Here is a 56,047-nt window from a genome sequence, read left to right as displayed (position 1 = left end):
CCATAGCGGCGCAGGTGTGGACCGTATCCGCGCAGCCTTGCGCCGCGCGGCCACGGCGCTGGTCAACCGCACCCCAGAGTGACCTTTATCCTGGCATAAATATCCCCGCCGGAGGCACGCCCGAGCCGATCCGGGCGCAGCCCGGTCGGCGAGACGCAGGCGCGCGCGGCCCACCGGGCCGCGCTCAATTTAACAACGTTCAGTCGCGCGGCGGCATGGCCCCTGCCAGACCGCGCAGCCCGTTCAGCCGCCGCCGCTCGTCATGCGGGTTCACCCCGAAAGCCTCCGCATAATGCCGCGCCATGGGGGTGGAACTGGCGTAGCCCACACTCTGCGCAATCTCGGTGATGGTATCGGTAGAATAAAGCACCCGCTGCCGCGCCTTCTTCAACCGCATCAGGCGATAGTATTTCAGCGGGCTTTGCCCCGTCGCCTGTTTGAAGCAACGTTCCAGATGCCGTTCCGACAGATCCACCGCCGAAGCCACATCGGAAATCTGGATCGGATCTTCGATATGTTCCGCGAAGATGCGGATCGCCTCGCGGATCGGGCCGGGCAGCATGTCATCGGTGCCGCCAAGCTTTGCCACCGGCACCTTCTGGCTGGCGTCCTCGTCCCGCACGAAGGGATGCTGGAACCAGCAAGCCACCTCGGTCATCGCGTCACGGCCCAGCCGCTCCTCGATCAGCCGCAGCATCAGGTCGAACACCGCCCCCGCGCCCGATACGGTATAGCGGCGCCGGTCGCGCAGGATGGCGCTGCCGCTGGCTGTGATCTCGGGGAATTCCGCCTTGAACGCCGCCTCGTAGCACCAGTGGACCGAACAGCGGTAGCCCTCCATCAACCCGGATCTTGCCAGCGGAAAGATCCCGCCGGAAAAGCCACCCAGCACGATCCCCGACCGATCCAGCCAGCGCAGTTGCCCGTAGGCCCGGCGCGGATTTTCAAACCGCGAAGTGGGGCTTGCCAGCACCATCAGGTAATCTAAGCCCTCGGCATCGGCCAGCGCCATGTCGGGATCAAACCGCACCTCGGCCGATGACCGGACGGGCGTGCCGTCCTCGCCCACCAGCCGCCACTGGAACTCGCGCCGCCCGGTGATTTCATTCGCCGCGCGCAGGGGTTCAATGGCCGAGGTCAGGCAGGCCATCGGAAAGCCCTCCATCAGCAGAAAGCCCAGTCGGGCCGGAACCGCAGCTTGTGCCATCATGCCCTCATTATTTTCGTTGAACCCATGATTTTTTCACTATAGTGAAACCAGCCGTTATTCGTAGAAGGTGCCTGATGACTGACAGTTCCACGGAAACCCCCGACGAACACGCCCTGCCTGACAGCAACGGTGCCGCGGCCCTGGCCCGGCTCAAGCCCGCCTTCGAACAAGACCCGCACCGTCTGCGCGAAGTGGCCGACCGCAACCTTGAGGCCGCCATCGGCCGCGAGGTCCGCGCCTTCCGCCGCCAGCAGGGGATGACCGTCGCCGATCTGGCTCAGGTCACCGGGTTGTCCATCGGCATGCTGTCGAAGATCGAGAATGGCATCACCTCGCCCTCTCTGACCACGCTGCAAATTCTCAGCCACGCCTTTTCCACCCCGATCACCAGCTTCTTCCGCCGGTTCGAGGAACGCCGCGAGGTCCAGCATGTGAAGGCCGGCGACCATATCGAGATCGAGCGGCGCGGCACCCGTGCGGGGCATCAGTACAATCTCCTCGGCCATATCGGCTCCAATTCCTCGGGGGTTCTGGTCGAACCCTATCTGATCACGCTGACCGAGGAATCCGACACCTTCCCCACTTTCCAGCATGACGGCGTGGAGCTGCTGTACATGCTGGAAGGCGAGGTGATGTATCGCCACGGCGACCAGCTGTTCCACATGCAGCCCGGCGACAGTCTGTTCTTCGATGCCGATGCCCCACACGGGCCGGAGGTTCTGGTGAAACTGCCGGCCCGCTATCTGTCGGTCATCTCTTACCCGCAGCCCTGAGGCAGCCTTACTCGTCGGGCCACCAGCCCGGCGAGGTCGGCGCGCCGTCGTCGAACTGCGACAGGTAATCCACCATCAGCGGCCGGTTGCGGATGAAGCCCTTGTAGGTCGCCAGCTCATCCGGCAGGTCACGCACGACGCGGTGCAGGCGGCGCGCCCATTTCGGCTGCGTCACCAGATCCTCGAAGCTGCACAGATAGCAGCGGATCGGGAAGGCAATGGCATTCGAGCGCGGCAGCCGGAACAGCGTCTGCAATTCCACCCGCAGATGCTGACGCTGGCCGATGTTTTCCTTCGTCAGCGTCGTCTTGCCCGGCCCCCATTTGGGATAATTCTCGGGGCTGGTGTCCAGCAGCGGATCGACCGTCATGGTCCAGTTGAAGCGCCGCACCGGCGCGCCATGCTGAAGTTGCAGCAGGAATTTCAGCGCCCGGTCGAACACGCCCATCTCATGCGCCTTCGGAACCGGCGCGTGCCATTCGTGAAAGCTCATCCCGATGTCGAAATCCAGGCTCCAGTCGGCCTGGGTCGTCACCATGCCCGCCTCGATCCACAGATTGTCGTTGCGCTGGTCCTGAAGCGTGAAATCGCCCTGCGCCTGCCGGGTGATGTATTCCATCGGCCCATAGGGCAGCGTGGATTCGTCGAGGAAGGTGAACTTCTGGTCGATGTTCAGCGGCCGGTTGATCCAGTGCCACTGATTGCCGTTCTTCGTCAGCGAAAACCACTGCGGATAATCCCGCGCGAAGCTTTCCATGATCAGCTCCAGCAGATCCCAGCCCGCCAGCGTCATATGCGGCAGCGACTGGCAGCGCAGCGGATCGTCGCGCAGCACGCGGGCGCGGTCGCGCATCTCGGCCACATAATGCTCGTCGACATCGAACGTATGTTCGAAGACCGAGCCGGGACGGCCCGGCACATGCGGCTCCATGTTCACCGAATACATGTAGTCGTCTTCGGGGAACGGGAAGGGAAAGCGCTTGATGGCGCGCGGCGAGTTCTTGAAGGTGTAATCGCCGAAGAAGGTCTCATCGTGGAAGAAATCGTCGAGGCTCATCGCGGTCTCCTAGCGTTCCAGCACAAGCTTCGCGCCCTTGAAGCGCGAGACGCAGGGCATGATATGGCGGCAGCCCGCCTTCTGGTCATCGGTCAGCCAATGGTCGTTGTGCTCGATCTCGCCCTCGCAGGCGATGACATGGGTTTCACACTGGCCACAGGCCCCGCCCCGGCACAGATAGGGTGCATCGACCCCGGCCGCCTCGATGGCTTCCAGCAGCGATTGCGCGGCGCCGACGGTGATGGTCTTGCCGCTGGCCGCCAATTCCACGGTGAAAGGCACGCCGACGGGCGGGGCGAGGAATTCCTCGGAATGCACCGCCCCGGCAGGCCAGCCCAGATCGGCGGCGGTTTTCAGAACCCAGCCGATCATGCCCTTCGGGCCGCAGACGTAAAGATGCGTGCCCAGCGGCTGCCCGGCCAGCAATGTGGTCAGGTCAATCGCCTGCCCCTCGGCATCATAATAGCGGTGCACCCGGTCGCCATAGCGCGCCGAAAGCTCCGGCATATAGGCGCCCAGCTCGCGGTCGCGGGCGGCGTAATGCAGTTCGAACCGCGCGCCCATCGCATCAAGCTGCGCCATCTGCGCGAGGAACGGCGTGATACCGATGCCGCCCGCGATCATCAGATGTTTCTTCGCCCGCAGATCCAGCCCGAACAGGTTCACCGGCGGGGAAATCAGCATCTTCATCCCCGGCCGCACCTCGCGGTGCATATAGGCCGAACCGCCCCGCCCCGTATCGTCGCGCCGGACCGAGATTTCATAGCCCGAACGGTCGCCCGGATCGGACATCAGCGAATAGGGGTTCAGACGCCGGGTTCCGGCATCGTCCATTTCCACCACCGTATGCGCGCCGCCGGAAAAGCCGGGCATCTGCCCGCCGTCCTCGCGCACGAAGCGGAAGCGTTTGATCAGGCTGTTGACCTCGACCACCTCGGTCACGACGACCGGAATTTTCGCTGCCCCCACACTCATTTGAAACGCTCCTCGGCAGGCGGAACCTCACCGGGGTCTTCCGCGTCGATGTTCACGCCCTGAAAGGCGGCCAGACGGCGCGAGTAATGGTCGCGCACGAAAAGGTTCAGCCCGCAATGCGAACAGACGAAGGGATCGGTCGTCACATTCTCGGTGATGCCCTTGCAATGCACGCATTGCACCCGCCGGGCCAGCGAGCCGCGATGTTCGGTCTGCACCGCGTCATGCGGCAGCCCGGCCTCCATCGCGTCGCGCTGCACCTGCCCCATCAGGCTTTCGGTGCCGGTCGCATAGACCTGCAGGCCCATATGGCCGTCGCCCAGCACCTTGACGATGCGGGAACGGACCGAGGCATAGGTCGGCGCGCGGTTATACTGTCCGGCGCCCAGGGCGGCCATCGCCGTGCTCATGTCGGTGCCATTGGCGCCGGGGATATAGATCAGATGCGCTTTCGCTTTCATCTCGGGCGCCTGCGCGAACAGCGCCTCCACCGCCGCACCGCCCTCGCCGTCCGCCACGATCAGATGGCTGGAGCCGGGACGCGGCGTCAGCACGCCATAGACGGGGCGTGACTTGATCGAAGGTCCGAAATCGGTCTTGCTCATGTGTGTCTTCACCTGCTGCTTTTACCTTGGGCCAAATATCCCCGCCGGAGGCTCCGCCGGCGCCGTTCGCGCCTGACGCCGGAGGAGCCGGGGGGATACCGGGGTTCAGCCCTTCGCGGTGCGGCGCTTCTTGTCGGGATCGAAGAACGGCATCGAATGGGTCGTCGCCCCGATCTCGCCATGGGTGGCGCAGTTGACGGTCAGCTTCGTCCCTTCATTGGCGCAATCGACCGGCAGACGGGCGATGGCCACCGTCCAGTCGTTCAGCGGCGAATACATCGCCTGCGTCACGACACCAACCTTCTGGCTGCCACGATAGACCGGCGCACCATTGCCGGGGACGTTCTTGCCTTCCAGCTTCAGACCCCAGATCTTGAAGCGCTCCTTGCCCTTCAGGCGGTAATGTTCTTCCGCCCCCCGGAAGCCCTGCTTGCCCGGCGAGACGGTGAAGTCCAGCCCCAGTTCCCACAGTGTATCACCGCCCGGCTGGTCGTCGAACGGATACATCTCGGAATTGTCATAGGGGAAGAACAGCAGGTAGCTTTCGGTCCGCAGCATATCCAGCGTGGTGAACCGGCAGGGGATAATCCCCATGTCGGCGCCTTCTTCCAGAATGCGATCCCAGACCATCGGCGCATCCTGCCCGCGCACGAACAGCTCATACCCGCGCTCGCCGGTGTAGCCGGTGCGCGAGATCATCGCGGGCTTGCCGAACAGCGAGGTCTGCATATGGCTGAAGTAGCCAAGCTGGCGAATACCCGGCACATGCTTTTCCAGATAGTCCACCGCCAGCGGGCCCTGCAGCGACAGGTCGTGCAGGTTGTCATCAAAGCGGATCGCGACATCGCGGCCGGTGGCGGCCATGGTCAGCTGTTCATGCCCCTGACCGGAGCCATGCACCACCATGAAGGCATTCGGGCCGGTGCGGTAGATCACGCAGTCGTCGACGAACTTGCCGCCGTCGTTCAGCATGGTCGCATAGACGGACCGGCCGGGCATGATCTTTTCGACGTTCCGGGTGGTCGCGCGTTCGATCACATGGCTGGCTGCCGAGCCGGTGATATGGACCTTCTTCAGGCCCGACACATCCATGAGTCCGGCCTTGGTGCGGATGGCCATGTATTCGGCATCCGGGTCGCCTTTTTCATAGGACCAGGCGGTGCCCATCCCGCTCCAGTCTTCAAGGTTGGAGCCGAGCGCGCGGTGCCGGTCGGCGAGCGTCGAGAAACGCCACGAATTGGTCATGCAGTCCTCCTGTCAGAGCCTGTTCTTGATGGTTGGCAACAGTTGAAACCGACTCGCCCCCAAAATCAACAATCTTGTGCAAAAAACTTTCCTGCTAGGTAATTTTCCTGTCGGCTGCCCCTGAACAGGTCGGAAATGGAAAAGGCGGGGCAACCGCCCCGCCTTCCCGCAGACATGCCTGCCGCTTATTCAGGCAGCTGGAAGAACCAGTTGGCCCACAGCACCACGCAGACCCCGGCGATCAGGGCGACATAGGGCAGTATCCCCGCCTTGCGTTCGCCCAGTTCGCCCTCGGCCAGACCCAGATCCTCGTAGGCTTCCTTCGGGAACTTGCCGCCGTCCTGAACGTAATGGCGGAACCAGAACACCGGCAGAATCAGCGCCGCGAAGATGGCACCCGAGATCAGGGCGTTGGAGTAACCCCAGACCTTCGCCCCGGCCCCAAGGAACAGCGCGTTCACGAAGGCAAGGCAGGTGTTCACCCCGATCAGCAGGGTCGGCGCCTTCCACGGGCGTTCCATGTGGCCCGAGTCGATCCGGTGAATCCAGCCCGCGTTCAGGTTCAGGAAGTTGAAGGTGATGTAGCCCACGTTCGAGATGGCGAGGACATAGAAATAGCCCGTCGCATCCGAGGCCAGCGCCAGAAGGAAGACGTTGAAGCCAAGGTCGGTCCACATCGCGCTGGTCGGCGCGCCGTGCTCGTTCACATGCCCCAGATAGCGCGGCAGCCAGCCATCGCGCGAGCCCTGATAGAGCGTCCGCGAAGACCCCGCCATGGCGGTCATGATGGCCAGGAACAGCGCGAGGATCATCAGGATCACGAAGATCTGCGTCACCACGCGGCCCCCGCCGACCATGCCCCCCAGCGCCTCGCCGATGCCGGTGCCATCCACGATCCCCGGTGCCAGCATGCCACTAGTGCCCAGGACGCCCTGGAAGGCGAAGGGGATCATGAAGAAGAACACGATGCACAGCAGACCGGAATAGAAGATCGCGCGGAAGGTATCGGTCCTCGGGTCCTTGAACTCGGCCGTGTAGCAGACGGCGGTTTCAAAGCCGTAGGTCGACCAGGCGGCGATATACATGGCCCCCAGGAACAGCGTCCAGCCACCGATATCCCAGGCGCCATCCTCGCCCGAATAGGCGGCGGTCGGCGGCACGATGTTGGTGACGTTCATGCTGTCGATCGCGCCGGTCAGGATCGGCACAAGGCCCACCAGCAGAAGCGGGATCAGCACGATCAGCGCCATCACCTTCTGCGATTTCGCAGTCGAGGCGATGCCCTTGTGCTGGATCGCGAAGATGATCAGCATGAGGATCACACCGATCACGAAGGTCGAGTTGAAGTGCAGATTGCCCAGCCCCGGAATGCCGATGCTGAAGGCTTCCCAGTTGCGGAGCGCAGGCGTCAGTGCGGCAACCGCATCCTCCGCCGTCTTGCCCGCATTCGCGGCCATCCAGTCCAGCACGACCTGACTGTCCGCCGCAGGAATGGGGAACAGCGCGTTGAGGATGTAGCCCGCCGCGATGGCACAGCCCAGCGACAGCACCGGCGACCATGCAAACCAGTTGCACCACACCGACAAGGGCGCAATCAGCTTGGAATAGCGCAGCCAGGCCGTTGCCCCATAGACGGAGGCCCCGCCCGATTTGTTGCCGAACATGCCGGCCATTTCCGCGTAGGTGAAGCTTTGCAGAAAGCCCATCACCATCGAGATCATCCAGACGACGAAAGCCGCCTTACCGGCCACGCCTGCAATCCCGCCGATGGAAAACAGCACCAGCGGCGGCACACCTGCCGCCACCCAGAAGGCGCCTTTCCAGTCAAGTGCCCGAACGAGTTCGCCCGAGCCTTTCTCCTGAGCCATGAGAATACTCCCTGTTCCCTGTTTCGCCCCGGCGCCTCGCATCTTGCGTGCGATCCTTCGGCCGGTTCCTGTAAGCAGCCGCCCCGATGCGGGGCGGTATCGACTTTCGTCCGATCCGGCGGGCAGCTCCCTGCCCGGCCGCGCGGTTTGCACAGATTGTCGCACCCCGACCGCCGCACAAAGCGTTTTTTGCTTTAGATGAAAATTTTTTTCTTCGACTCGCCAAGCGCGTGAGGCGCGCAGCAATGGCACGCCCGAAAAAACGGCAGCGGGATTGTCCTACGATGCGGTTTCGGCACCTGCGCGCGCGGCGGTAGCCTGCCGGTTGGCATGGCGCCAGATCTCGAATCGAATCCGCGCGCGGCGATAGGCATCCATGATCGCCATGGCCCAGACGAAAAACCCGCCGGCAAAACGGCCGACAAAGGAGATGTCGGGTCCGGCGGTGAAGGCCGTGAAGCCGCCCAGAAGAAAGATGAAGAACAGAAAAATCAGCCCGCGCTGCGGCTCGCCGTTCCAGACCTGCCCCGCGCCCGGAAGCATGATGGCGGCGGCCAGCACCTTGCGCGGATCGGGCGGCGGCGGGGTCAGGCGCATTTCCGCATCCCTTCGCGCAGGATATCGGCCCGGATTGCCCGCAGCCGCGCCACAAGGGGCGAGAGGGCGTGCGGCGCCAGCTGCTCCTGCCCCAGTTCGGCCTCGCGGAACAGCAGATAGCGCCCACGCTCCGCCTCGTCAGCCAACCAGACGATCCGCAGCCCCTCCGGCGCGAGAACCAGTTCCTTCACACGCGGATCATCGAACAGATCCAGATGCAGGCGCAGCAGGGCGGCCTCGTCCGCGGTCAGCGGTGCCTCGCTTTTCAGCATGGCATCGGCCGGAAATCCGGGCGGCAGAGCCGTCTGCACCGGAAGGCGCGCGATGTTGGAGAAAGGCTCCACCCCGCGCGGACGGGTCATCAGCTGGATGCGTTGCGACAGCGGCAGCGGCTCCAGCGCGGTAACCAGAAGCCACAGCGCGGGCAGTTTGCGGAAGGTCAGGCTGTCGGGCACGACTTGCAGGTCCAGCTCAAGCCCGCCCATCCGGCCCGCCAAACGGGGAAAGCCGGTGGGTGCCCTGCCCCGCCGCGCGCCCTCAAGCCCCGGCAGGACGGCATCGAAATACCCTGCCCGCGTGGCTGCGCGGACAGGGGCGGCGGCGCACAGACGGAGGGCCAACCAGACCAGCCCCCCGCCCAGTGCCAGAACCAGAAGTCCCAGCGCCATCAGTACCCCCGCGGCTTCGGCCAGGGCATGGTGAACTGCGCCCCCCGGTTGACGAAGCGGTAGCGCCAGAAGTGGAACCACAGCGACACGACGATATAGAACACGATCATCGCCACCAGCTGCGTACCATAGCCAAGGAACACCGCGAAGAAGGCCAGACCGCAAAGCCCCAGCAGCACCATGGCAGGCAGCGGGTGGAACGGATGTTCATAGCCCCGCTTGATGGTGTCGAGCGGCCATTTGCGGCGGAACAGGATGATGTTCAGCGGCATGAAGGTGTATTCCAGCAGCCCCGACAGGATCGAGAAGGTGATCACCTGATCCAGCGGTGCCCCCAGCGCGAAGATCAGCGCGATGGGCACAAGGAAGATGATCGCGCGATAGGGCGTGCGGTATTTCGGATGCACCGCGCCGAACCAGCCCGGCAGATACTTGTCGCGCCCCATGGCGAACCATGCGCGGCTGGCATCATTGATGCAGCCGTTGGCCGAGGCCAGCGTGGCAAACAGCGTGCCGATTCCCAGAAGCACCATCAGGAAGGTCGACCCCGACAGTCGCGCCGCGTCGAACAGCGGCACGCCCGACTGGCCAAGGTATTCCCACGGCATCAGACCCGCGCAGACATACCATGTCAGCGTGGCGGCGATGGCCAGCGTCATCACCCCCGCCAGCGTGCCGAAGGGCAGCGCACGTGCGGGGCTGCGCACTTCCTCGGCGGCCTGGGTGGTGCCCTCGATCCCGAGGTAATACCACAGGCCGAAGTGCATCGCCGCCAGCACGCCAAGCCAGCCATAGGGCATGGCCGCCTGCCCCGACATCAGCGCCGCGTGATTCATCTCGCCCACACCCAGAATGCCCGAGGTGCTGAGGAAGAGGATGATAATGGCGGTGAAAGCGATGGCGGTGATGACAAGGTTGAAGGTCAGCGTCGCAAGCACGCCGCGATAGTTCAGCCATGCAAGGAACATGATCGCGAGAATGATGAAGGGCCGCTGATCCAGCCCGCCCTCGTGCCCGCTCATCGTGGCGACGGTATCGACGAGGAAACCCACCGTGATCGCATTTGCGGCTTCCAGCATCGTATAGGCGAAGACGAGGTAAAGGCCGACGTTGAAGGCCATCAGCGGCCCGACGATGTGTTTCGCCTGAGTATACTGCCCGCCAGCGGCGGCGACGGTCGATGTCACCTCCGAATCGATCATGGCGACACAGGTATAAAGAATGCCCGCGAACCAGCAGGCCATCAGCGCCGCATAGGCCCCGCCTTTGCCGACGGCAAAGTTCCAGCCCATGTATTCGCCGACGAGAACGATGCCGACCCCCAGCGCCCAGACATGGGCCGGGCCCAGCACCCGGGCAAGGCCAACGTGTTCGGTTGTATCCGTCTGTGCCATGTTACCCCCGGTGGCTTTCTTCGGTCATGGCCTCCAGCTCGCCTTCGCGGGAGGAAGTCAGCATGTCTTCCGAATAGGTGCTGTCGGTCCTGATCCAGTCGATCACGATGAACAGCCCGAACAGCGCCGAGGCGCCCCAGGCTGCAAGTTCAAGAACGTCCCAAAGATCCATCGCTTATTCCTCGAACTTCTCGGCGATCACCTCGCGGTATTCCTTTTCGGAAAACCGCAGCAGGATCGCGTAATAGCCCACGATGACCACGATCATCGCCAGCAGCGCCCCGACGGAGAAGCTGTAGTCGAATCGTGCGGTGATCATCTCGGCGGCAGAGGCGGCATCGGCGAAGCCGAGCTTTTCCCACTGCGCCACCATGGTCTCGTTCTGGCCAAGGCTTTCCCAGGTCGGATTCTCGACTGCCGTCGAGGTCACGGCAGATCCGGCCAGCCCCATCCACAGCGGAATGTAAAGCGCACCGATGGCCATGATCAGCAGCACGATCACGTCGATGATCTGGCCAAGCTTGCCCTGCGTCGGGGGGGTATAACGCGCCATGTCTTAACGCCCCTTCGCATCGCGGGCGGCATCAAGGAACTTGATGTCCAGCCCGTACATGAAATCGCGGTCCTCGCGGTAATGGCGCAGCATGGCGAGGATGGCAGCGGTATTGAACAGCAGCACGATGGCACCGCCGATCAGAAGAGTGATACGCGCACCGCCCGTGGGGGCCAGCGCCCAGGTGGCCAGCGCCACAAAGATGATGGAGAACCAAAGTCCCAGAACGAAAGCCCAGGCAACCATCACGTCGCGACGGTGCATGGTCTCGATCCGTCTCGTCAGATCAGACACGTCAATTCCTCCCTGTTTTTCCCCTTTCAAGCGCCGGTCGCGCGGGGCGAGCTTTTCTGTCCGGCAATTATTTTTTCCACGAGGAAACACTCCCTGCGACATTCTGTCAAGAAAACCATCGACAGATGCGAACAACGCCCAAAAATTGATCAATCAATGGATTTCAGGGCGGTGAATGCGACGACAATCTTGCCATTTCCGCCCTTCATTCCCCCGGATGAAAATTTGTTTCTTACCAGTTGAAATGTGAAAAATCCGGTGCTAGCGTGATGGAAATTCGCCCATCAAGGAGTCGACACCATGTGCGGTATTGTCGGACTGTTCCTGAAGGACCCCAAGCTGGAGCCCCGGCTTGGCGAACTCCTGACGGATATGCTCATCACCATGACGGATCGCGGGCCTGACAGCGCCGGCATCGCGATCTATTCGCGCGGGAAGGATGGCCATGCCAAACTCACCGTGCAATCGGCCGATCCCGACCGCGATTTCGCGGATCTGGCCGACAAGCTGGGCAAGGCCATCGGAAGCCATGTCCGGCTTGCGCAGAAAGACACCCATGCGGTGCTGGATCTGCCCTCCGACCGGCTGGAAGCGGCGCGCCATGCAATCCGCGACATCGCCCCGAACGTGAAGGTGATGAGCGCCGGTGAAGGCATTGAAATCTACAAGGAAGTCGGCCTGCCCAAGGATGTGGCCGCCCGCTTCGACGTGGCCCACATGCAGGGCACCCATGGCATCGGGCACACCCGCATGGCCACCGAATCGGCCGTGACCACCATGGGCGCGCACCCGTTCTCGACCGGGTCTGACCAGTGCCTCGTGCACAATGGCTCGCTGTCCAACCACAACGGCCTGCGCCGCGAGCTGATCCGCCAGGGCATGACCTTCGAGACGCAGAACGACACCGAAGTCGCCGCCGCCTATGTCAGCCACAAGCTGAAGGAAGGCCAGAACCTCGGTCAGGCGCTGGAATCGGGTCTCGACGATCTGGACGGCTTCTTCACCTTCGTCGTGGGCACCAAGGACGGTTTCGGCGTCGTGCGCGACCCGATTGCCTGCAAACCCGCCGTCATGGCCGAAACCGATCAGTATGTCGCTTTCGGTTCCGAATATCGCGCGCTGGTCAACCTGCCGGGCATCGACAATGCCCGTGTCTGGGAACCGGAGCCCGCCACCGTCTACTTCTGGGAACGCTGAACATGCAGACATTCGACCTCGCCGCGCAGGGCCTGCGCGCGCTGAACCAGACGCTTCACGGCCTGAACGGCACCACCAACCAGACCGCGTGGGAAATCGTGAACCCCAAGGGTTCACATGCCATCGCGGTGGGGCTGGATGCCCCCATCGACGTGACGGTGAAAGGTTCGACCGGCTATTACTGTGCCGGTATGAACAAGCAGGCGACCGTGCGGGTGAAGGGCTCTGTCGGCCCCGGCGTTGCCGAAAACATGATGTCGGGCACCGTGATCGTGGATGGCGACGCCTCGCAATATGCCGGGGCCACCGGCCGCGGCGGCCTGCTGGTCATCAAGGGCAATGCGGCCTCGCGCTGCGGCATCTCGATGAAAGGCATCGACATCGTGGTGCATGGCAACATCGGCCACATGTCCTGCTTCATGGCGCAATCGGGCAATCTGGTCGTGCTGGGCGATGCCGGGGACGCGCTGGGAGACTCGCTCTACGAGGCCCGTCTTTTCGTGCGCGGCAGTGTGAAATCGCTGGGCGCCGACTGCATCGAGAAAGAGATGCGCCCCGAACATCTGGAGCTTCTGGCCGACCTGCTGAAGCGCGGCGAGGCCGATCATCTGGCCAAACCCGAAGAGTTCAAGCGCTACGGCTCTGCCCGCAAGCTCTACAATTTCAACGTCGACAATGCGTCGGCCTACTGAGGCGCCAGAATGACCGATTTTCCGCATACCCCGCCCAAGCAGAGCTGGACCTTCTCCAACGATGTGAACGCCGAAATCCGCCGCGCCGCGGCCACCGGCATCTATGACATCCGGGGCGGCGGCTCCAAACGGCGCCTGCCGCATTTCGACGACCTGCTGTTCCTCGGCGCTTCGATCTCGCGCTATCCGCTGGAAGGCTACCGCGAGAAATGCGCCACCGACATCTGGCTCGGCACCCGTTTCGCCAAGAAGCCGATTCACCTCGACATCCCGATCACCATTGCGGGCATGAGCTTCGGCGCCCTGTCGGGTCCGGCGAAAGAGGCGCTTGGCCGTGGCGCCAGCGAGGCCGGCACCTCGACCACCACCGGCGACGGTGGCATGACGGAGGAAGAGCGCGGGCATTCGAAAACGCTGGTTTATCAATACCTGCCCTCGCGCTATGGCATGAACCCCGACGACCTGCGCCGCGCCGATGCGATCGAGGTCGTGGTGGGTCAGGGCGCGAAGCCCGGCGGCGGCGGCATGCTGCTGGGCCAGAAAATCTCCGACCGCGTGGCCATGATGCGCAACCTGCCCAAGGGCATCGACCAGCGCTCGGCCTGCCGCCACCCCGACTGGACCGGGCCGGATGATCTGGAGATCAAGATCCTTGAAATCCGCGAGATCACCGAATGGGAGAAACCGATCTATGTGAAGGTCGGCGGCGCCCGCCCCTATTATGACACCGCGCTGGCCGTGAAGGCCGGGGCCGATGTCGTGGTGCTGGACGGCATGCAGGGCGGCACCGCCGCCACGCAGGACGTGTTCATCGAAAACGTCGGCATGCCGATCCTCGCCTGCATCCCGCAGGCGGTGAAGGCCCTGCAAGACCTCGGTATGCACCGCAAGGTGCAGCTCATCGTCTCCGGCGGCATCCGCACCGGCGCCGATGTGGCCAAGGCCATGGCGCTGGGCGCTGATGCCGTCGCCATCGGCACCGCGGCCCTTGTGGCCCTGGGCGACAACGACCCGGCGCTGGAGGCCGAGTACCAGAAGCTCGGCACCACCGCCGGTGCCTATGACGACTGGCACGAGGGCAAGGACCCCGCCGGGATCACCACCCAGGACCCGGACCTCTTCAAGCGGTTCGACCCGATCCTCGGGGGGCGCCGACTGAAGAACTATCTCAAGGTGATGACGCTGGAAGCCCAGACCATCGCCCGCGCCTGCGGCAAGAACCATCTGCACAACCTCGAACCCGAGGATCTCTGTGCACTGACGATCGAATCCGCCGCCATGGCAGGCGTGCCGCTGGCCGGGACCAGCTGGATCCCCGGCCGCAACGGCGGCTTCTGAGAATAAAAAGATAGAACAGGGAGTTAAATGATGGTGAAAGACCTTGCCAAATGGGCAAAGGACAAGGGCGTCAAGTATTTCATGATCTCCTACACCGACCTCTTCGGAGGGCAACGGGCCAAGCTCGTTCCGGCGCAGGCGATCAATGACATGGCTGAAGACGGAGCCGGCTTTGCCGGCTTCGCCACTTGGCTGGACCTGACCCCCGCCCATCCCGACATGATGGCGGTCCCCGACCCCGAGGCGGTCATCCAGTTGCCCTGGCGGCGCGAAGTCGCCTGGGTTCCCGCCAATTGCGTGATGGAAGGCAAGCCGCTTGCCCAGGCCCCGCGCAACGTGCTGCGCCGTCTGGTCGACGAGGCCGCCAAGGAAGGCCTGCGCGTCAAGACCGGGGTCGAGCCGGAGTTCTTCCTGCTAACCCCGGAAGGCGACCAGATCTCGGACCCGTGGGATACCGCGGAAAAGCCCTGCTACGACCAGCAGGCTGTCATGCGCCGCTACGATGTGATCGCCGAAGTCTGCGACTACATGCTGGAACTCGGCTGGGAAGCGTACCAGAACGACCACGAGGATGCGATCGGCCAGTTCGAGATGAACTGGAAATACGATGACGTGCTCGCCACCGCCGACAAGCACAGCTTCTTCAAGTTCATGCTGAAGTCGGTGGCCGAAAAGCACGGTCTGCGCGCCACCTTCATGCCGAAACCCTTCAAGGGCCTGACCGGCTCGGGCTGCCATGCCCATATCTCGGTCTGGAGCCTCGACGGCAAGAAGAACGCCTTCGCTGATAACAGCAAGGAACTGGGCCTCAGCGATCAGGGCCGCCACTTCCTCGGCGGCATCATGAAGCACGCCTCGGCGCTGGCCGCGATCTGCAACCCGACGGTGAACAGCTACAAACGCATCAACGCGCCGCGCACCTCCTCGGGCGCGACCTGGGCGCCGAACACCGTCACCTGGACCGGCAACAACCGCACCCATATGGTGCGTGTCCCCGGCCCCGGCCGGTTCGAGTTGCGCCTGCCCGATGGCGCCGCCAACCCCTATCTGATGCAGGCGATCATCCTTGCCGCCGGTCTGGACGGTGTGCGCACCAATGCCGATCCGGGGCGTCGCTACGACATCGACATGTATCAGCAGGGCCATACCGTGAAAGGCGCGCCGAAACTGCCACTGAACCTGCTCGATGCGCTGCGCGAATACGACAAGGACAAGACGCTGAAATCGATGATGGGCGAGGAGTTTTCTTCCGCCTATCTGAAGCTGAAGCAGCAGGAATGGAACAGCTTCGTCTCCCATTTCTCGCGCTGGGAACACGAGAACACGCTGGACGTCTGATCCCGCGCAAAACCTGTCTCCGGCCCCGGCGCCCTGCCGGGGCCGCAGTCATTTCCACAGCCCAGCCAAACGCCCCGCCAGACGCCCCCGCCCCTTACTTCTTGCCCAAATACTCAAAACGCCTCCCTCCCCACCACCGCACCGGCCGGATTACCGCACCGCCGGATCCGCAGGCCATGGCAATGCCGGCCCACGGGGCTCGATGCCCCGTGGGCCGGCACCCGGTTTCAGGACAGCGCAAAAGAAAACCCCGGAGCTGCCTCCGGGGTCCAGTTCTGCGGGTGAAAGGGGGTTCAGTTCCGCAGATAACTTTCCATGCTGTCCTCCAGCGCATCCTTCCAGGGCGTATGGTGGACAGGCGCCATGGAGCCGGTGATGACCGAGCGATAGGCGTGATTGCGGAAGCCCATGATATCTTCCTTCTTGTGGTCCTTCCACTCGAAGAAGGCCTCGCAGGCGCCGTCCACATCAAAGGACGGGTAATCGGTCTCGGCGATCAGTTCCTTGACGTAATCGCCCTGATAATGGATCGCGTCATGCGCATCCTGACCGGCATCCTCGCCGGCCACGCGCGCCTCGACATCCTTCAGCATCGTGGCCTTGTCGGTCGGCACGGCGATGCGGCCCATGATGGCATCGCGCACCCACCAGGCCTGGGCGTCGAACATATTGAAGGTGAACCACTGGTCCTGCATGCCGACGTAGAACATCTTCGGATTGTTCACCCAGACCACGCCCTTGTAGAGGTCAGCCGCCGCCAGCCGGTTCGCGGTTTTCAGGCGCAGGTCATCCGGCAGGAACGGGAAGTGGTGCTTGTAGCCGGTGCAGAGGATGATCGCATCGACTTTCCTGGATGTGCCATCGGCGAAATAGGCGGTGGTTTCATCCACCCGCTCCAGCTTCGGCACTTCCTTCCAGTTTTCGGGCCATTTGAAGCCCATCGGCGCGTTGCGATAGGCGACCGTGATCGACTTCGCACCATATTTCCAGCATTGCGAACCGATATCCTCGGCCGAATAGCTCGACCCCAGCAGCAGAAGATCCTTGCCCGCGAATTCGCGCGCGTCGCGGAAGTCATGGGCATGCAGAACGCGGCCGTTGAACTTGTCGAACCCCGGATATTCCGGCACATTCGGCACCGAGAAATGGCCTGAGGCCACGACCACATTGTCGAATTCCTCGTCATACATCCGGTCGTTTTCCAGATCATGCGCGGTGACGGTGAAGGTGCCCTTCGCCTCGTCATAGCGCACCATGCGGATCGTGGTGTTGAAGCGGATCCAGTCGCGCACGCCAGCCTTCTTCACCCGGCCCTCGATATAGTCGAACAGCACGGCGCGCGGCGGATAGCTGGCGATCTGCTTGCCGAAATGTTCCTCAAAGGAATAGTCGGCGAATTCGAGACCCTCTTTCGGGCCGTTCGACCAGAGGTAGCGATACATCGAGCAATGCACCGGCTCGCCATGCTCATCAAGTCCCGTGCGCCAGGTGTAGTTCCACAGCCCGCCCCAGTTGCCCTGCTTCTCGAAACAGACGACTTCGGGGATATCCGCTCCTTTGGCCTTGGCGGACTGGAAGGCGCGGAGCATGGCAAGACCCGAAGGCCCGGCTCCGATCACGGCGACACGTTTGGACATATGGCTCTCCTTGCTGGTGCGCGGGGCCGCTCTGGCCCTCGTTGCCTGATAGCTAAAGAGATTCTGCCCTATGTGTCAAATATTCTTCCTGTCAGGAAATTCAAATCTGTCGCATCGCCCAAGTTTTCGGCAATATTTGACCGCTGCCGGCAAGGGGCCCGGCCCTCGGGGGCATCGAGCCCCCTCGTGCCGGCTGCCGCGGATCTGGCACCGACGACCGTGTCAATATGCCCAGGGGGACTGCCCGTCCCCTCCCGCCTGCGAGGCTCACACCCGAGACATTTTCGCCAGGATGAAAGCTCAGGCAAGGCCCTTGAGGAAGGCGGTCAGATTGGCGCCCAGCTTCGGTTGCAGGTAGCCGCCTTCCTGCACCACGAGGAGGCGCAGGCCGGTGGCGGCGATGTCGGCCGCGATGCGGGTGAAGCCTTCGGTGGTGATCTTCAGGCCCTGAAAAGGGTCATCCTCATGGCCGTCGAGGCCCAGGGCAATAACGATGACATCCGCGCCGAAAGCGTGGATGCGGGCCAGCGCCGTGGCAAGAGCCGCGCGGTAATCGGCGTCGCCCGTGCCGCGCGGAAGCGGAAGGTTGAGATTGTAGCCCAGCCCCTCGCCTTCGCCGCGTTCCTGCGCGGCGCCCCAGAAGAACGGATAGAAGCGGTCAGGGTCGGCGTGCAGGCTGACGGTCAGCACGTCGCGGCGGTGATAGAACATGCCCTGGGTGCCATTGCCGTGGTGCACGTCAACATCAAGGATCGCCGGGCGCAGGCCCTTGCGCAGCAGCCATTCAGCGGCAATGCCGGAATTGTTGAGGAAACAAAAGCCCCCCGCCAGATCGGCAAAGGCGTGATGCCCCGGCGGGCGGCAGAGCGCATAGGTGGTTTCACCTGCGAGCACGGATTCAGCACCGCTCAGCGCGGTCTGGGCCGACCAATAGGCCGCCTCCCATGTGCCAGCGGCGATGGGACAGGCGGTATCGGCCTGATGCCATCCAGCTTGCCCCACGGCGGATTTCGGATAATTGGCGCTGCGGCGGTCAGGGTGGATATTCGGAATGACCTCGTCCGCCGCACCCTCGATCCGTTTCCAGCGCGGGTGGATGGTTTGCAGGAAGGCGAGGTATTCGGCCGTATGCACCGCCGCCAGCGGCCCCATGCCGAAATCGCGCGGTGGCGCGAAGCGGGCGCCTGCCGCTTCGGCCCCGGCTTTCAGCACTGCGATGCGTTCGGGCTTTTCCGGGTTCGGCAGGCGCGTGCCGTTTGCCATGAACATCTGCGGGTCATGCCCGGCCTGCCGGTCATCGAGAAACGCTTTCATACTGCCTCCAGGGCCGCGCCTTCCAGCGTCAGCCAGATTTCATCGGCTTTCGGGGTGAACCCCAGCCGGTCATAGAAGACCCGCGCACGCGGATTATCGTCATAGACGGCAAGGCGCAGGAAGCTGGCCCCGAATTCTGCCTCGGCCCGGTTACGAACGGCGGCAAGCAACTGGCGGCCCAGCCCCTGCCCGCGCGCCTCTGCCCCGACCCAGAGGTCTGAGACATAGGCCCCGATCCGCCCCCGCGTGGTGGAAAGGAACGGCGACCAGAGCGCTAGGCCGTGATCGGCCAGCTCGGCACGGATCGCACCGCTGGCAAGGGCGGTAGCCACCTGCGCCCCGGTCGTGCGGAACGGATCACCCATGTCGGCGGCCAGAGCTTGCAGACCCGCCATGACCCTTGCGGCATCTTCAACCGTCGCGGCGCGGATCATGCGTAGACCTGCCGTCCCTTCAGGCCCAGCAGTGCGCGCGCCTCGTCGGGCGTGGCGGGACTGCCGCCCAGCGCCTCGACAATGCCGCGCACCTTTTCAACCTGTTCGGCGTTGGATTTCGCCAGTACGCCTTTCGAGAGGTAAAGGTTGTCCTCCAACCCGACGCGGACATGCCCGCCCATCGCCGCCGCGATAGCGGCGAATTCCATCTGCCGCCGTCCCGCCGCCAGCACCGACCATTCGAACTTCGGAAACAGTTTCTGCGCTGTCTGGTGCAGATGGATCAGATGCTCCGGTTCTGCCGCGATACCGCCCAGCACGCCCATGACGAACTGCAGGAAGATCGGCCCGTCAACCAGCCCGCGGTCAACGAAGTGGCGCAGCATGTGAAGGTGGCTCACGTCATAGCATTCGAACTCGAACCGCGCACCGCGTTCGGTGCCCATGCGCTGCAAGACGCCTGCGATGTCGCGCGGGGTATTCTTGAACACCAGATCGTCGGAGTCGCGCAGGAACGGCTCTTCCCAGTCGAACCGCCAGTCGCGGGGTTTCGCAGCCATGGGATAGAGCGCGAAATTCATCGACCCCATGTTAAGGCTGCACATCTCCGGTGCAAAAGTCAGCGGCGCCTCCAGCCGCTGATCCAGCGTCATCACCGCCGATCCGCCGGTGGTCATGTTGAGGACCGCATCGCAGGAACTTGAAATCGCAGGCAGAAATCCCTTCCAATGCGCCGGGGAGGCAGAGGGGCGGCCCGTCTCGGGGTCGCGGGCGTGCAGGTGCAGGATCGCAGCACCCGCCTTGGCCGCGCCGATTGCCTCCGCCGCAATATCCTCGGCCCGGAACGGCAGATAGGGCGACATGCTGGGTGTGTGGATCGAGCCAGTGATAGCGCAGGAGATGATGATCTTCATGCCAATGCTCCCGCATGAGCATCCGCGAACCCATCCAGCGCACGGGTCAGTTTCTCCATGATCTCGTCCACCTGTGCCTCGGTCGTGATCATCGGCGGGCAGACGAGGAAATGGTCACCCTCATAACCACCGCGCGTGCGGCGGGAATAGATGATCAGCCCCTCGGCATAGGCACGTTCGACCAGATCATCGAAGGCCTTCATTTCGCGCGGCAGTGGCGCCATTGTTTCGCGACCGGCAACAAACTCGAAGGCCAGCAACAGGCCCTCACCCCGCACATCACCAATGAAGCCATAGCGTTGCATCAGGTTCTTCAGGCGTTGTTTCAGAACAGCCCCCACCTTGCGCGCGTTGCCCATCATATCCTGCCGCTCAATCTCGGTCAGCACGGCAAGGCCCGCCGTGCAGGCCAGCGGATTGCCGGCATAGGTATGGCCGTGCAGGAAACCGCCCGCATCCTGCACCGCCTGCACGATGCGATCCTGCGCGATCATGGCACCAAGCGGCGCATAGCCCGCACCGAAACCCTTTGAAATCGCAATGATATCCGGGGCCACGCCCCAAAGGTCGCCGCCAAGGAAGGTGCCGACGCGGCCGCCGCCGCTCATCACCTCGTCATGGATCAGCAGCACACCGTATTTGTCGCAGATCGCGCGCACCGCCTGCATATAGCCCGCGGGCGGCACCAGCGCGCCGGTCGAGGCGCCGCCGACGGGTTCGTGGATGAAGGCCAGCACTGTCTCTGGCCCCTCGGACAGAATGCGGTCCTCCAGCATCGCCGCGTAATGCGCGCCGGTGGCGGGGTTATCCATGTCCAGACCGTCAAGATAGGCGCGCGGCGCGGGGATCTTCGGCATCTCCACCATCATCGGGCGGAAAGGATCGGTCAGCGGATCGTAACCCGTCACCGACAGCGCCCCCAGCGTCGATCCGTGATAGGACGGGAAACGCGAGATCACTTTCCACCGGCTTGCCTGCCCGGTGACCACCGCATATTGCCGGGCGAGCTTCATCGCGCTTTCCACAGCCTCCGACCCGCCGGAGACGAAGAATACCTTCTCCATCCCCTCCGGGCTGAGCGCGGCAACCTTTGCGGCCAGTTGCTCACCCGGTTCGGTTTCGAAATGCAGCCGGTAGCCGAAGGTGGATCTATCCATCTGCGCCCGCATCGCAGCCAGAACGGCAGGGTTGGAATGGCCGATATTGCTGACCATCGCGCCCGACGATCCGTCGATGAACCGCCGCCCCGAAGTATCCCACATGTAGATCCCTTCGGCACGGTCCAGCACGGGCCGCGCAGCAGTGGAAAGGTAGAACAGGTGGCTCATCATCAGTCTCCGGGCGAGGTTCACCCTGAGGATGGCGCATGGCGCCGCATTCTCCAAATGGATTGTTTTAATCTGCATCATTGATACAGTGAATGACATGCGTCTCAGCCCCGCCGAAAAGCTCGCCCGTGACCTCGATTGGAACCTGCTGCGGGTCTTTCTCGCGCTGGCAGAGGCCGGGTCGGTAACGCGGGCGGGCGAAAGGCTGGGGCTGAAGCAACCCTCGGTCAGCCAGGCGCTGAAACGGCTGGAGGAACGCACCGGCCACCGGCTGATCGACCGCAGCGCGGGCAGTTTCACCCTGACACCCGAGGGCATGGCCCTGCTGGCAGAGGCGCAGGCGGTGCGGGCCGCCATCCTGCGCGGGGCCGAGGCGATGGCAGAAGCCTCGGGCGCAGTGGCGGGCGAGGTCACGCTGGCACTGGCCTCGCATGTTGTCTCGCCCCTGCTGGACGCGGCTTTGCGCCGGTTTCACGCGGCTCACCCCAAGGCCACGCTGTCCATCGACATCCTGCCCTCACGCGAGGCGCTGACACGACTGGCCGAGGGCCAGGCCAGCCTTGCCATCTGTCTGATGACCGATCCGCGCAGCGATCTGCAAACCGAAGTGTTCTATCGCGAGTTCTTCGGTCTGTTCTGCGGGCCGCCGCACCCGCTTTATGCCCGGTCCGGCCTGACACTGGAGGACCTCGCGGGACACACCGCCGTCAGTTTCCAGACCGATCGCATGGGCGATGCGCTGGCCGCCGTGACTGAACTGCGCCAGCGGGCCGGGCTTTCCGGCCCGGTCGGCCAGTCCACCCATCTGGAGGAGGTGCGGCGGATGATCCTTGCGGGCCTCGGGATCGGGCCTTTGCCGTTGCATGTGGTGGAGGAGGATCTGCGCGCCGGGCGCCTGTGGCGCCTGCCGCCGCAGGACGATCCGCCCGCCATCGACGTCTATCTGGCCCGCAACCCGCGCGCACGACGGAACCGGGCCGAGGCGGCGTTTCTGGCCATCCTCGATACACTTCTGGCGGAAACCCCACCCGAGCAGCGCATCTACGGCCCCTGATCCGCCACCGGGCTAAGCCCCGCGCAGCCGCGCCCTTTCGCGCTGCAACCAAAGCGCCGTCACCAGCAGCGGCCCGTTGTCCACCTCACCCGAGGTGATCAACGCCATGAATTCCTTGAAGCTGACCAGATGCCCGCGGATATCTTCCGCCTCGCCCTCGACGCCAAACACGCCCTCCACCCCGTCGGGCAGATCGCAAAGCGCAACATAGGAATAGAGGTATTCGCTTTTTGCCCCCGGCGAAGGGTAATAGGCGCCCACTTTCTCCAGCGCGCCCAGATGCAGGCCCGCTTCTTCCACCGCCTCACGCCGGGCGGCCTGTTCCGGCGTCTCGTCCGGGTCGATGCGTCCTGCGATGGCCTCCAGCAGCCAGGGCTGCGGATCGCCCCGCCCGTAGGGACCGGCGCGGAACTGTTCGATCAGCAGCACCCGGTCGCGCACGGGATCATAGGGCAGCACCGTCACCGCATCGCCCGAGACAAAGACCGCGCGGTTGATCTGTTCACTCATGCGACCGTCAAAGCGGCGATAACGCAGATCGTATTCTTCGATGGCGAAGAAATTGGCATAGGGCTGGCGAAAGCGGTCGACCACCACATCGCCCGCCGTCGCCCGATGCCGCCGCGTGACCGGCGGCGCCTCGACGGCCCGCAACCGGCTGGCGCCCCGCACCAGCATCAGCCGGTAACGCCGCACCACCTCGGCCGCCTCGCGCTGGCCCATCAGCGCCATCACGTCACGCGCGGTCACCACCGCCACCGCGCCCCAGTCGCGCACCCAGTCCGCCAGCGACCACGGCCCCGCCACGGGCGCCGCATCGGGTGGCAGATAGACCAGCGCGGTCGAGGCCCCCGCCGCCGCGACCGGCAGCGCAGCGGTGCGATAGCCGAAGCCGCCTTCGTAGAAATCCAGCCGCGCCACATCTTCGGCCGTGGCATTGCGCATCAGCCGCCCCTGCGCCGCGCCTGCGCCGCGCCGGATCACCGGCCACGCCCCCTCGGCGGACCAGAGCACCTCATACCCCGGCAGGGTGGCAGGTTCAGTAACCACAGCGCGGCCCAGAACCGCCTCCAGCAGTGGCGGGTGGCACAGCGTGCCGTAAAAGAACAAATCCATCAGCGCCGCCGTACCAGCTTATGCACTGCAATGCCGCACAGCGGGCCACCCACCAGCAGGGCCGCCATGACCTGCGGCGACGTCAGCACCAGAAACAGGTTTTCCACCATCAGTTCGAACACGCCGGTAATCGCCTCGAAGGGGCCCTTGTACATCTTGCGCAGCGCCTTGCCGAGCATGAGGTAGATGCCGAAGCCCAGCAGCGCAAAGAAAGCCGTCGTCAGCGCCGCCTGCAAACCCGCGCTGATCGCCTGTGCCATGCCCCCCTCCGGCGCGCGCGGCCCCATAACAAACCAGCCACTGCCAAGCCCGATTGCCGCGACATACAGGCTGAAATTACCGAAAGAGGTGCCTTCTGGCACCGAGGGTTTGAACAGTTCGGCCGTCAGATAGGCCAGCGCCGCAAAGAATATCGCGCCCAGAAGCTTGCCTGCCGTCGGCATCTGTCCCTTTCCGCGCGGCCTCTAGCCGGGCCGCGTCACCGTGATCTGCGTCACGTCGCAGTTTCCGCCGTGAAAGGCGCCAGCGCAAGAGGTCAGGTAGAAGTTCCACATGCGGCGAAAGCGGTCATCGAAGCCCAGCGCCCGCACCTCGGGCCAGTGGGCATTGAACGTGTCATGCCAGCGCCGCAGCGTCTGGCTGTAGCTTTCGCCGAATTCGATATGGCCCTTCAGCACCAGCCCCGCCGCCGCGACCTCTTGCGCCAGCGCGGCGGGCGAAGGCAGCATGCCGCCGGGGAAGATGTATTTCTGGATGAAATCCACGGTCTTGCGATAGGCCGCAAAGCGGGCATCGGGCACGGTGATGATTTGCAGCGTGGCATTGCGCCCCGGTTTCAGCCGGTCGCGCACCGCACCAAAATAGACAGGCCAGTATTTCTCGCCCACCGCCTCGAACATCTCGATCGAGGCGATACCGTCATATTGGCCGCGTTCATCGCGGTAATCCTGAAGCCGGATCTCCACCCGGTCAGAGAGGCCCGCGCGGGCAATCCGGGCCTGCGCGAAATCGTGCTGTTCCTTTGAAATGGTCAGGCAGGTCAGCCGCATGCCCGCCCGCGCCGCATGTTCGGCAAATCCGCCCCAGCCGCAGCCGATTTCCAGCAGGTGATCGCCGCGCCTTGCGCCCATCTGCTGCAACATCGAGGCGTATTTGGCCTCCTGCGCCGCCTCAAGGCTTTCCTGCCCGCTGCGGAACAGGGCGCTGGAATAGGTCATCGTATCGTCGAGCCATAGCCGGTAGAAATCATTCCCCAGATCGTAGTGATAGGCGATGTTACGTTTGGCCTGCCGTTTCGAATTTCCGCGCAGCCAGTGCCGCATCCGCTCATAGGACCGCACGAGGCCCATGCCTGGAAAACCGTCATTCACCCCGTTGTTCGGTGGCGCCTGCACCAGATCCATGAAGGCTTGCAGATCGGGCGTATCCCAGTCGCCGTCCAGATAGGCGTCGCAAAAGCCCAGATCCCCCTCGCGGATCAGCCGGGCGAAAACATCCGGGTTCTTCACCTGCACCTCGGCCACCGGGCCGGGCGCGGCGCCTTCTGCCCGAAAGCGGCGGCCATCGGGCAGGACAAACTCCATCCGCCCCACGCGCAGCTTTTCCAGCACCTTCATTACCTGACCGAAATAGCGCGGCAGGTCGGGCTGGCCTTCGGTCGTCAGCAAGGTGGTCATCCTTACATCTCCCCGGATCATACAGTGCCGATGATTCCCCAAGCGCGGCTGTCACTCAAGCCTTTCGTGCGGCATAGGCATCCAGCGCGCGCTGACGGCCTTTATCCAGCGCAATCAAGGGCTTCGGATAGGCAGAATCGGGTGAAAGCGCCCATGCTCGCGGCACCGCATCGAAATAGGACAGCGCGTCAGCCGGGGGTGTGCGGCTGAGTTCGGCGATAAACCGGCGCCGATAGACGGCATTCGGGTCAAACTTTTCCGCCTGCGTCGCCGGGTTGAAGATGCGGAAATACGGCGCGGCATCCGGCCCTGACCCCGCCACCCATTGCCAGCCCATCGCGTTGGAGGCCGGGTCCCAGTCGGTCAGGCAATCGGCAAACCACGCCAGCCCCACCCGCCAGTCGGTCATCAGATGTTTGGTCAGGTAAGAGGCCGCAATCATCCGGGCTCGGTTGTGCATGGTGCCGGTCACATACATCTCGCGCATCGCGGCATCGACGAAGGGCTCGCCGGTCAGGCCCCGGCGCCAGCGTTCGGCATCGGCACTGTCGCCGCGCCAGGGGAAGCCATCCCACTCCTCGCGCCAGTTCTCGGTCGCAAGCGCCGGGAAGTGATAGATCAGATGCCAGGCAAAATCGCGCCAGCCCAGTTCCGACAGGAACTTGCCTGCGCCACTGTCTCCCGCATCCAGCCGGTGCATGGCGGCATGCCAGATGCGGGCGGGGGCGATTTCGCCATAGGTCAGGTTTTCCGACAGGCGCGAGGTGGCGGGCGTAGCCGGAAAATCCCGCGCCTCGGCATAGCGGGCAAGGCGCTGGTCCAGAAAGTCGTCCAACCGGGTCAGAGCTGCCGCCTCCCCCACGGCCTGATGCGGCAGGCAGACTGCCGCGCCGCGCCGCATGGCGGCCCCCATCTGCCAATCCTCCAGCCGGTCCGAAGTGGGCCAGCTTTCGGGCGGCGGCAGTTGCTTCGGCGCGGGCAGCAGGGGTGCGATGTCGCGCTGGCGCAGCGCCTTCCAGAATGGGGTATAAACGCGGTAGGGGCCGCCCTGCCCGGTCTCCACCTGCCAGGGCTCGGCCAGCAGGAAACCCGGATGGCTTTCGGCACCGTACCCCGCCGCCCTCAGCGCGGTTTTCACCGCCGTATCGCGGGCTATGGAGGCCGGATCATAGGCGCGGCTCCACATCACTCCCGTGGCGCCGGTGTCCGCGATCAGCCGCGCCAGCGCCTCGGGCGCCGCCCCGCGCCGCAGGATCAGCCGGCTGCCCACGCCCTCCAGTCGCGTCGCAAAATCGGCGAGCGACAGGCCCAGCCGCCATTTCGCCGCAGCACCAATGGCCTCGGTCTCGGGGTCCAGCAGGAAGACCGGGATCAGCGGTCGCCCGTTGGCCAGCGCTGCGGTCAGCATCGGGTGATCGGCCAGCCGCAGGTCGCGGCGGAACCACAGGATCAGGGGGGTATCGGTCATGGCAGGTCAGGCTACTCCGTTTCCCTTGTCATACGGTATGACCTAGGGTAGCGGATCATCCTTGCCCAGTGCTGAAGCCTCCAGCCCTGATGCCCCCGGCCCTGACGCCCCTTGCATCGCGCGCGGTGATCTGGTCCTTGGGGCCATGCCCATCCTGCTGCCCCCCGCCCTGCCGATTGATGCCGTTCTGCCCGATCTGGTCGCGGCGCTGACCGCGCGCGGCATGGCGGTGGTGCAGGCACCGCCCGGTGCGGGCAAGACCACGCGGGTTCCGCTGGCTATGCTGGCCTCCGGCCTTTGCCCCGGTCGCATCGTCATGCTGGAACCCCGCCGCCTTGCCGCACGCGCCGCGGCAGAGCGCATGGCCGAAACGCTGGGCGAGCCGGTGGGCCAGACCGTCGGCTACCGTATCCGGGGCGAGGCGAAGGTTTCGAAAACCACCCGGATCGAGGTGGTGACCGAAGGTATCCTGACCCGGATGCTGCAAACCGATCCGGGGCTTGATGGTATCGGTGCGGTGATCTTCGACGAGTTTCACGAACGCAGCCTGAATGCCGATCTGGGCCTTGCGCTGGTGCTGGAGGTGCGGGGCGCGCTGCGCGACGACCTGCATCTGGTGGTCATGTCGGCGACGCTGGATGCCGCTCCTGTCGCCGCGCTGATGGGCGATGCGCCGATGATCACCAGCGAAGGCCGCGCTTTTCCGGTGGAAACCCGCTGGCTGCCCCGGCCGCTGGACGCGCGCGCGCGCTCCGATCAGGCGCTGGCCGCACTGGTCGTGCAGGCGGTGGAGGAATGCCCCGAGGGCGGCGTGCTGGTCTTTCTGCCCGGCGAGGGCGAAATCCGGCGGGTCGAGGCCCTGCTGAAGGGCCTGACGGGCCTGAAGGGCTGCGACATCCGCCCGCTGTTCGGCGCGATGGAGTTCGCGGCCCAGCGCGCGGCACTGGCTCCGGCGGCGGCGGGTCTGCGCAAGGTGGTACTGGCGACCTCGATCGCGGAAACCTCGCTGACCATCCCCGACATCCGCGTGGTGGTCGATGGCGGGCGGGCGCGGCGGGCGCGGTTCGATGCGCCTTCGGGCATGGCGCGGCTGGTCACCGAACGGTTGACGCGGGCTGAGGCCGAACAGCGCCGGGGCCGCGCTGGCCGGGTGGCGGAGGGGGTCTGCTACCGGCTGTGGTCGAAGGGCGAGGAAGGCGGGCTGCTGCCCTTCCCCCCGCCCGAAATCGCGGCGGGCGACCTGACCGGCCTCGCGCTGGAGCTTGCGGTCTGGGGATCGACCGACCTGCCCTTCCTCACCCCGCCGCATCCGGGCGTGCTGGGAGAGGCCCAGGCGCTTCTGACCGGGCTGGAGGCACTGAAGGACGGGCGCATCACCGACCACGGCCGCCAGATCGCCGCACTGCCCTTGCACCCGCGTCTGGCCCACATGCTGATCCGCGCGGGCGGCGGGATTGAGGTCGCAACACTGGCCGCCCTGCTGGCCGAACGCGACCCGCTGCGCGATGCCCCCGCCGATCTGGCGTTGCGCATGGCTGCGGTGAAAGACCCGGCCCGGATGGAGCGTGAGGGCCGCACCGTGCATCGCGGCACGGTGGAGCGCATCCGCACCGAGGCGAAGCGGCTGGCCCGTGCCGTCCCCGAGGCACCGAAGGGCCTGAGCCTTGGCCAGATGGCATCACTGGCCTATCCCGACCGGGTGGGCCTGCGCCGCAAGGGCGAGGCGCCGCGCTGGGTGCTGTCAGGCGGCAAGGGGGCGGCCATGGCTGCCGGTCAGCCGCTGTCGGGCGCACGGCTTCTGGTCGCCACCGATCTGGACGGCGACCTGCGCGAGGCGACGATCCGGCAGGCGGTCGCGTTGACCGAGGCGGAGTTGCGCGCGGTGCATGGCGATCAGATCGTGTGGCGCGACATCTGCGAATGGTCCAGACGCGAGGGCCGCGTGGTGGCGCGGCGGCAGGAGTGTTTCGGCGCCTGCGTGCTGGACGACCGGCACTGGACCGACGCGCCGCCGGAGGCGCTGGCGCGTGCGGCGCTCGACGGTTTGCGGCTGATCGGCCTCACGCCCTCTCCCGCCGCACGGCGGCTGATGGTGCGGGCGGCGCTCTGTCGCCGCGACGGGGCAGACCTGCCCGATGCCTCGGAACCTGCACTGCTGGCGGAGGAGGCGCTGTTGCCCTATCTGACCGGCAAGCGCACAGAGGCCGATCTGCGCGGCCTCGATCTGGTGGAGCCGATCCGCAGCGCGCTGGGATGGGAGGGGGTGCAGATGCTCGACCGCCTCGCCCCGCCGCATTTCGAGACGCCGCTGGGGCGGCGGGTGCCCATCGACTATGACGGCGAGGCACCCGGGATCGAGGTGCGCTTGCAGGAATTGTTCGGGGTGACGGTGCATCCGACGGTGGGGCCAAAACGGCTGCCGCTGAAGATCACATTGCTGTCGCCCGGTGGCAAGCCGGTGCAGGTGACGGCGGATCTGCCGGGGTTCTGGACCAATTCCTATGCCGATGTGCGGCGCGACATGCGCGGCCGTTACCCGCGCCACCCCTGGCCCGAAAACCCGCGCGAGGCCGATCCGACAACACGGGCAAAACCGCGCGGCACCTGAGCCGTCAGGCCGCCAGCCAGGGCGCAGGAACCGGCACCGGCCTGAGGCCCGGCCCGCGCAACCCTGCCCGCTGCATCACCAGCAGCCGGGCCTCGTGCCGGCGCAGCACCCGCCGCGCGGCGGGCTGGCGTGCCAGACGCTCCAGCTCCCACGGAAGGAAAGTTTCATGCAGGGCCGCCCGCGCCCGTTCTGGCAATGCGGCCATGGCCTGCGGACCCGGATGCAGGCTTTCCGCCCCGGTGCCTTCCGCCAGCAGCACCTGATGACGGTCCAGCAGCAGATGACAATAGCGCAAGCGGCGTGGCAGGGTTTCGCGGCTGACACCGGGCAGGCCCACCAGATCGCGCGCCGCTGCCAGCACCTCATATTCGCCGAACAGTAATTCGCAATCGGCCCCGTGCAGCAACAGCAGATGCTGCCCCGAAACGCTCAGGTCACCCTCATTGTCCAGCGCCCCGGCCTCGATGCGCACCGGCAGCGCCTCGCCCTCGGCACAGACCATGCCGCCGCCGGTCCAGCGCAAGATCTGCGGCCCGTCATCCAGCGTCATCACGCGATCCCCGGCGCGCAGATTCTCGATCCGCCGCAGCCCATCGGGCGTGTGGATGCGGGTGCCCGCTTCGAAACACACCGGATTGCCGTTCAGGAAACGTGTCGACCAGACACCGTTCGGTTCGCCCGGGTCCAGCCCGGCATTCGGATAGTTCGTCAAAGCCGAGGAATTGCCCGAGCCGGGAACGATGTAATCGCGCGACCCGCCATCCGTCATGCCCACCTGCGCCACGCCGGTATACCCGTTGGTCCACTGGACCTTCTGGTAGATCATGTCGATCTCGAAATTGCCGTCGTGAGTATGTTGCAGCACCACCTGAAAGGTGTTCCGCGCCGAGGTGGAACCGCTGTAGGCCCGCACATCCAGCCATGTGATCGTGACGCGGCCGCTGGACGGGTCCAGGTCCCAATAGATGTTGTTGGTGCCGTTGGCCGTGCCGCTGGTGATGTTCACATCACTCCAGAACGGCGCGATGGCCGGATAGGGCAGCGCGGACAGCGCCGAAGGCGTATAGGCAGTGACCGGCGCCTGAAAGGTGATCAGACCGTTGGTGTTGATATAAAGGGACGTATAATTGGTCCCGAAATAGTTGATGCCCGACGCACCGAAAACCGAGGTGATGTTCACCTGGATCGAGCCGTCATCATAATTTCCCGCCGTCAGGGCGCTGCCGCGAAAACTGCCTTCACCCACGCCCTGCGGCCCGCCCAAACCTGTATTGATCGTGGCCATTTTCGGCCTCCGTCCGTTTCTGCCTCAGAAACGACAGGACAGCCGAAATCGGGCGGCCTCACGGATCGGATGCGGCGCATTCGGGGCAATTTTGCGCCAAGCCATCATAATCCGCAGCCAATGGCAGGAATTGTTGCGACCCGGAAACAATCCCCCCGGTCACTGGCGCAAACGGGGGGACAATGGCGCCGGTCAGACGCCCAGGCACCAGCGCATGACCGCCTTCTGCGCATGCAGCCGGTTTTCCGCCTCGTCGAAAATCACCGAATGCGGGCCGTCCATTACGGCGCTGGTCGCCTCGTCATTGCGGTGCGCGGGCAGGCAATGCATGAACAGTGCATCCGGTTTGGCCTTCGCCATCAGATCCTCATTCACCTGATAGGGGCGCAACTGGTTGTGGCGGCGCTCTTTCGCGCTTTCGGGGTCATGCATGCTGACCCAGGTATCGGTGACCACCAGATCGGCGCCCGAGACCGCCTTGTAGGGGTCACGCTCCACCGTGACCGGATGACCTTTCGAGGCGGCGAAATCCAGCCAGACCCGCTCGGGGTCGAGTGTTTCAGGCCCGGTGAAGGCCAGATCGAAGCCGAACTGCCCGGCGGCATGGGCAAAGCTGGCAAAGACATTGTTGCCGTCGCCGCACCACACGACCTTCTTGCCGGCGATCGGGCCGCGATGTTCCTCATAGGTCATCACATCGGCCATGATCTGACAGGGGTGGGTGCGGTTGGTCAGCCCGTTGATGACCGGAACCGTGGCATGTTCCGCCATCTCCTGCAGCGTCGCCTCTTCAAAGGTGCGGATCATGATGAGATCGACATAGCGTGACAGCACCCGCGCGGTATCGGCGATGGTCTCGCCATGGCCAAGCTGCATTTCCTTGCCCGACAGCACCATCGTCTCGCCACCCATCTGGCGCACACCGACGTCAAAGCTGACGCGGGTGCGGGTCGAGGGCTTTTCGAAGATCAGCGCGACCATGCGGCCCTTCAGCGGCTGGTCATCGTCCGGCGTACCCTTGGGACGCCCGGCGCGGGCGATCTTCATGGCACGCGCATTGTCGATCATCGCGCGCAGATCGGTGGCGGAGGTGGTGTGAATATCAAGGAAGTGGTTCATCTGTCGGTCTTTCTGACGGGCTTCCGCCCGCTTGCGTATCTTACCAAAGGGAAGGGAATGTCGGATCGAATGCCATGACAAGCACGGGCTTGCCCGTCTCGCCCGTCGTGGTGCGGATGGCTCGGAAGCCCGCTCGTCGATACGCCCGCACGGCGCGTTCGTTCGACGGGTCGGGGTCGATCACCACCGCCGGATAGCGACGCCGCAGGTCAGCCGCGCGCAGGTTCAGATAGCGCGCCGCATGGCCCTGCCCCAGCATGTCGGGCTCCCCCAGAAAGGTATCCATCGCACGGGTGCCCGGCGGGAATTCCGCATATTGCGGCATCGGGTCGTGATGGGCGGGGTAATCCTGCACATAGGCGAAGGGCCTGCCCTGATAGGCCACCAGCAGCAGATCGGCGGTGTCGCCGTCGATTTCGGCGTCGATCAGCGCGATTTCAGTGTCGGGGTCGCCCCACCAGGCGCGGACATGCGGCTGGTCCAGCCAGCCGCGCATCCGCGCGTAATCCGACCGCGTCAGCGGCGGAAAGCTGTAATCCGCCTCAGCTTGCATGACCGGACAGCGCGGCCGCGGCCGCATCCAGCCGCTTCAGCGCCTCGGCAATATCGGCGTCGGGGATGTTCAGCGCAGGCAGCAGCCGCACCACATTGTCAGATGCGGCGACGGTCAGCAGATGTTCCGCCATGCCCGCCTTCACCAGATCCGCGACCGGCGCCCTGCATTTCAGGCCAAGCATCAGCCCCTGCCCGCGCACGCTTTCGAACACGTCGGGATGTTCCGCCACCAGCGCCTCAAGCCCCTGACGGAACAGGCCCGCCTTGCGGTTGACCTCGGCCAGGAACGCCGGGGCCGAGACGATGCGCATGACAGCCCCGCCCACCGCGCAGGCCAGCGGGTTGCCGCCATAGGTGGACCCATGGGTGCCCGCGACCATGCCGGAAGCGGCGTTTTCGGTCGCCAGTACCGCGCCCAGCGGGAAGCCGCCGCCGATACCCTTGGCGACCATCATGATATCGGGGGTGACGCCTGCCCATTCATGCGCGAACAGCTTGCCGGTGCGGCCCATGCCACATTGCACCTCATCAAAGACCAGAAGCGCGCCGGTCTCGTCGCAGAGGTCACGCAGTCCTTTCAGGCAGCTGTCAGGCAGCGTGCGGATGCCGCCCTCGCCCTGAACCGGCTCGATCATCACCGCTGCCGTGCGGTCTGAAATCGCCGCCCGCAGCGCCTCGTGATCGCCGAAGGGCAATTGCCGGAAGCCCGGCATCAGCGGGCCAAAGCCCTTGACCATCTTTTCCGACCCCGCCGCCGCAATGGCGCCCGTCGACCGGCCGTGGAAGGCGCCATCAAAGCTCAGGATCTCGATCCGATCGGGCTGCCCCTTCTCGTACCAGTATTTGCGGACCATCTTGATCGCCAGTTCCGCCGCCTCGGTGCCGGAATTGGTGAAGAAAACGGTGTCGGCAAAGGTGTGCTCGACCAGTTGGTCGGCCAGCGCCTCCTGTTCCGGGATGCGATAGACGTTCGACACATGCCAGAGCTTTGCCGCCTGTTCGCTGATGGTTTTTACCAGCTCGGGATGGGCATGGCCCAGCGCATTGACGGCAATCCCCGAGCCCAGATCGAGGTAACGCCCCCCGTCCTCGGTGAAAAGCCAGCTTCCCTCGCCCTTCACGAAGGCAAGCGGCGCGCGGTTGTAGGTCGGCAGGACGGAGGTAATCATGGATAATCCTCAGGCGGATGCGAGGCCATAGGGGTGCCAAAGGCGCATGCCCATGTCAACGCAAGGGTGTCATGTAGGGAGAGGGGGGCCGGATTTTCCGGGTCACACCCGGAAGCAGAACGCGCGAAAGCGACGTCAGACGCGGTTGCGTCGGCGTCGGGGAAGCTGGAAAGGGCGAATCCGTGCATTCATGCCGTTGCGATAGCGCAAGGCCGGACGGCTGGCAAGCGTCTTGCAGCCACCACCACCGCAATCCCGGGTGGCCAGGCGCACAGGCCCCTGCGCTGCTGTCACCGTGCAGACTTTCTGCCAGCCCGCGACGGGCGCGAACACGGTTGCCCCGCGCCTTCTGATGAACGATAAGCTTCCCTGACGTTCCTCGGGGCCGAAGTCGGGACGGCAGGGTATGGGCCAGGCAGGCAGATATTTTGCGGGTATCGCGGCAGACGACCATGGAAGGAACCCAACGCGATACATGGGTTACGGCCGGATGCTGCTTCTGATCGACAACTACGACAGCTTTACCTACAATCTCGTGCATTATCTGGGCGAGCTTGGTGCCGATGTGGTGGTCAGGCGCAACGATGCGCTGGATGTGCAGGCCGCCATGGCGCTGCGCCCTGATCTGATTGTGCTGAGCCCCGGTCCCTGCGACCCGGCACAGGCGGGCATCTGCCTTGCGCTGACCGCCGCCGCCGCCGAGGCGAAGATCCCGCTGCTGGGTGTCTGCCTTGGACACCAGACCATTGGCGAGGCGTTCGGCGGCAAGGTCGTGCGCTGCCACGAGATCGTGCATGGCAAGATGGGCACCATGCATCACAGCGGGCAAGGCGTGTTCAGCGGCCTGCCCTCCCCCTTCCTTGCCACCCGCTATCACTCGCTGGTGGTGGAACGCGAGAGCCTGCCGGATTGTCTGGAGGTCACGGCCTGGCTGGAGGATGGCACCATCATGGGCCTGCGTCACAAGACACTGCCTATCGAAGGCGTGCAGTTCCACCCCGAAAGCATCGCCAGCGAGCACGGGCACCAGTTGCTGAAGAACTTCCTTGACCGCGCGCAGGTGTCGGCATGAGCGACCGGCTGAAGCCGCTGATCGGCACCGCCGCCACCCGCGCCCTGACCCGCGCCGAGGCCGAAACCGCCTTCGCCGCGCTGTTCGAGGGCGAGGCGACGCCCGCACAGATGGGCGGCTTCCTGATGGCGCTGCGCACGCGGGGCGAGACGGTGGATGAATATGCCGCCGCCGCCAGCGTGATGCGTGCCAAATGCCACAAGGTGAGCGCGCCCACGGGCGCCATGGATATCGTGGGCACCGGCGGCGATGGCAAGGGCACGCTGAACATCTCCACCGCGACGGCCTTTGTCGCGGCGGCGGCGGGGGTCGTCGTGGCCAAGCACGGCAACCGCAACCTTTCCTCCAAATCCGGCGCGGCGGATGCACTTTCGGAAATGGGCCTCAACGTGATGATCGGCCCCGATGTGGTGGAACGCTGCCTGCACGAGGCCGGGATCGGCTTCATGATGGCGCCGATGCATCATCCGGCGATGCGCCATGTCGGGCCGGTGCGCGCCGAACTTGGCACGCGCACCATCTTCAACATCCTCGGGCCGCTGACCAACCCCGCCGGGGTGAAGCGGCAGTTGACGGGCACGTTCAGCGCCACGCTCTTGCGCCCGATGGCGGAAACCCTGCTGACACTGGGGTCAGAGGCGGCCTGGCTGGTCCACGGTTCCGACGGGACCGATGAAATCTCCATTGCCGGGCCGACCTCTGTGGCCGCGCTGGAAAACGGCGCAATCCGCGAATTCGAGGTCAGCCCCGAGGATGCGGGCCTGCCGGTCCATCCGTTCGAGGCGATCCTCGGGGGCACGCCGCAGGAAAACGGCGCGGCCTTCCGCCGCCTGCTGGAGGGCGAGGAAGGTGCGTATCGTGATGCTGTTCTGCTGAACTCTGCCGCTGCGCTGGTGGTGGCTGGGCGCGCGACCGGCCTGCCCGCAGGCGTGGAAATGGCGCGCGAAGCCATCGACAGCGGCCGCGCACTGCAAAAGGTCGAGGCGCTGGTGGCGCTGACCAACGGGTGAGCGGCCTCGACATCCCTGCAAGCTGGGCGGATCTTCCGTTCTTTCGGGACGACTGGCCCGCCTTGGCCGCACGGCTCAGCGTCACGCCCGGTTGGCAGCCGCAATCACCGTTCCGCGCCCTGGATCTGACGCCGCGTGACAGGGTGCGTGTGGTGATCCTCGGGCAAGACCCCTACCCCACACCGGGCCGCGCCACCGGCCTTGCTTTCAGCTTTCCGCCCGGCGCGGCCCCGCAACATTCGCTGAAGAACATCCTGACCGAGTTGCACGACGATCTGGGCGTCGCAAAATGCGACGGCGATCTGACCGGCTGGGCAGAGCAGGGCGTGCTTCTGCTGAACGCCGTGCTGACCGTGCCGCAGGGGCAGGCGAATGGCCACAAAGGCTGGGGCTGGGAAGCGCTGGTGCAGCAGGTGCTGGCCACCACCACTGCCGACGGGCCGCGCGCCTTTGTCCTTTGGGGTGGGCCTGCGCAAAAACTTTGTGCAAAGCTGCCGCGAGACGGGCACCTGTTTCTTGAAAGCGCGCACCCCTCGCCCCTGTCGGCCTATCGCGGCTTTTTCGGCTCGAAACCGTTCAGTCAGGTAAACCGCTGGCTGGCGTCCACCGGCGGCACGCCGGTCGACTGGTCGGCCTGAGCCGGGTTTTCAACGCCGCCACGGCGCGCTAAGTCACTGGGAAGGAGATCGCCATGACCACCATTCTCGACCGCATCAAAGCCTACAAGCTGGAAGATGTTGCCGCCCGCAAGATCGCGCAGCCTCTGGCCGAGGTGGAAGCCGCCGCCAAGGCCGCCCCGGCCCCGCGCGGCTTTGCCCGCGCCCTGCGCGATGCCGCGACTTCGGGCTATGGCCTGATCGCCGAAATCAAGAAGGCCAGCCCTTCCAAGGGTCTGATCCGCGCCGATTTCGACCCGCCCGCCCTTGCCCGCGCCTATGAAGAGGGTGGCGCCACCTGCCTTTCGGTGCTGACCGACGGCCCGTCCTTCCAGGGCGACGACAGCTATCTCGCCGCCGCGCGCGAGGCAGTAAAGCTGCCCTGTCTGCGCAAGGATTTCCTTTATGACCCCTACAGCGTCGTCGAATCCCGCGCGCTGGGGGCCGATTGCATTCTGATCATCATGGCCTCGCTGGAGGATGCCGAAGCGGCGGATCTGGAACAGACCGCTTTCGACCTTGGCATGGATGTGCTGATCGAGGTGCATGACCGGACGGAGCTTGAACGTGCCACGCGGCTGAAATCGCCGCTGCTGGGTATCAACAACCGCAACCTGCACACGTTCGAAACCACGCTGGACACCACGCGCGATCTGGCGCGGCGCGTTCCGGCCGACCGGCTGATCGTGTCGGAAAGCGGGCTTTATACCGCCGAGGATCTGGCCGACATGGCCCGCTATGGCGCGCGTTGCTTCCTGATCGGCGAGGCGCTGATGCGACAGCAAGACGTAACCGCCGCGACACGCGCGATCCTTGCCAATCCGCTGAAATCCGAAGGGGGGATGTGACATGTCCGGCCTGACGCATTTCGACGCCAAGGGCGATGCGCATATGGTCGACGTCTCCGACAAGGCGGTGACCTCGCGCCTTGCGGTGGCCCGCGGCGCGGTGCGGATGACGGCCGAAACACTGACACTGATCACCGAGGGCCGCGCCGCCAAGGGCGATGTTCTGGCCGTGGCGCGGCTGGCGGGCATCATGGGGGCGAAGAAAACTGCCGATCTGATCCCGCTGTGCCATCCTCTGCCCGTCACCAAGGTCGCGGTCGACCTGACCCCCGACCCCGCGCTGCCCGGCATTCAGGTCGAGGCGACGGTCAAGACCACCGGCCAGACCGGGGTGGAGATGGAGGCGCTGACCGCCGTTTCTGTCGCCTGCCTGACCGTCTATGACATGGTGAAGGCAGTCGAAAAGTCCATGCAGATTGAAGGCATACGCCTGATCCTCAAGGAAGGCGGAAAATCCGGCCGCTTCGAGGCCACGCCATGATTTCGGTCGAGGAAGCGCTGGCCCGCGTTCTGGCCCTTGCCACCCCGATGCCGGTGGAAACCGTGCCGCTGGCAGCAGCGGCAGGTCGCTGGATGGCCAAAGCTGCCGAGGCCCGACGCACCCAGCCGCCTTTCGCGTCCTCAGCCATGGATGGCTATGCAGTGCAGGGTCCGGCCGCAACAGGCGCGCGTTTCCGTGTGATCGGCGAATCCGCCGCTGGTCACGGGTTTGCGGGATCGGTGGGGCCGGGTGAGGCGGCGCGCATCTTCACCGGCGCCCCGGTGCCGGAAGGAGCCACGCAGGTGGTGCTGCAAGAGGATGTCACCCGCGACGGCAATGACATTGTAATCGCCACAGCCTCCGCCAATGGGAATATCCGGCAGACAGGCGATGATTTCGCGGCGGGTTTCCGGCTGCAACCGCGCCGGATTTCTGCCTCTGACGTGGCGCTTCTGGCCGCAATGAACTTGGCCGAAGTGCCTGCCCACCGACGGCCAGTGGTGGCGATTATCGCCACCGGGGACGAGTTGGTCATGCCCGGTGACACCCCCGGCCCTGATCAGATCATTGCCTCGAACTCCTTTGCGATCAAAGCCTTGGCCGAAGGTGTTGGCGCCGAGGCACGGCTTCTGCCCATCGCCCGCGATACCGAGGCCAGCCTGCGGGCGGTTTTCGCGCTGGCGGAAGGCGCAGATCTGGTGGTGACCATCGGCGGTGCCTCGGTCGGGGACCATGACCTTGTGGCGAAGGTTGCCACCGATCTTGGCATGAAACGCGCCTTCTACAAGATCAGCATGCGCCCCGGAAAACCGCTGATGGCCGGGCGGCTGAACGGCATGCCGATGCTCGGGCTGCCCGGCAATCCGGTCTCTGCCATCGTCTGCGCGCATCTCTTCCTGCTGCCCTTGTTGCGGGCCATGCAGGGCGAGCCGGCACCGGCCCCCGCGCCGCGCCGCGCCGTGCTGGGCGCGGATGTCGCCCCGACCGGGCCGCGCACCCATTACATGCGTGCCCGCATCGAAGATGGGGTCGTCACCGCCTTCGACCGTCAGGATTCCGCTTTGCTGAGCGTACTGGCCGAAGCGAATGCGCTGCTGATCAGGCCCCTGGGAGACGGCGCCCGCAAGGCGGGAGAGGCTGCCGATTACCTGCCAATCTGACGGAAGGCCTTGACACAAATCGGGAACGCGGGCAGAACATAAGGCAAACACCCTTGACCCTGGTGGAAGGATTTGCCCGATGCTCACGCGCAAGCAACTGGAATTGCTGGATTTCATTCGCGTCCGCATGGATCGGGATGGCGTTCCGCCCTCCTTCGATGAAATGAAGGAGGCGCTGGACCTGCGGTCCAAGTCCGGCATTCACCGCCTGATCACCGCGCTGGAGGAACGGGGCTTCATCCGCCGCCTTGCCCATCGCGCCCGCGCCATCGAAATTGTCAAACTGCCCGAGGCGATGGAGAAGCCGGGTTTCACCCCCCGCGTGATTGCGGGTGACCGGCCTGCTGCCCCGCAACCCGCCACGGCCATTCCGGTGCAGGTGCACGCCGTGGAGCTGCCCGTGATGGGCCGCATCGCGGCGGGCGTTCCGATCGAGGCGATCTCTGAAATCTCGCATCACGTTGCTGTGCCCGGAGGGATGCTCTCCGGCAGCGCCCAGCATTACGCGCTTGAGGTCAAGGGCGATTCGATGATTGAGGCCGGGATCAACGATGGTGATATCGTTGTCATCCGCGAACAGGGCACGGCCGAGAATGGCGATATCGTGGTGGCGCTGGTTGAAGACAGCGAGGCGACGCTGAAACGCTTCCGCCGCAAGGGAAACATGATCGCGCTAGAAGCGGCAAACCCGCTTTATGAAACGCGTGTGTTTCCCGATCACATGGTCAAGGTGCAGGGCCGCCTTGTCGGGCTGATCCGCAGCTACTGACCCTTCGCCAGCAGGCGCACCGGCCGGTCCAACCAGCGCGCCGCCATCGTCTGCGCGTGTTTCCCGTGCCAGATGCGGGTGGTATCGCGGGCCGGTTGCAGGCGCAGCCGGTCGCCATCAGGCGAAAGCGCAATGCCTCCGCTGCGGCGCAGCTGCCCGAGGTCGATCACGATGCATCCCTCTGGCGGTGTGGCGATCTGCGCGGCAGTGATAACCAGATTATTGGCTGCGCAGGCAGCGGGCAGCTTTTCTTCCGCGCCCTTGCCGCGCAGATGAACCCCGCTCCATTCGCCCAGATAAAATCGCCGCTCTGACGCAGGGCCGGTAAAACCCTCCCGTTTCGCCGCGATTGGCTGCGAGACAAGATCGCCATCATTCTCCAGCCAGTTCTGCGCGGCGAAGCCCGCCCCGCGCGCAGCGGAAAGGGCCCTGCCCTGCGGCCCATAGAGGCCAACAAGCAATCCATCCGGTGAAATCAACAGCGCCGGACGCTCTGCCTGCGTCCAGACGCCCAGGCCGAGCGCGATGGCAAGAACGCCGGGCAGCCGGAACCAGCGCCGCCCCACCGCCATCCCGATGCCGCCCAGAGCGATGAGCGGCAGGGCCAGCGGCCCCGGTGCCGGAACTGGCGTCACGGCCCCATCCAGGCCGGCAACCATATGGGATACATATAAAATCCAGCGCGCCCCCCACCCCATGACCATCAGCGGCAGATCTGCCAGACCGAAGGGGGCAAGCAGGGCCGCAATCGCACCGGCGGGCATCACCACCATGCCCATGACCGGCACGGTCAACACATTGGCCAGCAGCCCATAATCTGCGATTCTGTTAAAGTGAGCGGCGGCAAAGGGGGCCGTTGCGATCCCAGCCAGCGCCGAAGACAGGACCAGTGTAAGGACTGGCAGCGCCCATCGCGGGACCAGACCACCTGTCAGCGCGCTGTGCAGGGCGCCAAACCCCGCCACCAGTGCGGTGGTCGCGGCGAAGGACATCTGGAACCCCGGCGTCAGCAGGGTTTCCGGGCGAAGGCACAGCAGGATCGTTGCCGAGATCGCCACCGAGCGGAGCGACAGGGCCTGCCGATCCAGCAGCACGGCGCCCAGCATGACGCAGATCATGATGCAGGCCCGCTCGGTTGCCACATTGGCGCCCGACAAAAGCAGGTAGAAGATCGCCACCGGCAGCGACAGGGCTGCGGCAACCTTCTTTGTGTTCAGCCGCAGGGCAATGTGCGGCACCAGCGCAAGCCCGCCCCGGATCAGCGCAAAGACAAATCCGATCAGAAAGGCCATATGCATGCCCGAGATCGCCAGAAGATGCGCAAGGCTGGAGGCGCGCAGATCCTCGATCGCCGCGCGGCTGAAGCCGGAGCGATCACCTGTCATCACCCCGGCGGCAAAAGCCCCCGGATCGCCCCGGATTCGCGCCTGAATGCCTGCTGACAGCGCCGCGCGCAGCCGGTTCAGCCCCTGCTCGCCTCGGCCCGGCGGGGCCAGCATCAGCAGCGGATGACGAGAATAGCCAATTGCGCCAAGCCGCTGAAACCACGCCACGCGGCGGAAATCGAAGCCGCCGGGTTCGACCGGATCGCCCGGCGGGGCAAGATGAGCGGTGATCTGCACCCATTGCCCGGGTGCGGGGGCAAACCGGGGCGCCACCTGCAAGGCGATGCGTACGCGCGCCGGTATGCGGCGCGGCGCCACCTCTGAAAGCTGCACATTGTCCAGCGTCAGCCGCAGCGCATCGGATTGCGAGCGGTCCAGCGCGACGATACGCCCCTCGATCGGACCATAATACCGGAACTCCAGCACCGGCGCGGCAACGAGATGCGCGCGCACGCCAGCCACGATGCCGCCAAGTGTCAGGCAGGCCACGGCCACCCAGAGCGGTTGCGCCGCCTCCGGCCCGAAGCGCCACAGACCGGCCATGAGCAGAACCAGACCGCCTGCCACGAGATAAGTTGCAAGCCCCGGCTCCACCGGCAGCGCGAACCAGAAGCCGATCCCGGCGCCAAGAAAGACCGGCACCCAGGGAAACAGGATACCCCGCGCATCGGCCACCGCCCCCGCCAGCCGCCCCAGGATGCCCCCGCGCACCGCCACCTTGTTTCCGGGCCTCCGCTCGCCTATCAGATGCCCAACGCTAGCGCGCCAATGGTTTCCGAAAGGTTAAGTCGCATGACCGGACACGTCGTCACCCGCTTTGCCCCCTCGCCCACGGGTTATCTGCACATCGGCGGCGGCAGGACGGCGCTGTTCAACTGGCTGTTTGCCCGTGGCCGGGGAGGCAAGTTCCTGCTGCGGATCGAGGATACTGACCGCGAACGCTCGACCCCCGAGGCGACGGCGGCGATCCTGCGCGGGCTGGAATGGCTTGGCCTCGACTGGGACGGCGACGTCATCAGCCAGTTCGAGCGGCGCGACCGCCATGCCGAGGTGGCGCATGCCATGCTTGCGCGCGGCACAGCCTACAAATGCTTCAGCACGAGGGAAGAAATTGAGGCCTTCCGCGCCGAAGCCGAAGCCAAGGGCAGCTATGCGGTGTTTCAAAGCCCCTGGCGTGACGCCGATCCGGCGACGTATCCAGACCGGCCCTTCGCCATCCGCATGAAAGCACCGCGCGAAGGCGAGACGGTGATTGATGATCAGGTGCAGGGCCGCGTCGTCATCAAGAACGAGACGCTGGATGACATGATCGTCCTGCGCTCGGACGGGACGCCGACCTATATGCTGGCGGTGGTGGTCGACGATCACGACATGGGTGTGACCCATGTGATCCGGGGCGATGACCACCTTGTGAACGCGGCCCGCCAGCAGATGATCTATGACGCGATGGACTGGTCCGTTCCGGTCTGGGCGCATATTCCGCTGATCCACGGACCAGATGGCAAGAAACTGTCAAAACGTCACGGCGCACTTGGCGTCGAGGAATATCAGGTCATGGGTTACCCCGCCGCGGGCATGCGCAATTACCTGACCCGACTGGGTTGGGCACATGGCGATGCCGAGTTCTTTACCAGCGAACAGGCGATGGAATGGTTTGACCTGAAGGGAATCGGCCGCGCGCCCGCCCGGCTGGATTTCAAGAAGCTGGAGAATCTGTGCGGCCAGCATATCGCGGCCAGCGACGATGCTGCATTGCTGCATGAACTGGAGGCCTATCTGGCCGTCGCAAACCTTCCGGCGCTGTCCGAACACCAACGCGGCCTGATGCTGGCGGGTATGTCCAGCCTGAAAGAACGTGCCAAGACCTTCCCGGAACTTCTTGAAAAGGCGCGGTATATTCTGACCACCCGCCCTGTGGCGCGCGACGAGGCCGCCGAGAAGGCGCTTGATCCGGTATCCCGTGGTATACTGGCTTCATTGACGCCGCGCCTGCGAAATGCTAGCTGGACGAAGGAAGATCTTGAAGCCATTCTGACCGGGACCGCAGCCGAACACGGGCTGGGCTTCGGCAAGCTGGCTGCTCCGCTGCGTGCCGCCCTTGCCGGACGCACGGTCAGCCCCAGCGTCTATGACATGATGCTTGTCATCGGTCAGGACGAAACGATTGCGCGGCTGGAGGATGCCGCGGCCTGATTGCCGCACCCTCCCTGCCCGAAGATTTGGCCACGGCGCCCTCACGGCGCCGGGCAGCAACGCAGAGGGATGTAGAGATGGCAGAGACCAACAGGACCGCGACGCTGACATTCGACGACAAGGTCATCGACCTGCCGATCCATTCGGGCACGATTGGCCCCGATGTCATCGACATCCGCAAGCTGTACGGTGAAGGTGACGTGTTCACCTACGATCCGGGCTTCACCTCGACCGCCGCCTGTGACAGCGCCATCACCTATATCGACGGCGACAAGGGCGAGCTGCTGCATCGCGGCTATCCGATCGACCAGCTGGCCGAGAAATCGCATTACCTTGAAGTCTGCTATCTGCTGCTGAACGGCGAACTGCCGAATGCCGCACAGATGAAGGACTTCGAGACCCGCATCACCCGGCACACCATGGTGCACGAGCAGATGCACTATTTCTTCCGGGGTTTCCGCCGCGACAGTCACCCGATGGCGACCATGGTGGGTGTGGTCGGCGCGATGTCGGCCTTCTACCACGACTCGACCGACATCAATGACCCGTGGCAGCGCGAAGTGGCCGCGATGCGGCTTATCGCCAAACTGCCGACCATCGCCGCAATGGCCTACAAATACTCGGTGGGTCAGCCCTTCGTCTATCCGAAGAACAGCCTCGATTACGCCGCGAACTTCCTGCACATGTGCTTCGCTGTGCCCTGCGAGGATTATGTGGTGAACCCGGTGCTGTCGAAGGCGATGGACCGGATCATGATGCTGCATGCCGATCACGAACAGAACGCCTCGACCTCGACGGTGCGTCTGGCCGGGTCGTCGGGCGCCAACCCCTTTGCCTGCATCGCAGCCGGCATCGCCTGTCTGTGGGGACCGGCCCATGGCGGCGCCAACCAGGCGTGCCTGGAAATGCTGCGCGAGATCGGCACCGTGGATCGCATCCCGGAATATGTGGCCCGCGCCAAGGACAAGAACGATCCGTTCCGTCTGATGGGCTTCGGCCACCGGGTTTACAAGAACTTTGACCCGCGCGCCAAAGTGATGAAGGAATCCGCCGACGAGGTGCTGGGCCTGCTGGGGATCGAGAACAACCCGACCCTGCAAGTCGCCAAGGAACTGGAGCGCATCGCGCTGGAAGACCCCTACTTCATCGAGAAGAAGCTTTACCCGAACGTCGACTTCTATTCGGGCATCATCCTCGATGCGATGGGTTTCCCGACCTCGATGTTCACCCCGATCTTCGCGCTGAGCCGCACCGTCGGCTGGATCAGCCAGTGGAAAGAGATGATCGGCGACCCGACGCAGAAGATCGGCCGCCCGCGTCAGCTCTATACCGGGCCGACCTTCCGCGACTATGTGGATGTGCATCACCGCTGAGACCGGCGAAACGCGAAACAGGGGCGGCCTTCGGGCCGCCCTTTCGCTTGCAGGCGGCGACACAGCAGGTGAAAAGAGGGCATGACGCAGACACCCCGCCTCTGGCTGATCGACAGCGCCCGCACGCTCGCCCTGCTGGGGATGGCGGCCTTCCATCTGGTGTTCGACCTGCAAATGTTTGGCTTCGTGCCGCCCGGCACGGCGGTCAGCGGCTTTTTCTACTATCACGCACGGATCGTGGCGGGGTCATTCCTGTTCCTCGCCGGAATGGGACTGTGGCTGGCGCATGGGCAGGGCATCCGATGGCCCGCCTTCTGGCGCCGCTGGGGCAAGATCGCGGCGGCAGCGGCGCTGGTATCGCTGGCCACCCGTATCGCCATGCCTGATTTCTGGATCTTCTTCGGCATTCTGCACAGCATCGCGGTGGCCAGCCTGCTGGGCCTCGTGTTCCTGCGCCTGCCGGGGCTGGTCAACCTTGCGCTTGGCCTCGCCGTGGTCTGGGCCGCATGGCCCTTGCCGCCGCTGCTGGAATGGCAGGCGCCCGCCCTTCGGTTTCTGGGCCTGACGACATTGCCGACCTATACGATGGATTTCGAGCCGCTGGTGCCGTGGTTCGGCCCGTTCCTGGCCGGAATGGGTATTGCCCGGCTGATCGCCCCCGTCCTGCCCCGGCTGGCACAGATTTCACCCGAAGGGTTGGGCTGGCTTGCCTGGCCGGGGCGGCACAGTCTGGCGGTCTACCTGATCCATCAGCCGGTGCTGATCAGCCTTGTCTGGCTGGCGGCGCAGATCCTGCGCTAGCTGCGTCCGTCCAGCGACATCAGCGGCGCGTAAAGCCCGGGCCTGCGATCCCGGAACAGCCCCCAGCTCGCCCGCAGTGCGGCGATTTCCGCCAGATCTACCGTGGCCGTCAGGATTTCCTCGGTGTCACGGCTGGCCTTCGCCAGCAATTGCCCACGATGATCGGAAATGAAGCTCGATCCATAGAAGGTCACATCCACGCCTTCCGGCGCCGTTTCCGTGCCGATGCGGTTAGAGGCGACCAGCGGCAGGATATTGGCCGCCGCATGGCCGCGCATGACCATTTCCCAATGCGGCTGGCTGTCATAGCCCGGCGCCGGCGGCTCAGAGCCGATGGCGGTCGGGTAAAGCAGCACCTCGGCCCCCATCAGTGCCATGGCGCGGGCACATTCAGGGAACCACTGGTCCCAGCAGATGCCGACGCCCAGCCGCCCCGCCGCCGTCTCCCACACCCGGAAGCCGGTATCGCCGGGAGAGAAATAGAACTTCTCCTCATAGCCCGGACCCTGCGGAATATGGCTTTTGCGATAGATGCCCAGCACCCTGCCATCGGCGTCGATCAGCGCCAGCGAATTGAAGAAGGCCTGCCCTGCGCGTTCAAAAAACGACACCGGCAGCACCACGCCCAGCTCGCGCGCAAGGTCCGAAAACCGCGCGATCAGCGGATGCCCCTCAGCCTCGGCGGCGAGGGCAAAATATTCCGGCCGCTCCGTGATGCAGAAATATGGGACGGCGAACAGCTCCTGAATCAGCACGACGCCGGCGCCCTGCCCGGCGGCCTGCCGCACCAGCGCCTCGGCCCGGTCGGCATTGGCAGGCAGATCCCAGGAACAGGCGAATTGCGTGGCGGCTAGGGTCAGCGCGGACATGACAGCCTCTTCGATCAAATTGCCATATCAAAGTGACGCAGCGTCTCGCAGCACGCAAGCCCTCTCGACAGGCGGCGTGCGGCTTGCAAGAAACCGGCTATGACCGACATGCCCCCCATCGCCCGCACCCCCGCCGATCTGCCCAGCCGCGACACGTTGCTGTCGATGTCGGGGCTGGAGTTCATGCAGAAGGTGCTGGCAGGCGATCTGCCACATCCCGCCATCGCGGGGGTGATGGGCTGCCGGATCACCGAGGTGGAGCCGGGCCGCGTGCTGGTGCGTGGCACGCCGGGTTTTCAGCACACCAATCCGTTCGGTGCCGTACATGGCGGCTGGTATGGCACGGTGCTGGATACCGTTCTGGGCTGCGCGGTGATGACCGGCGTGCCGCAGGGGCGCTGGTATACAACGCTGGAATACAAGGTGAATATCACCCGTGCCCTGCCCGTCGGGATGGAGGTCGAGGCTGAGGCGCTGCTAGATCACGCAGGCCGGTCCACCGCCGTGGCGCATGGCACCATCCGGGGTCTGGAGGACGGGAAGGTTTATGCCACCGGCTCGACCACCTGCATCATCATGGCGTGAAGGCGCGGCGCCAGAAGCCCGCGCGCTTTGGCACCGATGACAGCGCCGTCGGGTGAACCCTTTCCGATCTGTCGCGCCCGATGATCCGGGGGCGGCGCAACAGGAAGGCCCCGCCGAAGCCACGCCATGTGCCCACCATCGGTGCTGCCGGATCACAGGGAAACCGCGCGCGCCAGCCGGGCGGCAGGCTCAGCCCGCAGGCCTCCGCCCTTTCCAGCATCCAGACCAGCGGGATATTGGCCAGTGGGCGCGCGGCCTCGAAATCGCCGATCTGGCCGCCGATATCGCCATGGCTGCCGCGAAACCAGACCTGTTCGACATTGCCCTCCCATCCCGGCGGACAGGTCCAGAGCACCGGCTCAAACACCTCGCGCGTTTCATGCAGCGCCAGTGCGTGAAAGCCATGGCGGACAGAGGCCCCGAGCTGATGGTTGTGGAAGGCGTGGCGGCGTTCGGTCAGCATCCAGAGGCCCGGCAGCCGCAGGCCCAGCGCCTTCACCGTATCCCAGACCCCGACCATCTGGATCGGAGCCGCCGGATGGCAGAAGCGGGTCACAAAGGCGCGTGACGCCGCGCTGTCCGGTCCGCGTTCATAGTGGCGATAGGCCAGCGTCACATTGCGCTCGGTCGCGTTGTCATGGGTCAGCAGGCCCACCCGGTCGATCACCCCGGCAAGGCTGCGCACCGCATAGGCGCCACGGGAATAGCCCATCAGGAAGATGCGGTCGCCGGGGCGATAGTGGCTCGCCAGATAGCCATAGGCGCGGCGGATCTGCCGGTTGATGCCGCGCCCCTGCATCACATCCAGCGTCTGCCGCCAGTTCTGCCATTGCAGGCCGGGTTCATAATAGACTGATCGGCGATTGCCCGGCGCCGGTTCGCGCAGCAACAGGTAGGCAAAGCCCGCGTTGGTGTGGCTGTCCGGCTCCAGCGAGGCAAGCGTACCGTCAAGGATGATCACATGATCCACCACGCCGCGTCGCGCACCGGGCGGCGGCGGGTCGGGCGGATCAGTCTGCACCACCGGATGACGGCGCAGCCAGTGGCGCAGACGGTCAATCAGACGCATCGCGCGCCTCCGCCAGCGCGGCCCAGATCCGCGCCGGGGTGAAGGGCATTTCCACCCGCGCGCCCAGCGGCGCCAGCGCATCGGCCACCGCATTGGCGATCACCGGCAGGGCACCCACCGTTCCCGCCTCGCCACAGCCTTTCATGCCCAGGGGGTTGGTGGCGGTTGGCGAAGGTTCCGAGGCGAAGCGGATGAACGGCAGGTCCGAAGCGCGCGGCAGCGCGTAATCCATGAAACTGCCGGTCAGCAACTGCCCCTGTGCGTCGAAAACCGTCTCTTCCATCACCGCCTGACCGAAGCCCTGCGCCACCCCGCCCTGCACCTGCCCCTGCACCAGTTCCGGCGCGATCAGCGTGCCGAAATCATCAACCGCCGTATAACGATCCAGCCGCAACGCGCCGGTTTCGGGGTCGATCTCCACCTCGGCGGCATGGGCGCCATTGGGGAAGCTGCGCCCCTCCAGCCTGGTCGTCGCGGAATGGCGCAGCAGGTCGGCCCGACCTGCGGCGCGCGCCTGATCGGCAACTTCGATCAGAGTGAAGGCAAGATTACGCCCCTCGGCCTTCAGCACACCATCAGCATAGCGGAAAGGCACGCCTTCGCGTTCCGCCAGCCAGGATGCAAAGGCATCGGTCATGGTGGTGACCGTAGCCCGCATCGTCGTGCCCTGCACGGTGACCGAGCGGGAGCCGCCAGTGCCGCCCCCGCGTGCGATGCGGTCGCTGTCACCCTGCACCACGGTAATGGCACTTTCCGGCAGGCCGGTCAGGTCGGCCAGCATGCGGGTATAGACCGTCTCATGCCCCTGCCCGTTCGACTGTGTGCCAACGTAAAGGATCACCCCGGTTTCGGTAAATTCCACCGTGGCGGTTTCCTCGGGCGCGCCCATGATCGCCTCGACATAAAGCGCCATGCCCCGCCCACGCAGCAAGCCGCGCGCCGCCGAATCCGCCCGCCGGGCGGCAAACCCTGCCGCATCCGATTCCGCCGCCAGCCGCGCCAGCAGACGCGGGAAATCGCCGCTGTCGATCACCTCGCCATTCCAGAAGCTGTAAGGGAACTGCCTGATCACATTGCGTGCGCGCAGGTCCTCGGGCGGCAGGCCAAGCTCCCGCGCGGCGGCATCCATGGCGCGTTCCAGCGTCAGGATCGCCTCGGGCCGCCCCGCGCCGCGATAGGCATCAACCGGGGTGGTGTTGGTATAGACCCCCTCCGCCCGCAAATGCACCGCCTGCACGTCGTAGACCCCGCTCAGCACCTTGGCAAACATCTCCGATTGAACGCCCTGCCCGAATTGCGAGTTATAGGCGCCAAGGTTTGACACAAGATTGACGCGGCAGGCCACCAGCCGGAAATCGGCGTCGAACCCCAGTTCCGAGGTCGCCTCCAGATCGCGGCCCGCATTGTCGGAAAACATGGATTCGCCACGATCCGCCATCCAGCGCAGAGGACGGCCCAGCATCCGCGCGGCGGCACCAAGGCAGATATATTCCGGGTAGGGCATGGCCTTCATGCCGAAGCCGCCGCCGACATCGGGGTTGGTCACCCGCACCGCATCCGCCGGCAGGCCAAGCTGGCGGGCAAGTTCCGCCTTCTGGCCCCAGACACCCTGCCCGTTCACCGCCAGATGCAACCGGGTGCCATCCCATTCCGCCCAGGCACCGCGCGGCTCCATCGACGCCGGGGCAATGCGGTTGTGGCGGGTGGTAAACCGGATGCGATGCGCGGCGGCAGCCAGCGCCGCCTCCACCGCCCCGCCATCGCCCTGCTCATGGGTGAAGGCATGATTGCCCGGTGCCTCGGGGTGGATGGTCGGCCCGCCCTCGGGGAAAAGCGCAACCGGCAGATCGCGCAGGTCGGCCTCGATCATCTCCACTGCGTCGCGCGCCTGATCGGGGGTTTCCGCAACCACCATGGCCAGCGCCTCGCCGACATGCCGCACCCGTCCCAGCGCCAGAACGGGCCGCTCCGGTCCGGCGCCCTTGCTGCCGTCAGGCTGCGTCACGCGATAGCCGCGCATGCCCAGAACGACCCCCGCCCCGGCCAGACGCTCTGCCGTCAGGACCAGCTGAACGCCCGGTGCCGCCTCTGCCGCCGTTACATCCAGCGACCGGATTTCGGCATGCACCACCGGGCTGCGCAGGAAGGCCACCCACAAAGCGCCTTCCGGCACGATGTCCTCCACATAGCGCCCCTTGCCAGTCAGAAACCGTTGATCCTCCAGCCGCCCCTGCGCTTTGCCAAACATCGCCATCCCCTTGTCCTGTCAACGGAATGGTAAACGCCCGGCGGGACAAGTCCAGCCGGGCGCGCGATGTTTTGAAAGACTGTCCTGAAAGACAGAGGCCGCACTCAGACCTTCAGCGACAGCACCGTCGCGATGGTCAGTTCGCCAAAGCCGTTGAAGCGGGTGTTGGTGGCCAGCGAATAGGCACCCATGCCGTGAATTACCAGATAATCGCCCTCGGCAATGTCCTCGGCCAGCATCAGCTCGCCGGGAATCCGGTCTACCGAATCGCAGGTCGGGCCAAAGACGATGCGCGAGGCCAGTTCACTGTCACGGCGCTTGCCGACGGCATCCACCACCTCGATCCGGTCTATCACGCCCACCAGCGGCAACTCGGCCAGCGCGCCATAGACGCCATCGTTGAGGAACACATGCTGCCCGTCGCGCACCGCCTTGACCTTGGCGATATGTGTGAAGGCATCGCCGCAAAGGCCCCGGCCCGGCTCGCACACCAGCATCGGACGCTGGTCACCAAAGGCTTCGGTCGCCACGCGGTCGATCAGGTCAAAGGTTTCCTCGATCTGCGGCACCACGGCTTGCAGGCGGTGGTTCGGAAAACCGCCGCCGACGTTCAGCCGCGCCACGGTCACGCCCGCCTCCTGCGCGATGTCAGCGGCCGCGCGGATGTAAGCCTCCCAGGCATGCGGGTCGGTGCATTGCGTGCCGGGATGGAAAGTCAGCGAGGGAATGAACCCCGCCTCGGCCGCGCGTTTCAGCAGTTCCGCCGCCAGTTCCACCGTCGCACCGAACTTCGCGCCGAAGTTATAGGCCGCGCCCGCCACCGGCAGTTTGAAACGCACCGAGATTTCACAGCCCTCAGCCGGAACCATCTCGATCAGCTTTTCCAGCTCCGAGGCCGAATCGACGGAATAGCTTTTCACCCCCATCTCGACCGCCACCGCGATTTCGGCGCGGGCGCGCACGGGGTTGTTGTAATGCATCGCCGCATCCGGCGCGATACGCCGCACCAGCCGCATCTCATTCGGGCTGGCCACGTCAAAGCCACGCACCCCGGCGGCCGAGAGATTCTCGATTACCACATCAGCGGGGTTGGTCTTGACCGCATAGGTCACCATGCCCGGAAAGCCGTCGATGAAGCGGCGCGCTGCCGCCTGCAACACGGCAGGCGAGAAGAACAGCACCGGATTCTCCGGCTGCACGGTACGGATATATTCGGTCGGGTTGGACCAGATCGTTTTGGAAAGTCCCATCGGCGTGTCCCTTCTGCCAACAGAACGCAAGCGGCCATTGCCCGGTTCCCACCGGGAGCCAGCACCTGCGCGGTCATTACAACCAGGCCAGGTGCGTATGAGCCGCCCTTTTCCTGAAAACGTGGAATGCGCATATGGGACACAACTTCACCGATGAAAACCACAAAAACTTAGTGTATCGGTGACAGAATGACGAAATAGCCGGGCGAATTGCATGGACGAACTGGATCGCAACATAATCGGGCTGCTGGGGGCGGATGCCCGCATGTCAGTGGCCACACTGGCCCGACGCATGAAGGTCGCCCGCTCCACCGTGCAAGCGCGGCTGGAGCGGCTGGAGACCACCGGCGTCATCGCCGGATACACGCTGAAACTGGGCGAGGCGGCGCGGCAGGGCCGGTTGCGGGCCAGCGTGCTGCTGACCATAGAACCCCGCGCCCAAGCGGCGATTCTGACGCGGCTGAAGTCGATTGCCGAGATCGAGCGGGTCTTTACCACCTCGGGCCGCTATGACCTGCTTTTACAGGTGGCCGCGCCTTCGACGCAAGTGCTTGATCAGGTGCTGGACCAGATCGGGGCGCTGACCGGCGTGGTCAGTTCCGAAAGCCTGATCCATCTGTCGACGAAATTCGACCGGGCGGTGTGACCCCGGCTGCGCCTGGCGCAAATTTCTTTCCAAAGAAATTTGCAAAAGTTTTCCTGAAAACTTTTGCGCGCGGCTTCAGCGGAGTGTGAACAGGTCGACGAAGGCCTGCCCTTCCTCCGGGTCACCTTCGAACCCGATCATACCCTGCGCCGTGGCAGTCAGTGGCTGCGGGCCATAGATCGCCGCCGCCATCGCATTGGTGCCGCCGCTGAACTGCAAGGTGGCGGGGCCATTGCCGCGCTCCACCTTGAAGCGGCCCGGCCCGGTGCGGATGGTGAAGCCCTCCTCCCCCAGACGCATCGCCACCCGGTGCTCGCCTGCCCGCGCCCTTGCGCAGGTGGCGCGCATCGACAGCATCAGCGCGGTCGGGCTGATAAACCGTCGCGGGTCGTGCCCCGGCTGGCGCGCGCCCCAGATGCACAGCGCCCGCAGCACCGGCCAGAGGGCCAGCCCCGCTTCTGTCAGCCGGTAAAGCTGCACCTTGGCGGGTTCCGGCATATGTTCGCGCGCGACCACGCCAGCCGCCTCCAGCCCTTCAAGCCGCTGCGTCAGGACATTGGCGCTGATCCCCGGCAGCCCCTCGCGCAAAGCGCCGAAACGGCGCGGGCCCAGCATCATCTCGCGCACCACAAGCAAGGCCCAGCGATCCCCGATCAGATCCAGCGCATGGGCCGCGATACAGCCTTCCTCATAGCTTCGCCCCGATGACATCGCGCCCCTTGGTTAGTTTATATAACTTTTAGTTGCTTTTCATAACTACACCCGCCACCCTTGGCCCTGCAAGTGTCTGGAGGGTGCACGCATGGCTTACATTGACGGTTTCGTCATTCCGGTCAAAACCGAAGACCGCGAGATCTACCGCGACCACGAAGCGAAATGGTGGCCTTACTTCCGCGATGAAGGCGCGCTGTCGCTGGTCGTTGGCTGGGGGGACGACGTCCCACCCGGCAAGCACACCGATTTCCTGCGCGCGGTCGAGGCCAAAGAGGATGAAACCGTGGTGCTGTGCTGGATGATCTGGCCCGACAAGGAAACCCGCGGCCGCGCCTACGAGAAGATGATGAAGCTTGCCGAGGAAGATCCGGCCGAATTCACCAATATGCCCTTTGATGGCAAGCGCATGATCTTCGGCGGCTTTACCCCGCTGTTGATGGAAGGAGCCGCGAAATGAACGCACATGGCGCCCCCTGCTGGTATGAGCTGACCACCGGCGCTGTTGCCCGGTCGCAGGCGTTTTATGGCCCGCTTCTGGGATGGGATTTTCAGGATGCCGGGATGGAAGGGTTTTCCTACATCCTGGCCCTGCGCGACGGCGCCATGGTGGCGGGCATGATGGAACCCGACACGCCGATGCCAGAGTTCTGGATGGTCTATTTCGCGGTCGGGGATTGCGCCGCTGCCTGCGACAAGGTGACTGCGCTTGGCGGCAAGGTGTTCCGCGCGCCCGAGCCGATCCCCGGCACCGGCATTTTTGCCATTGTTGTCGATCCGCAGGGCGCCGCCTTCGGCCTGCTTCAACCGCTGGAGGGGCAGCAGGGCGCGGCCTTTGACCAGATGAAACAGGGCCACGGCAACTGGCACGAATTGCACAGCACGGACCCCGAGGCAGGCCTTGCCTTCTATACCGCGCTGCTGGGCTGGACCCCTTCAACGGCCATGCCGATGGGCGAGATGGGCAATTACCAGCTTTTCGCCCGCGAAGGTCGCGACATTGGCGGCATGATGCGGTTGCAAAGCGAGGGGGTGCCTTCGCACTGGCTGCCCTATTTCGGTGCGCCCTCGATCAAGGCCGCGATGGCACAGATTGCCGAACTGGGCGGCCAGGTGTTGCATGGCCCGCAAGAAGTGCCCGGCGGCGCTTTCATCTGCATGGCGCAGGACAGCCGCGGCGCGCATTTCGCGCTGGTCGGCGGCGCCTGAGCCACAGCCGGAAAACACGCGCGGCGGCCGGAACCGGCCGTCGCGCCCCTTCCCCTCGGGCGGCGCATTGGCTACATCCCTTGGCAACGAAAAGGGGAACGATCATGCCGATGGAAAAGACCTTCAACGCCACCGAGGCCGAAGCGCGCATTTCGAAGCAATGGATCGACGGCAAGGCCGGGCGGGCCGGTGCCAATGCCAAGCCGGGCGCGCCTGCCTTCTCCATCATGATCCCGCCGCCCAACGTGACCGGCAGCCTGCATATGGGCCATGCCTTCAACAATACGTTGCAGGACATCCTGACCCGCTGGCACCGCATGCGCGGCGATGACACGCTCTGGCAACCCGGCACCGATCACGCTGGTATCGCCACCCAGATGGTGACGGAACGCGAGATGGCGAAGAACCAGGAGCCTTCGCGCGCCGAAATGGGGCGCGAGAGGTTCCTCGAACGGGTCTGGCAGCAAAAGGTCAAATCGCGCGGCACGATCATCGGCCAGTTGCAGCGGCTTGGCGCCTCGTGCGACTGGGACCGCGAAGCCTTTACGATGTCCGGCGCCCCCGGTGCGCCGGAAGGCGAGACCGGCAATTTCCATGATGCCGTGATCAAGGTCTTTGTCGATATGTATCGCAAGGCCCTGATCTATCGCGGCAAACGCCTCGTGAACTGGGACCCGCATTTTGAAACCGCGATTTCCGACCTTGAGGTCGAGAATATCGAGGTCGCGGGCCATATGTGGCATTTCAAATACGAACTCGCGGGCGGCGAAACCTATGAGTATGTCGAGAAGGACGAAGACGGCAATGTGACCTTCCGCGAGAAGCGGAACTACATTTCCATCGCGACAACCCGCCCCGAAACCATGCTGGGTGATGGCGCGGTGGCGGTGCATCCTTCGGATACGCGCTATGCCCCCATCGTCGGCAAGATGGTGAAACTGCCGCTGTGCGACCGTCTGATCCCGATCATCACCGATGAATACCCCGATCCGAACTTCGGCTCGGGTGCGGTGAAGATTACCGGCGCGCATGATTTCAACGATTATCAGGTCGCAAAGCGTGCGGGCCTGCCCTGCTACCGGCTGATGGATACCCGTGGCCGGATGCGCGCAGACGGGGCACCCTATGCCGAGGCGGTGATCCGCGCCCGCGAAATCGCCACCGGTTCGCCCACCAATGAATCCGAAGTGGACAGCCTGAACCTCGTCCCCGAGAAATATCGCGGCATGGACCGGTTCGAGGCCCGCAAGGCGGTGATCGCCGACATTAATGCCATCGGCCTTGCTGTCACCGTGATGATCAGGGAAACCGACCCGGAGACGGGATCGGAGCATCTGCGGCTGGAGCCGGTGGTCGAGAACAAACCGATCATGCAGCCTTTCGGGGATCGCTCGAAAGTCGTGATCGAGCCGATGCTGACCGACCAGTGGTTCGTGGATACCGCGAAGATCGTGGAACCCGCGCTGGAGGCGGTGCGCTCGGGCAAGGTCAGGATCATCCCGGAATCGGGCGAAAAGACCTATTACCACTGGCTTGAGAATATCGAGCCCTGGTGCATCTCGCGTCAGCTCTGGTGGGGTCACCAGATCCCGGTGTGGTATGGGCTGGATGTCTGGCCGACCGGCTTCCGCGATGACGAGGGCGACAATGCGCTGGACGAGGTGGAGCTGTTCCGCCTGCTCGCCGATGGCGCCTTTAACCATGCCGATCCGGTCTACCACTGTGCCCATGACCTTCAGGCTGTGGCCCAACGCTTCATGGATGACCTCGCGCCCCTGCCCGCGCCGCTGAACCATGCCCGCGTGGTCGAGGTGGAAAACCGTGATGCGGCGGTCGAGGCACTGGCGAAGGCTTTGGCCGATTACAACCTGACGCAAGACCCGACGCATCTGGTGTATCCGGTGTGGCGCGACGCCGATGTGCTCGACACCTGGTTCTCCTCGGGCCTTTGGCCCATCGGCACGCTGGGCTGGCCCGAACAGACCCCGGAACTGGCGCGGTATTTCCCGACCAGCGTTCTGGTCACCGGGCAGGACATCCTGTTCTTCTGGGTCGCCCGCATGATGATGATGCAATTGGCGGTGGTGGAGGATATCCCTTTCCACACCGTCTATCTGCATGGCCTCGTGCGCGACGCCAAGGGCAAGAAGATGTCCAAATCCCTGGGCAACGTCATTGACCCGCTGGAAATCATCGACGAATACGGCGCCGATGCGCTGCGCTTTGCCAAT

At 64.8% G+C, this 56,047-nt stretch carries 54 protein-coding genes (2 of these 54 cut by a window edge); 23 read left to right on the top strand and 31 right to left on the bottom strand.

The annotated features are described in order from the left end of the window. Positions 1-82 carry the 3' end of a globin domain-containing protein gene (locus C8N34_RS07230; protein ID WP_108128328.1) on the top strand. 308 nt of this gene lie to the left of the window's left edge, so the window shows 82 of its 390 coding nt (coding positions 309-390); the start codon falls outside the window, past its left edge; its stop codon occupies positions 80-82. Between the two features lie 117 nt (positions 83-199). Here C8N34_RS07230 and C8N34_RS07225 read toward each other — a convergent pair whose 3' ends face one another. Continuing rightward, entirely contained in the window at positions 200-1,207 is a 1,008-nt protein-coding gene (locus C8N34_RS07225; RefSeq protein ID WP_054301070.1) for a GlxA family transcriptional regulator, read from the bottom strand. Between the two features lie 77 nt (positions 1,208-1,284). On the opposite strand from C8N34_RS07225, the gene C8N34_RS07220 reads away from it, so the two are divergent. Next, positions 1,285-1,983 (top strand): helix-turn-helix domain-containing protein, encoded by a 699-nt coding sequence (locus C8N34_RS07220; RefSeq protein ID WP_082400637.1) that lies wholly within the window; start codon positions 1,285-1,287, stop codon positions 1,981-1,983. A gap of 7 nt (positions 1,984-1,990) precedes the next feature. Here the strand turns inward: C8N34_RS07220 and C8N34_RS07215 are convergent, their stop codons facing one another. The 11 genes from C8N34_RS07215 to C8N34_RS07170 all read right to left on the bottom strand — a co-directional run bounded on the left by C8N34_RS07215 (position 1,991) and on the right by C8N34_RS07170 (position 11,239). Then, complete coding sequence (locus C8N34_RS07215; RefSeq protein ID WP_108128327.1) at positions 1,991-3,040, bottom strand: heme-dependent oxidative N-demethylase family protein; 1,050 nt, start codon at positions 3,038-3,040, stop codon at positions 1,991-1,993. A 9-nt stretch (positions 3,041-3,049) separates the two neighbouring features. Continuing rightward, entirely contained in the window at positions 3,050-4,015 is a 966-nt protein-coding gene (locus tag C8N34_RS07210; RefSeq protein ID WP_108128326.1) for a PDR/VanB family oxidoreductase, read from the bottom strand. Beyond that, on the bottom strand, positions 4,012-4,620 hold the full coding sequence (locus C8N34_RS07205) for a dimethylamine monooxygenase subunit DmmA family protein (protein ID WP_108128325.1): 609 nt from the start codon (positions 4,618-4,620) through the stop codon (positions 4,012-4,014). The genes C8N34_RS07210 and C8N34_RS07205 overlap by 4 nt, the downstream gene beginning before the upstream one ends. Positions 4,621-4,725: 105 nt before the next feature. Next, positions 4,726-5,865: an aminomethyl transferase family protein gene (locus C8N34_RS07200; protein ID WP_054301011.1), complete on the bottom strand. Its 1,140-nt coding sequence runs from the start codon at positions 5,863-5,865 to the stop codon at positions 4,726-4,728. A gap of 185 nt (positions 5,866-6,050) precedes the next feature. Beyond that, entirely contained in the window at positions 6,051-7,733 is a 1,683-nt protein-coding gene (locus tag C8N34_RS07195) for a trimethylamine N-oxide permease (protein ID WP_054301010.1), read from the bottom strand. Between the two features lie 279 nt (positions 7,734-8,012). Then, positions 8,013-8,330, bottom strand: coding sequence for a hypothetical protein (locus tag C8N34_RS07190; protein ID WP_108128324.1), 318 nt, complete (start codon positions 8,328-8,330; stop codon positions 8,013-8,015). Next, positions 8,321-8,998: a hypothetical protein gene (locus C8N34_RS07185; RefSeq protein ID WP_108128323.1), complete on the bottom strand. Its 678-nt coding sequence runs from the start codon at positions 8,996-8,998 to the stop codon at positions 8,321-8,323. The genes C8N34_RS07190 and C8N34_RS07185 overlap by 10 nt, the downstream gene beginning before the upstream one ends. Next, positions 8,998-10,392 carry an APC family permease gene (locus C8N34_RS07180; protein ID WP_054301007.1) on the bottom strand — a complete coding sequence of 465 codons (1,395 nt, stop codon included), beginning with the start codon at positions 10,390-10,392 and terminating at the stop codon, positions 8,998-9,000. The genes C8N34_RS07185 and C8N34_RS07180 overlap by 1 nt, the downstream gene beginning before the upstream one ends. A 1-nt stretch (position 10,393) precedes the next feature. After that, on the bottom strand, positions 10,394-10,564 hold the full coding sequence (locus tag C8N34_RS26290) for a hypothetical protein (RefSeq protein ID WP_170120537.1): 171 nt from the start codon (positions 10,562-10,564) through the stop codon (positions 10,394-10,396). A 3-nt stretch (positions 10,565-10,567) separates the two neighbouring features. Further along, positions 10,568-10,945, bottom strand: coding sequence for a hypothetical protein (locus tag C8N34_RS07175; RefSeq protein ID WP_054301006.1), 378 nt, complete (start codon positions 10,943-10,945; stop codon positions 10,568-10,570). Between the two features lie 3 nt (positions 10,946-10,948). Beyond that, on the bottom strand, positions 10,949-11,239 hold the full coding sequence (locus tag C8N34_RS07170) for a hypothetical protein (RefSeq protein WP_082400635.1): 291 nt from the start codon (positions 11,237-11,239) through the stop codon (positions 10,949-10,951). 300 nt (positions 11,240-11,539) lie between these two features. Between C8N34_RS07170 and C8N34_RS07165 the strand changes: the two genes are divergently transcribed. Genes C8N34_RS07165 through glnT form a run of 4 tightly spaced genes read left to right on the top strand, consistent with a single transcriptional unit; the run spans position 11,540 to position 15,804 of the window. Then, positions 11,540-12,436 (top strand): class II glutamine amidotransferase, encoded by an 897-nt coding sequence (locus C8N34_RS07165; protein WP_054301004.1) that lies wholly within the window; start codon positions 11,540-11,542, stop codon positions 12,434-12,436. A 2-nt stretch (positions 12,437-12,438) separates the two neighbouring features. Then, positions 12,439-13,128, top strand: coding sequence for a GltB/FmdC/FwdC-like GXGXG domain-containing protein (locus tag C8N34_RS07160; protein WP_108128322.1), 690 nt, complete (start codon positions 12,439-12,441; stop codon positions 13,126-13,128). 9 nt (positions 13,129-13,137) lie between these two features. Further along, entirely contained in the window at positions 13,138-14,466 is a 1,329-nt protein-coding gene (locus tag C8N34_RS07155) for an FMN-binding glutamate synthase family protein (protein WP_054301002.1), read from the top strand. Positions 14,467-14,496: 30 nt separating this feature from the next. Then, entirely contained in the window at positions 14,497-15,804 is a 1,308-nt protein-coding gene (gene glnT, locus C8N34_RS07150) for a type III glutamate--ammonia ligase (RefSeq protein WP_054301068.1), read from the top strand. Positions 15,805-16,097: 293 nt separating this feature from the next. On the opposite strand, the gene C8N34_RS07145 is transcribed toward glnT, so the two are convergent. The 5 genes from C8N34_RS07145 to C8N34_RS07125 all read right to left on the bottom strand — a co-directional run bounded on the left by C8N34_RS07145 (position 16,098) and on the right by C8N34_RS07125 (position 21,431). Then, positions 16,098-17,441: an NAD(P)-binding domain-containing protein gene (locus tag C8N34_RS07145; protein ID WP_054301001.1), complete on the bottom strand. Its 1,344-nt coding sequence runs from the start codon at positions 17,439-17,441 to the stop codon at positions 16,098-16,100. A gap of 300 nt (positions 17,442-17,741) precedes the next feature. Continuing rightward, positions 17,742-18,755 (bottom strand): histone deacetylase family protein, encoded by a 1,014-nt coding sequence (locus C8N34_RS07140; RefSeq protein ID WP_108128321.1) that lies wholly within the window; start codon positions 18,753-18,755, stop codon positions 17,742-17,744. Continuing rightward, on the bottom strand, positions 18,752-19,189 hold the full coding sequence (locus C8N34_RS07135; protein WP_108128320.1) for a GNAT family N-acetyltransferase: 438 nt from the start codon (positions 19,187-19,189) through the stop codon (positions 18,752-18,754). Before C8N34_RS07135 ends, C8N34_RS07140 begins: the two co-directional genes overlap by 4 nt. Continuing rightward, entirely contained in the window at positions 19,186-20,103 is a 918-nt protein-coding gene (kce, locus tag C8N34_RS07130; RefSeq protein ID WP_108128319.1) for a 3,5-dioxohexanoate:acetyl-CoA acetone transferase, read from the bottom strand. Before kce ends, C8N34_RS07135 begins: the two co-directional genes overlap by 4 nt. Further along, entirely contained in the window at positions 20,100-21,431 is a 1,332-nt protein-coding gene (locus C8N34_RS07125; RefSeq protein WP_108128370.1) for an aminotransferase family protein, read from the bottom strand. Before C8N34_RS07125 ends, kce begins: the two co-directional genes overlap by 4 nt. Before the next feature lie 97 nt (positions 21,432-21,528). Between C8N34_RS07125 and C8N34_RS07120 the strand changes: the two genes are divergently transcribed. Beyond that, a complete protein-coding gene (locus tag C8N34_RS07120; RefSeq protein ID WP_108128369.1) occupies positions 21,529-22,485 on the top strand; it encodes a LysR family transcriptional regulator in 957 nt (318 codons plus the stop codon). Positions 22,486-22,497: 12 nt separating this feature from the next. On the opposite strand, the gene C8N34_RS07115 is transcribed toward C8N34_RS07120, so the two are convergent. The 4 genes from C8N34_RS07115 to C8N34_RS07100 are packed head-to-tail and all read right to left on the bottom strand — an operon-like array spanning position 22,498 to position 26,745. Then, on the bottom strand, positions 22,498-23,601 hold the full coding sequence (locus C8N34_RS07115; protein ID WP_108128318.1) for an NUDIX domain-containing protein: 1,104 nt from the start codon (positions 23,599-23,601) through the stop codon (positions 22,498-22,500). Continuing rightward, positions 23,601-24,044 carry a TrgA family protein gene (locus tag C8N34_RS07110; protein ID WP_054301851.1) on the bottom strand — a complete coding sequence of 148 codons (444 nt, stop codon included), beginning with the start codon at positions 24,042-24,044 and terminating at the stop codon, positions 23,601-23,603. Before C8N34_RS07110 ends, C8N34_RS07115 begins: the two co-directional genes overlap by 1 nt. A 21-nt stretch (positions 24,045-24,065) precedes the next feature. Then, positions 24,066-25,277 (bottom strand): SAM-dependent methyltransferase, encoded by a 1,212-nt coding sequence (locus tag C8N34_RS07105; RefSeq protein ID WP_108128317.1) that lies wholly within the window; start codon positions 25,275-25,277, stop codon positions 24,066-24,068. A 55-nt stretch (positions 25,278-25,332) separates the two neighbouring features. Beyond that, complete coding sequence (locus C8N34_RS07100; protein ID WP_108128316.1) at positions 25,333-26,745, bottom strand: cryptochrome/photolyase family protein; 1,413 nt, start codon at positions 26,743-26,745, stop codon at positions 25,333-25,335. A gap of 157 nt (positions 26,746-26,902) precedes the next feature. Between C8N34_RS07100 and hrpB the strand changes: the two genes are divergently transcribed. Beyond that, positions 26,903-29,353, top strand: a complete 2,451-nt coding sequence (hrpB, locus tag C8N34_RS07095) for an ATP-dependent helicase HrpB (RefSeq protein ID WP_108128368.1) — start codon at positions 26,903-26,905, stop codon at positions 29,351-29,353. Between the two features lie 4 nt (positions 29,354-29,357). Here hrpB and C8N34_RS07090 read toward each other — a convergent pair whose 3' ends face one another. The 4 genes from C8N34_RS07090 to C8N34_RS07075 all read right to left on the bottom strand — a co-directional run bounded on the left by C8N34_RS07090 (position 29,358) and on the right by C8N34_RS07075 (position 33,481). Next, the gene (locus C8N34_RS07090) at positions 29,358-30,638 is read right to left on the bottom strand and encodes a Hint domain-containing protein (RefSeq protein WP_108128315.1); all 1,281 of its coding nucleotides are present in this window, start codon (positions 30,636-30,638) and stop codon (positions 29,358-29,360) included. 192 nt (positions 30,639-30,830) lie between these two features. Further along, complete coding sequence (argF, locus tag C8N34_RS07085) at positions 30,831-31,757, bottom strand: ornithine carbamoyltransferase (protein ID WP_108128314.1); 927 nt, start codon at positions 31,755-31,757, stop codon at positions 30,831-30,833. Positions 31,758-31,797: 40 nt separating this feature from the next. Next, positions 31,798-32,337, bottom strand: a complete 540-nt coding sequence (locus tag C8N34_RS07080; RefSeq protein ID WP_108128313.1) for a GNAT family N-acetyltransferase — start codon at positions 32,335-32,337, stop codon at positions 31,798-31,800. Then, positions 32,300-33,481, bottom strand: a complete 1,182-nt coding sequence (locus tag C8N34_RS07075) for an aspartate aminotransferase family protein (RefSeq protein ID WP_108128312.1) — start codon at positions 33,479-33,481, stop codon at positions 32,300-32,302. Before C8N34_RS07075 ends, C8N34_RS07080 begins: the two co-directional genes overlap by 38 nt. A 490-nt stretch (positions 33,482-33,971) precedes the next feature. On the opposite strand from C8N34_RS07075, the gene C8N34_RS07070 reads away from it, so the two are divergent. The 7 genes from C8N34_RS07070 to lexA all read left to right on the top strand — a co-directional run bounded on the left by C8N34_RS07070 (position 33,972) and on the right by lexA (position 39,477). Next, entirely contained in the window at positions 33,972-34,553 is a 582-nt protein-coding gene (locus tag C8N34_RS07070) for an anthranilate synthase component II (RefSeq protein WP_108128367.1), read from the top strand. Further along, positions 34,550-35,563 (top strand): anthranilate phosphoribosyltransferase, encoded by a 1,014-nt coding sequence (gene trpD, locus C8N34_RS07065; protein WP_108128311.1) that lies wholly within the window; start codon positions 34,550-34,552, stop codon positions 35,561-35,563. The genes C8N34_RS07070 and trpD overlap by 4 nt, the downstream gene beginning before the upstream one ends. Beyond that, complete coding sequence (locus tag C8N34_RS07060; RefSeq protein ID WP_108128310.1) at positions 35,560-36,201, top strand: uracil-DNA glycosylase; 642 nt, start codon at positions 35,560-35,562, stop codon at positions 36,199-36,201. The genes trpD and C8N34_RS07060 overlap by 4 nt, the downstream gene beginning before the upstream one ends. A gap of 53 nt (positions 36,202-36,254) precedes the next feature. Further along, positions 36,255-37,067 carry an indole-3-glycerol phosphate synthase TrpC gene (gene trpC / locus C8N34_RS07055; protein WP_108128309.1) on the top strand — a complete coding sequence of 271 codons (813 nt, stop codon included), beginning with the start codon at positions 36,255-36,257 and terminating at the stop codon, positions 37,065-37,067. Between the two features lies 1 nt (position 37,068). Next, positions 37,069-37,548 (top strand): cyclic pyranopterin monophosphate synthase MoaC, encoded by a 480-nt coding sequence (gene moaC, locus C8N34_RS07050; protein ID WP_054301841.1) that lies wholly within the window; start codon positions 37,069-37,071, stop codon positions 37,546-37,548. Further along, positions 37,545-38,708, top strand: coding sequence for a molybdopterin molybdotransferase MoeA (locus C8N34_RS07045; protein WP_108128308.1), 1,164 nt, complete (start codon positions 37,545-37,547; stop codon positions 38,706-38,708). Before moaC ends, C8N34_RS07045 begins: the two co-directional genes overlap by 4 nt. Positions 38,709-38,787: 79 nt before the next feature. Beyond that, positions 38,788-39,477: a transcriptional repressor LexA gene (gene lexA, locus C8N34_RS07040; protein ID WP_054301839.1), complete on the top strand. Its 690-nt coding sequence runs from the start codon at positions 38,788-38,790 to the stop codon at positions 39,475-39,477. On the opposite strand, the gene C8N34_RS07035 is transcribed toward lexA, so the two are convergent. Further along, the gene (locus tag C8N34_RS07035; protein ID WP_108128307.1) at positions 39,471-41,579 is read right to left on the bottom strand and encodes a ComEC/Rec2 family competence protein; all 2,109 of its coding nucleotides are present in this window, start codon (positions 41,577-41,579) and stop codon (positions 39,471-39,473) included. The two genes, lexA and C8N34_RS07035, sit on opposite strands and share 7 nt — an antisense overlap. A 75-nt stretch (positions 41,580-41,654) precedes the next feature. On the opposite strand from C8N34_RS07035, the gene gltX reads away from it, so the two are divergent. The 3 genes from gltX to C8N34_RS07020 all read left to right on the top strand — a co-directional run bounded on the left by gltX (position 41,655) and on the right by C8N34_RS07020 (position 45,229). After that, a complete protein-coding gene (gltX, locus tag C8N34_RS07030; RefSeq protein ID WP_108128306.1) occupies positions 41,655-43,055 on the top strand; it encodes a glutamate--tRNA ligase in 1,401 nt (466 codons plus the stop codon). Between the two features lie 77 nt (positions 43,056-43,132). Next, a complete protein-coding gene (gene gltA / locus C8N34_RS07025) occupies positions 43,133-44,428 on the top strand; it encodes a citrate synthase (RefSeq protein ID WP_054301836.1) in 1,296 nt (431 codons plus the stop codon). Between the two features lie 81 nt (positions 44,429-44,509). Beyond that, complete coding sequence (locus tag C8N34_RS07020; RefSeq protein ID WP_054301835.1) at positions 44,510-45,229, top strand: heparan-alpha-glucosaminide N-acetyltransferase; 720 nt, start codon at positions 44,510-44,512, stop codon at positions 45,227-45,229. On the opposite strand, the gene aguB is transcribed toward C8N34_RS07020, so the two are convergent. After that, on the bottom strand, positions 45,226-46,098 hold the full coding sequence (gene aguB, locus C8N34_RS07015) for an N-carbamoylputrescine amidase (protein ID WP_108128305.1): 873 nt from the start codon (positions 46,096-46,098) through the stop codon (positions 45,226-45,228). The genes C8N34_RS07020 and aguB overlap by 4 nt on opposite strands. 108 nt (positions 46,099-46,206) lie before the next feature. Between aguB and C8N34_RS07010 the strand changes: the two genes are divergently transcribed. Continuing rightward, positions 46,207-46,683, top strand: coding sequence for a PaaI family thioesterase (locus C8N34_RS07010; protein ID WP_108128366.1), 477 nt, complete (start codon positions 46,207-46,209; stop codon positions 46,681-46,683). On the opposite strand, the gene C8N34_RS07005 is transcribed toward C8N34_RS07010, so the two are convergent. The 3 genes from C8N34_RS07005 to C8N34_RS06995 form a co-directional block, all read right to left on the bottom strand. Further along, positions 46,673-47,752: a DUF2235 domain-containing protein gene (locus C8N34_RS07005; protein ID WP_108128304.1), complete on the bottom strand. Its 1,080-nt coding sequence runs from the start codon at positions 47,750-47,752 to the stop codon at positions 46,673-46,675. The genes C8N34_RS07010 and C8N34_RS07005 overlap by 11 nt on opposite strands. Continuing rightward, on the bottom strand, positions 47,739-50,006 hold the full coding sequence (locus C8N34_RS07000; RefSeq protein WP_108128303.1) for a xanthine dehydrogenase family protein molybdopterin-binding subunit: 2,268 nt from the start codon (positions 50,004-50,006) through the stop codon (positions 47,739-47,741). The genes C8N34_RS07005 and C8N34_RS07000 overlap by 14 nt, the downstream gene beginning before the upstream one ends. A 98-nt stretch (positions 50,007-50,104) precedes the next feature. After that, positions 50,105-51,250: a type III PLP-dependent enzyme gene (locus C8N34_RS06995; RefSeq protein ID WP_054301831.1), complete on the bottom strand. Its 1,146-nt coding sequence runs from the start codon at positions 51,248-51,250 to the stop codon at positions 50,105-50,107. Positions 51,251-51,464: 214 nt separating this feature from the next. On the opposite strand from C8N34_RS06995, the gene C8N34_RS06990 reads away from it, so the two are divergent. After that, complete coding sequence (locus C8N34_RS06990) at positions 51,465-51,896, top strand: Lrp/AsnC family transcriptional regulator (RefSeq protein WP_054301830.1); 432 nt, start codon at positions 51,465-51,467, stop codon at positions 51,894-51,896. A 75-nt stretch (positions 51,897-51,971) separates the two neighbouring features. Here C8N34_RS06990 and C8N34_RS06985 read toward each other — a convergent pair whose 3' ends face one another. Then, positions 51,972-52,607, bottom strand: coding sequence for a winged helix-turn-helix transcriptional regulator (locus tag C8N34_RS06985; RefSeq protein WP_108128302.1), 636 nt, complete (start codon positions 52,605-52,607; stop codon positions 51,972-51,974). 91 nt (positions 52,608-52,698) lie between these two features. Here C8N34_RS06985 and C8N34_RS06980 point away from each other — a divergent pair, with 91 nt between their 5' ends. From C8N34_RS06980 to C8N34_RS06970, 3 genes are all read left to right on the top strand, one after another. Next, entirely contained in the window at positions 52,699-53,067 is a 369-nt protein-coding gene (locus C8N34_RS06980) for a DUF1428 domain-containing protein (protein ID WP_054301828.1), read from the top strand. Continuing rightward, on the top strand, positions 53,064-53,816 hold the full coding sequence (locus C8N34_RS06975; protein WP_108128301.1) for a VOC family protein: 753 nt from the start codon (positions 53,064-53,066) through the stop codon (positions 53,814-53,816). Before C8N34_RS06980 ends, C8N34_RS06975 begins: the two co-directional genes overlap by 4 nt. Before the next feature lie 104 nt (positions 53,817-53,920). Next, positions 53,921-56,047 carry the 5' portion of a valine--tRNA ligase gene (locus C8N34_RS06970; protein ID WP_108128300.1) on the top strand. Its footprint extends 981 nt past the window's final position, so 2,127 of the gene's 3,108 nt are visible here — the first part of the coding sequence; its start codon is at positions 53,921-53,923; its stop codon lies beyond the right edge, outside the window.

Source organism: Gemmobacter caeni (genome assembly GCF_003054195.1).
Classification (GTDB): Bacteria; Pseudomonadota; Alphaproteobacteria; order Rhodobacterales; family Rhodobacteraceae; genus Gemmobacter; species Gemmobacter caeni.
This window is presented reverse-complemented; position numbering and strand designations above follow the sequence as displayed.

What these genes read in the sequence shown, in the direction of transcription:
- C8N34_RS07225 (WP_054301070.1), bottom strand. Translation starts at nt 1,207, where the DNA reads ATGGCACAAGCTGCGGTTCCGGCCCGACTGGGCTTTCTGCTGATGGAG.
- C8N34_RS07220 (WP_082400637.1), top strand. Translation starts at nt 1,285, where the DNA reads ATGACTGACAGTTCCACGGAAACCCCCGACGAACACGCCCTGCCTGAC.
- C8N34_RS07215 (WP_108128327.1), bottom strand. Translation starts at nt 3,040, where the DNA reads ATGAGCCTCGACGATTTCTTCCACGATGAGACCTTCTTCGGCGATTAC.
- C8N34_RS07210 (WP_108128326.1), bottom strand. Translation starts at nt 4,015, where the DNA reads ATGAGTGTGGGGGCAGCGAAAATTCCGGTCGTCGTGACCGAGGTGGTC.
- C8N34_RS07205 (WP_108128325.1), bottom strand. Translation starts at nt 4,620, where the DNA reads ATGAGCAAGACCGATTTCGGACCTTCGATCAAGTCACGCCCCGTCTAT.
- C8N34_RS07200 (WP_054301011.1), bottom strand. Translation starts at nt 5,865, where the DNA reads ATGACCAATTCGTGGCGTTTCTCGACGCTCGCCGACCGGCACCGCGCG.
- C8N34_RS07195 (WP_054301010.1), bottom strand. Translation starts at nt 7,733, where the DNA reads ATGGCTCAGGAGAAAGGCTCGGGCGAACTCGTTCGGGCACTTGACTGG.
- C8N34_RS07190 (WP_108128324.1), bottom strand. Translation starts at nt 8,330, where the DNA reads ATGCGCCTGACCCCGCCGCCGCCCGATCCGCGCAAGGTGCTGGCCGCC.
- C8N34_RS07185 (WP_108128323.1), bottom strand. Translation starts at nt 8,998, where the DNA reads ATGGCGCTGGGACTTCTGGTTCTGGCACTGGGCGGGGGGCTGGTCTGG.
- C8N34_RS07180 (WP_054301007.1), bottom strand. Translation starts at nt 10,392, where the DNA reads ATGGCACAGACGGATACAACCGAACACGTTGGCCTTGCCCGGGTGCTG.
- C8N34_RS26290 (WP_170120537.1), bottom strand. Translation starts at nt 10,564, where the DNA reads ATGGATCTTTGGGACGTTCTTGAACTTGCAGCCTGGGGCGCCTCGGCG.
- C8N34_RS07175 (WP_054301006.1), bottom strand. Translation starts at nt 10,945, where the DNA reads ATGGCGCGTTATACCCCCCCGACGCAGGGCAAGCTTGGCCAGATCATC.
- C8N34_RS07165 (WP_054301004.1), top strand. Translation starts at nt 11,540, where the DNA reads ATGTGCGGTATTGTCGGACTGTTCCTGAAGGACCCCAAGCTGGAGCCC.
- C8N34_RS07160 (WP_108128322.1), top strand. Translation starts at nt 12,439, where the DNA reads ATGCAGACATTCGACCTCGCCGCGCAGGGCCTGCGCGCGCTGAACCAG.
- C8N34_RS07155 (WP_054301002.1), top strand. Translation starts at nt 13,138, where the DNA reads ATGACCGATTTTCCGCATACCCCGCCCAAGCAGAGCTGGACCTTCTCC.
- glnT (WP_054301068.1), top strand. Translation starts at nt 14,497, where the DNA reads ATGGTGAAAGACCTTGCCAAATGGGCAAAGGACAAGGGCGTCAAGTAT.
- C8N34_RS07145 (WP_054301001.1), bottom strand. Translation starts at nt 17,441, where the DNA reads ATGTCCAAACGTGTCGCCGTGATCGGAGCCGGGCCTTCGGGTCTTGCC.
- C8N34_RS07140 (WP_108128321.1), bottom strand. Translation starts at nt 18,755, where the DNA reads ATGAAAGCGTTTCTCGATGACCGGCAGGCCGGGCATGACCCGCAGATG.
- C8N34_RS07135 (WP_108128320.1), bottom strand. Translation starts at nt 19,189, where the DNA reads ATGATCCGCGCCGCGACGGTTGAAGATGCCGCAAGGGTCATGGCGGGT.
- kce (WP_108128319.1), bottom strand. Translation starts at nt 20,103, where the DNA reads ATGAAGATCATCATCTCCTGCGCTATCACTGGCTCGATCCACACACCC.
- C8N34_RS07125 (WP_108128370.1), bottom strand. Translation starts at nt 21,431, where the DNA reads ATGAGCCACCTGTTCTACCTTTCCACTGCTGCGCGGCCCGTGCTGGAC.
- C8N34_RS07120 (WP_108128369.1), top strand. Translation starts at nt 21,529, where the DNA reads ATGCGTCTCAGCCCCGCCGAAAAGCTCGCCCGTGACCTCGATTGGAAC.
- C8N34_RS07115 (WP_108128318.1), bottom strand. Translation starts at nt 23,601, where the DNA reads ATGGATTTGTTCTTTTACGGCACGCTGTGCCACCCGCCACTGCTGGAG.
- C8N34_RS07110 (WP_054301851.1), bottom strand. Translation starts at nt 24,044, where the DNA reads ATGCCGACGGCAGGCAAGCTTCTGGGCGCGATATTCTTTGCGGCGCTG.
- C8N34_RS07105 (WP_108128317.1), bottom strand. Translation starts at nt 25,277, where the DNA reads ATGACCACCTTGCTGACGACCGAAGGCCAGCCCGACCTGCCGCGCTAT.
- C8N34_RS07100 (WP_108128316.1), bottom strand. Translation starts at nt 26,745, where the DNA reads ATGACCGATACCCCCCTGATCCTGTGGTTCCGCCGCGACCTGCGGCTG.
- C8N34_RS07090 (WP_108128315.1), bottom strand. Translation starts at nt 30,638, where the DNA reads ATGGCCACGATCAATACAGGTTTGGGCGGGCCGCAGGGCGTGGGTGAA.
- argF (WP_108128314.1), bottom strand. Translation starts at nt 31,757, where the DNA reads ATGAACCACTTCCTTGATATTCACACCACCTCCGCCACCGATCTGCGC.
- C8N34_RS07080 (WP_108128313.1), bottom strand. Translation starts at nt 32,337, where the DNA reads ATGCGGCCGCGGCCGCGCTGTCCGGTCATGCAAGCTGAGGCGGATTAC.
- C8N34_RS07075 (WP_108128312.1), bottom strand. Translation starts at nt 33,481, where the DNA reads ATGATTACCTCCGTCCTGCCGACCTACAACCGCGCGCCGCTTGCCTTC.
- C8N34_RS07070 (WP_108128367.1), top strand. Translation starts at nt 33,972, where the DNA reads ATGCTGCTTCTGATCGACAACTACGACAGCTTTACCTACAATCTCGTG.
- trpD (WP_108128311.1), top strand. Translation starts at nt 34,550, where the DNA reads ATGAGCGACCGGCTGAAGCCGCTGATCGGCACCGCCGCCACCCGCGCC.
- trpC (WP_108128309.1), top strand. Translation starts at nt 36,255, where the DNA reads ATGACCACCATTCTCGACCGCATCAAAGCCTACAAGCTGGAAGATGTT.
- moaC (WP_054301841.1), top strand. Translation starts at nt 37,069, where the DNA reads ATGTCCGGCCTGACGCATTTCGACGCCAAGGGCGATGCGCATATGGTC.
- C8N34_RS07045 (WP_108128308.1), top strand. Translation starts at nt 37,545, where the DNA reads ATGATTTCGGTCGAGGAAGCGCTGGCCCGCGTTCTGGCCCTTGCCACC.
- lexA (WP_054301839.1), top strand. Translation starts at nt 38,788, where the DNA reads ATGCTCACGCGCAAGCAACTGGAATTGCTGGATTTCATTCGCGTCCGC.
- gltX (WP_108128306.1), top strand. Translation starts at nt 41,655, where the DNA reads ATGACCGGACACGTCGTCACCCGCTTTGCCCCCTCGCCCACGGGTTAT.
- gltA (WP_054301836.1), top strand. Translation starts at nt 43,133, where the DNA reads ATGGCAGAGACCAACAGGACCGCGACGCTGACATTCGACGACAAGGTC.
- C8N34_RS07020 (WP_054301835.1), top strand. Translation starts at nt 44,510, where the DNA reads ATGACGCAGACACCCCGCCTCTGGCTGATCGACAGCGCCCGCACGCTC.
- aguB (WP_108128305.1), bottom strand. Translation starts at nt 46,098, where the DNA reads ATGTCCGCGCTGACCCTAGCCGCCACGCAATTCGCCTGTTCCTGGGAT.
- C8N34_RS07010 (WP_108128366.1), top strand. Translation starts at nt 46,207, where the DNA reads ATGCCCCCCATCGCCCGCACCCCCGCCGATCTGCCCAGCCGCGACACG.
- C8N34_RS07005 (WP_108128304.1), bottom strand. Translation starts at nt 47,752, where the DNA reads ATGCGTCTGATTGACCGTCTGCGCCACTGGCTGCGCCGTCATCCGGTG.
- C8N34_RS07000 (WP_108128303.1), bottom strand. Translation starts at nt 50,006, where the DNA reads ATGGCGATGTTTGGCAAAGCGCAGGGGCGGCTGGAGGATCAACGGTTT.
- C8N34_RS06995 (WP_054301831.1), bottom strand. Translation starts at nt 51,250, where the DNA reads ATGGGACTTTCCAAAACGATCTGGTCCAACCCGACCGAATATATCCGT.
- C8N34_RS06990 (WP_054301830.1), top strand. Translation starts at nt 51,465, where the DNA reads ATGGACGAACTGGATCGCAACATAATCGGGCTGCTGGGGGCGGATGCC.
- C8N34_RS06985 (WP_108128302.1), bottom strand. Translation starts at nt 52,607, where the DNA reads ATGTCATCGGGGCGAAGCTATGAGGAAGGCTGTATCGCGGCCCATGCG.
- C8N34_RS06980 (WP_054301828.1), top strand. Translation starts at nt 52,699, where the DNA reads ATGGCTTACATTGACGGTTTCGTCATTCCGGTCAAAACCGAAGACCGC.
- C8N34_RS06975 (WP_108128301.1), top strand. Translation starts at nt 53,064, where the DNA reads ATGAACGCACATGGCGCCCCCTGCTGGTATGAGCTGACCACCGGCGCT.